Consider the following 57,671-nt stretch of genomic DNA (forward strand, 5'->3'; position numbering starts at 1 on the left):
TAGGGCCAATGCGGGTGCGGAGACCTTTTGCTTCCTTTTGGGTCTTTCCAAAAGGGAGTCGCCGTAAGGGCGAAAAGGTGAGACTGCACCTCTGCGTAAAATGGATATGCCCATCGAAATGTGGGTCGGTCTGACGATCTTCGTGTTGCTACGAAATGCAGCTAGCTTATCCGGCATCTCCAGGGTGGCTGAAGGCCCCTTTCGCTTTTACAGCGACTCCCTTTTGGAAAGGCCGGAGTGCCGGCCCAGCCAAAAGGAAGCAAAAGGCCTCCGCGCCCGCATTGGCATGCTGAGGGCGCGGACAATCACGATCAAAAGCCAGATTGCGAGGTTGGCTGGTACACCGGCATAGCCGAATCCGCTTCGTGACACGGGCTCAGCAGCACGAGGATAAGAGCGGGACGATGGCCACGCGAGACACGCAACTGGAACCCGATCGGGATAGTGTATCCAGCCTTATGAGAGGGTGTCAGAGCCTCTCATCAAGACCCACGTCACACCCCCAAACCTCCACCACCGGCAATGCCGCATCCGGCGCTCCCAACCAATCACTCATCGGCCGACACCCCGCCGCCTGGCACAGCTGATAATCCCCTGCCTCGGGCGTACGCCCGAGGCGCAGTAATGGCAGGATCAGCTGCGGCCGATAATGCCAGAAGCCCCGATCAAGCCGCGCCCCGGCCGGCATTTCCATTCCGGCCCCACTGCCTTGCACCCGGGCTTCGGCCAGATACAGCTCGCGCCCGCGAACCTGGTAATCCTCCTCCCAGCGGACTTTCTCCACACTGTGCTCCCACGCCAGCGAAAACGCTCCGACGGGCAGCTGTGCCCAGATCACCCCGGCCAGCCCCAGGCAGACGCCGATCATGGGAGCCGCCGAGCCCGCCACAGAGAGTGCGCAACCACCAAGGCGGCCAGCGCGAAGCCCAGGCTGTCGCTCCAGGGCAGCGCGACCACCAGGCACACCCCGGCGACCAGGCCGGTCAAGCGTTCCCACAACCCCAAGGGCTGCGTCAGAAAACCGGTGAACACCGCGCCCCACAGGCCGATTGCCAAGGCCGCCTTGGCCAGCACATAGAGCACCGCCAGCACGCCACCGCCTTGCAGCATCAGTGCCGGCTCATACACCGCCATGAACGGCACGACGAACCCGGCGATAGCAATGCGCACCGCCCACAGGCTGATAGTCAGCCCCTTTTCCCGGGCAATCGGCGCGGCCGCGAAACAGGCCAGGGCGACCGGCGGGGTCAGGTCGGCGAGGATGCCGAAATAGAACACGAACAGGTGCGATACCAGCAGCGGCACCCCCAGTTCCAGCAGCGCGGGTGCGGCGATGGAACTGGTGATGATGTAGTTGGGGATGGTCGGAATGCCCATCCCCAGCACCAGGCAGGTGAGCATGGTCAGCAACAACGAGAGGAACAGACTCTTTTCGCCGATACCGAGAATGAAACCGGCAAACGAGGACGCCACACCTGTCAGCGATACCACCCCGATGATCACCCCCACCAGCGCACAAGCGATGCCCACCGGCACGGCATGCCGGGCCCCTTCCACCAGTGCTTGCAGGCACAGGCGCAAGGTCGCCCGCGAGCCGCGGTGCCAGGCGCACAGGCCGACCAGTGCGGCGATTACCGCAAACACCACCGCGATACCCATGGCGAAAAAGCCGCTGCACAACAGGCCTAGAGCAACCCAGAAGGCGCAACGCAGTTTGCCGTTCGAGACCCGCAGCGCGAGGGCCGAACCGAGAATGACGATAGCGGTCAGCGCCAGCCCTACCGTGCCGGAGAACAACGGCGTGTGCCCGGAAAACAACAGGTAGATGAGGATCCCCAACGGGATCAGCAAGTACCAGCGCTGGCGCAGCGCCGCCCAGGGGTCGGGGCATTGCTCCCTGGGCAGGCCGCTCAATCCCGCGCGCCGAGCCTCCAGATGAACCATCCAGAACACCGAAGCAAAATACAGCAGGGCCGGCAACAGCGCCGCCTTGGCCACTTCAGTGAAGGGTACGTCAAGGGTCTCGGCCATGATGAACGCCACCGCCCCCATCACCGGCGGCATCAGCTGGCTGCCCATGCTCGCCGTGGCCTCGACCCCGCCGGCAAATCCGGCGCCGTAGCCGAACCGCTTCATCAACGGGATGGTGAACTGGCCGGTGGTCACCACGTTGGCCACGCCAGAGCCGGTGATGGTGCCCATCAAGGCCGAGGACACCACCGACACTTTGGCCGGGCCGCCGACCCGGTGTCCGAACAGGCCCATGGCAAAATCGGTAAACAGCTTGATCATCCCTGCCTGCTCGAGAAAGGCGCCGAACAAGATGAACAGGAAGATGTAGGTGGCCGACACGTAGGTCGGCGTGCCATAGAACCCTTCGGTACCGAACGCCAGCTGGTTGATCAGTTGATCCAGTTCATAGCCCCGATGGGCCAGGCTCCCCGGCAGATGCTGGCCCAGCAGCGCATAGGCGATGAACAAGCCACAGATCAACGGCAAGGCCAGGCCCATCTGCCGTCGGGCCGCTTCGAAAACCAGCGCCGTGAGCAAGATACCGACCCACAGGTCGGCGCTGCTGAGGTCTCCGGAGCGCTGGATCAGGTCGGCCTCGAAGACCCACTGGTAGGCGGCGGTGGCCAGCGCCGCCAACGCCAGCACCCAGCCGGCCAAACGCGCCGGCAGACACTGACCGCTCGCGGGCAGGGCCAGGTAGACCATCACCAGCAGAAAACCGACGTGCACCGCCCGCAACACCTGGCTGGACAAGGGATGAAAGGCCGCCGTGACAACCTGGAAGCTCGCGAAGGCGAGGGCGACCAAGAACAGCGTACGCGTCCAGGTCGTCGCCGGCAGCGCTTGCTTGGGCTTGACTTCAACCATGCTCAGAGCGCCCCGACTTCTTCATAGTAACGTTTGGCACCCGGGTGCAACTCGATCGGCAGATGTCGGGCGGCCGTCTTGATATCGATGGTCTTGACCGCCGAGTGTGCATTGCCCAGCCGGGGCAGGTTCTCATACATCAGACGGGTCATCTGGTAGGCGATGTCATCGCTCACCCCGGTGTGGCTGACCAGCAGGTTGCTGATCGCCACCGTGGGCACGTCTTCGTTCTGGCCGTCATACGTGCCGGCCGGGATCGGCAAAGCCTGATAGGCCGGGTCGCCGATGGCGGCCACCACCTCGGCGGCCACCGGCACGAAGCGGACCGGCACACTGGCGGCCAGGTCACGGATGGCGGCCATGCCCAGCCCGGACGACTGCAAGGTCGCGTCCAGCTGGCGATTCTTGATCAATTCCACCGACTCGGCGTAGGGCAGAAACTGCACCTGGGCCATGTCCGCGTAGGTCAGGCCGGCCGCCTTGAGGATGGCGCGGGCGTTGAGTTCGGTGCCTGACTTGGGTGCACCCACCGAGATGCGCTTGCCCTTGAGGTCTTCCAGGCGGGTGATGCCCGAGGCCTGGCTGGCGACGATCTGGATGTAGTTGGGGTAGACATTCGCGATGGCCCGCAGCCTGTCCAGCGGCTGCTTGAATCCCGCCTCGGCCACCCCGCGGCTGGCGTCGCCCACCGAATCGCTGAGGGCCAGCGCCAGCTCGCCACGGCCGTTCTGCAGCAGGTTGAGGTTTTCCACCGACGCCTTGCTGGCCTGCACGGTGACCTTGGCCCCCTCGATCTGCTGCCCGTAGATCTGCGACAGGCCAACGCCGATGGGGTAATACACGCCGCTGGTGCCACCGGTCAGGATGTTGATGAACGTCGGCGCGGCCAGGGCGGGCAGGCTCAAGCTGGACATGGCCAGCGCGGCCAGCAGATGCAGGCGAACGGGGTATTTCATGAGGGGTGCTCTCCATTGGAATTATTATGGGAAAGGCATCCGAACGGATGAACTTCCCTAGGCGGTGGAGAGCTATAACAGGAACGCGGACGAAGCCAAAGCATGGAAACATCAGCTAAAAATCAGCCAAAACAGTCACTTGTAGGAAATTTCCTGCTTCCCTGAACAGGAGGCCGAACAAAAGCCCGGCGAAATAGGAATGACCCCATGAAGCGAGGCCGAAATACTCGCAATCAGGCTGGCTGGCGCGAAATATTCCGAATCAATATGCCGTGGCTGCGAGCCTAGAGGTTGCGCGCGATGACCAGGCGCTGGATGTCACTGGTGCCTTCGTAGATCTGGCAAATGCGCACGTCACGGTAGATGCGCTCCAGGGGGAAGTCATTCAGGTAGCCGTAGCCACCCAGGGTCTGCAAGGCATCGGAACAGACTCGCTCGGCCATTTCCGAAGCGAACAGCTTGGCCATGGAGGCTTCGGTGAGGGCCGCCCGACCGCTGTCGCGCAGGGTCGCGGCATGCAGCACCATTTGCCGGGCCACGGCGATCTGCGTGGCCATGTCGGCCAGGCGAAAGGCCACCGCCTGATGCTCCACCAGCGCCTTGCCGAAGCTTTGCCGCTCGCGGGCATAGTCGCGGGCCACCTCGAACGCGGCCCGGGCCATGCCCACGGCCTGGGCGGCAATGCCGATACGTCCGCCTTCGAGGTTGGCCAAGGCGATCCTGTACCCCTGCCCTTCTTCGCCCAGCCGGTACTCGGCGGGAATACGCACTTCGTCGAAGACGATCTGGCAGGTGTCCGAGGCATGCAGGCCGAGCTTGTGCTCGACCCGGGTGACCTGATAGCCCGGCGTGTCGGTGGGCACCAGAAAGGCGCTGATACCCCGCTTGCCCGCTTCGACGTCGGTGACGGCGAATACGATCACCACGCCGGCCTGTTTGCCCGAGGTGATGAACTGCTTGCTGCCGTTGATCACGTAATGGTCGCCGTCGCGGCGGGCACGGGTTTTAAGGTGGCTGGCATCGGAGCCGGCCTGGGCTTCGGTGAGCGCGAAGGCGCCGAGCATTGCCCCGCTGGCCAGAGGTTCGAGGAAACGGGCCTTTTGCGCTTCGGTGCCGAAGTCGAGGATGGGCACGCAGCCCACCGAGTTGTGCACGCTCATGATGGTGGAACAGGCACCATCGCCGGCGGCGATTTCTTCCAGAGCCATGGCATACGCCACGTAGCCAGTGTCGCTGCCACCCCACTGTTCCGGCACGAGCATGCCGAAAAAGCCCAGCTCGGCCATTTCGACCATGGCCTGGTGGGGAAAGCTGTGATCGCGATCCCACTGCGCGGCGAACGGGCGCAGACGCTCTTGAGCAAATTCACGCGCGGCATCGCTGATCTGTTGTTGTTCGGCATTGGGCAGCATGTTGAAAACCCCCGCTATCAGTCAGTACAGGCATTCGATGGCAACGGCGGTGGCTTCGCCGCCGCCGATGCAGATGGCGGCCATGCCGCGCTTGAGTTGGCGCTGGCGCAAGGCCCACAGCAAGGTCACCAGAATCCGCGCCCCGGAAGCGCCGATGGGATGCCCCAGGGCGCAGGCGCCGCCATGGACGTTGAGCTTTTCGGCGGGCAGATCGAGCTGCTGCATCGCGGCCATGGCGACCACGGCAAAGGCTTCGTTGATCTCGAAAAGGTCGACGTCCTTCAGCGCCCAGCCGACCCGCTCGACCAACCTGTTCAAGGCCCCGACGGGCGCCGTGGGGAACAGCCCGGGGGCGTCGGCAAACACACTGTGCCCATGGATCAGCGCCAGCGGCATCAGGCCACGGCGCCGGGCTTCGCTGCGGCGCATCAACAACAGTGCCGCCGCACCGTCGGAAATCGAGCTGGAATTGGCCGCGGTCACGCTGCCGCCCTCGCGAAAGGCCGGCTTGAGGGAAGGGATCTTGTCGGGCCGGGCGTTGGGCGGTTGTTCGTCGCTGTCGATCTGTCGCGCCTCCTTGCCGACGCGCACGTCCACCGCCACCAGTTCGCGGGCAAACGCGCCATGGGCCATGGCCTCGCGGGCCCGCTGCAAGGAAGTCAGTGCATAGTGGTCCTGCGCCTGGCGGGAAAAGCCCATGCGCTGAGCGCAATCCTCGGCGTAGGTGCCCATCAGCCGCCCAGGCTCGTAGGCATCTTCCAGACCGTCGAGGAACAAGTGGTCCAGCAACCGGCCATGGCCCATGCGATAGCCACCGCGGGCGCGATCCAGCAGATAGGGTGCGTTGGACATGCTTTCCATGCCGCCGGCCACCAGCACGCTGGCAGAATCGGCGAGCAAGGCGTCATGGCCCAGCAACACGGCCTGCATGCCAGAGCCGCACATCTTGTTCAGGGTGGTACAGGGTGTCGCGGCGCTCAGGCCTGCGCCCAGCGCTGCCTGGCGCGCCGGTGCCTGGCCCAGCCCCGCCGACAACACGTTGCCGAAGAGGACTTGATCCACGGCATTCAAGGGCACGCCTGCGCGCTCGACCGCTGCACGAATGGCAACGGCCCCCAGTTGCGGGGCGGTCAGCGAGCTTAAATCGCCCTGCAAGCTGCCCATGGGCGTGCGCACGGCGCTGACGATGACAATCGGGTCCTGATTCATTCTCGTCTCTCTTGTTTTTTGACGAATATTGTTTTAACGGGCCGCCATGCGCAAACCACCGTCCAGACGGATGACCTCACCATTGAGCATCGTGTTCTCGAGGATGTGCCGCACCAGCGCCGCATACTCGTCGGGCCGCCCCAGTCGCGGCGGGAACGGCACGCCGGCGGCGAGCGAGGCGCGCACCTCCTCGCTCATGCCGGCCATCATGGGCGTTTCGAAAATGCCAGGCGCAATGGTCATCACGCGGATGCCATGGCGCGCCAGTTCGCGGGCGGCGGGCAAGGTCATGGCGGCAATGCCCCCCTTGGAGGCGGCATAGGCGGCCTGGCCGATCTGCCCGTCGAAGGCAGCGACCGATGCGGTGTTGATGATGACCCCGCGCTCTCCCGCCGAGTTGACCGCCTGCTCGGCCATGGCGCTGGCGGCCAGGCGCAGCAGGTTGAAGCTGCCGATCAGGTTGACCTCGATGATCCGGGCAAAGCGGCCCAGGTCATGGGGACCTTGCTGACCGAGGATCTTTTCGCCGGTGACGATGCCCGCGCAACTCACCAGCCCATGCAGGCCGCCAAACGCCTGGACTGCGCCCTGCACCGCCGCCTGCGCCGCCGCACCGTTGCAGATGTCGGCCACGTGATAGGCGGCATTGTGTCCCAGCTGCGCCGCGCGCTCGGCCAGGGCTTCGGGGTTGATATCCACCAACATGACCCGGGCGCCTGCCGCCACCAGCATCTGCGCGGTGGCGGCGCCCAGGCCCGAAGCGGCGCCGCTGACCAGAAAGACGTGATCGGCAATGTCCATGTGAGCCCTCCTGATGACAAGCCTGGATGCTCACGCCAACGGTCACATTGCGCTAGGCCCTGAACGCTTAACCGCCCTGCACGTTTTGGACACTTTGGGTGACCAATGCCCGGTATTGACCCGGCGTGGCGCCGGTCCAATGGCGAAACGCCTTGTAGAACGCTCGGCGGTCGGCATAGCCCAGGCGCTGCGCCATGTCGTCCAGGCCGATGCCGGGGTCGGCCAGCCAACCCAAGGCCAATTCTTTGCGCACGCTGTCCTTGACCCCTTGCCAGGCCTGCCCCTCTTCGGCCAGGCGCCGGCGCAGGGTCGAGCCCGAGATGCACAACTGCTCGGCCAGCGCCTCGATCTCCGGCCACTGCGCGGCGGGAAGGCCGAGCAGTTGCTGGCGGATACGCTGGCCCAGGCTGTCAGGGTCGCGATAACGCACCAGCAAGTTGCCCGGCGCGGCGGCGAGAAAACCCGGCACCTGCGCCATGACCCGGCGCACGGGCCATTGCAGGCATTCGGCAGCCAGTACCAGGCGGGACTGCGGGCGGTCGAAACGCAGGTTGTCGCTGAACAGCACACGGTAGTCATCGGTGTAATCGGGCGCCGGGCAACGTAGCTCCACCGCCACCACCGGCAGACGGCGATCCACCAGCCAGGCCGTCAGGCCTTGTACCAGCAGCCAGTAGGTGAAATAGGTAAAGGCCCGGCGGGGTGCCAGGTGCGTGTCGTTGAAGGTGATCTGGGCCAGCCCCTGCTGCACCTGCAACTGCGCCTGGGTGTTGTCCAGCATCAGGTTCAAAAACTGCAGCAGCAGCTCCAGCGCCTGCGCCAGGGTCGGCTGGCTGATGGCGGCGCGACACATGAACGCCAGGCTGCCGCTGCGCAGCGGACGGCGATCCATGCCGAAGAACTCGTCATCGGTGGCACGGGCCAGTTGTCGCCAGAACCGCGCGTAGGCCCGAGCGGAAACTCGCGCGCCGGGCATTCGCAGACGTTCGAGGTCGATCCCGGCCGAGGCCAGCAATCGGGTTTTTTCATCGTCCGTACCCAGGCTCTGCGACAAGCCTTCGAGAACCATTTGCGTGGATATGGAATCTTTTTGCGCCATGGGGTGCCTTAATGAAGAACAATGCAAGGGCCCACCCAAGTCTGGATGCGGGTCTACGCTAGTGCCAGTCTTCCAGTCAGCCATCGCAGGAATGTTAATCATGCTTGAGCAGAGTGTTGGTGAAATCTATATCGAGGCGTCGATCAATCAGGTCTACGACTATGCCACTCAACCGGAACACTGGTCAGATTGGCATCCGACATCGCTGCGCGCCGATGCCGGGGACGGTGGCACACCGCCCAGCGATACGCAGTTCGAGGAAGTGGTCGACCTGATGGGCGATGAACTGACTCTGACACACCGAGTCGTGCTGGACGAGCGCCCCGTGGCCTTCGAAACCCAGTTTACCTCGCTCAAAGGTGAAGGGCGGGTGCGTTACGACCTGCACCATCAAGGCTCGGGCACGCTGTTCAAGCGCACCCTGACCTTTGCGCTGACCGAGCCCCAGCCCAAGCTCTCAGGGCGGTTGCCGGGCATCTCCGAGCAGGCCATGGCCAACCTCAAACGCCGCGTCGAGGCCCTGCCCGGCGCCTGACTTGCTTCCAACAAGGACAACCGATGCTTCGCCATCCCCTTCGGCCGCTGGGCCTGACCCTGGCCTGGCTGCTCGGCAGTTGCGCCTGGGCCGCCGATGCGCCCCCTGCCGCCACGCCGGTTTACGGTCCGCAGCTGCAGGGTTTCGAGTATCCCTACACACTGCAGCACTTCACGTTCGACTCCCAGGGCAACAGCCTGCAGATGGGCTATATGGACGTGGCCGCCCAAGGCAAGGCAAACGGCCATACCGTGGTGCTGCTGCACGGCAAGAACTTCTGCGCGGCCACGTGGGAGGCCACCATCAAGACCCTCAGCGAATCCGGTTATCGGGTCATCGCGCCGGATCAGATCGGCTTCTGCACCTCCAGCAAGCCCGAACACTACCAGTACAGCTTCCAGCAGCTGGCCAGCAATACTCATGACTTGCTGGACAAGCTGGGCGTCGACCAGGCCATTCTGCTGGGCCATTCCACCGGCGGCATGCTCGCCACTCGGTATGCGCTGATGTACCCCGGCGATGTCGAGCGTCTGGCGCTGGTCAACCCCATCGGCCTGGAGGACTGGAAAGCCATGGGCGTGCCATGGCGCAGCGTTGATCAATGGTTTGCCAGGGAGGTCAAACTCGATGCCCCCAGCGTCAGGCGCTACGAGCAGCAGACCTACTATGGCGGCCGCTGGAAGCCGGAGTACGACCGCTGGGTGAACATGCTTGTCGGGCTCAATCAGGGGCCGGGGCACAACGTGGTGGCGTGGAACTCGGCGTTGATCTACGACATGATCTTCACCCAGCCGGTGGTCCACGAGTTCAAGAACCTGCAGATGCCGACCCTGTTGCTGATCGGCGACGCCGACACTACGGCCATTGGCAGCGACATCGCCCCGCCGGAGGTCAAGGCCAGGGTCGGCCACTACAGCGTACTGGGCAAACAGGTCAGCCAGATGATTCCTCATAGCACCCTCGTGGAGTTTGCCGGCCTGGGCCACGCCCCGCAGATTGAAGAACCCGACCGTTTTCACCAGGCGTTACTGGCCTGGCTGAGCAAACCCCAGAACTGAACGGAAGTGCGCCATGCCTTTAGCCATAGCTGTAATTGACGACTGGCAAGCGGTTGCCCGCGACGTGGTGGACTGGAGCCCGCTGACGGCCGTCGGCGAGGTGACATTTGTGCACCACTATCCTGCCGACACCGTGACCTTGAGTCAGCGCCTGGCCTCCTACCAGGTGCTGTGCGTGATGCGCGAGCGCACGCTGTTCGACGCCGCGCTGCTGCGCCGCCTGCCCAACCTCAAGCTGATCGTCACCGGCGGCATGCGCAACGCCGCCATCGACCTGAAGACCGCTGCCGAGCTGGGCATTCAGGTCTGCGGCGGCGACAGTTACAAACATGCCGCCCCCGAGCTGACCTGGGCGCTGATCATGGCCCTGAGCCGCAATCTGCTGGTGGAGGCCCATTCCCTGCGCAACGGCGGCTGGCAGGTGGGCCTGGGCCGCGACCTGCACGGCAGGACCCTGGGGGTGTTGGGGCTGGGCAGTATCGGCGAGCGCGTCGCCCGGTTCGGCCAGGCATTCGGCATGCGCGTCATTGCCTGGAGTGAAAACCTCACCGAGGCTCGCGCAGCCGATGTCGGCGTAGCCCGTGTCGAGAAACAGGCGTTGTTCGAGCAGGCCGACGTGCTCAGTGTGCATGTGGTGTTGAGCGAGCGCAGTCGCGGTCTGGTGGACGCCCAGGCGCTGGCGTGGATGAAGCCCGATGCGCTGCTGGTCAATACTTCAAGGGGGCCGATCGTCGATGAAGCAGCCCTGATCGATGCCTTGCGCGAACAGCGCCTGGGCGGCGCGGCACTGGATGTGTTTGCGGTGGAGCCGTTGCCGGCAGGGCATCCCTTTCGCGAGCTGCCCAATGTGCTGGCGACGCCCCATGTGGGGTATGTGAGCGAGGCCAATTATCGGACGTTTTATACGCAGATGATCGAGGATGTGCTGGCCTGGCAGGCCGGGTCGCCGATTCGGGTGATGGCCTGACCGCTCGAGCTGCGCGATTGCCCGAAACGCCGGGTTGGCCGTCAGCGCATCTTGGCAACGCCCACGCCACCCACTTCAACTCAGTCGCCGACAGGATCTTCCATGCCCAAACTGATCACCGCCTGCCTGATGGCCCTGCTATTGGCGTCCTGTGCCCTGTTTCCGCAACGCGACCCACTGCGCATCACCGTGGTCGGTATCGACCCGTTGCCGTCCCAGGACCTGGAAGTGCGGTTCTCGGTGAAGCTGCGGGTGCAGAACCCCAACGACAGTGCCATCGACTACGACGGCCTGGCGCTGGACCTGGAGGTCAACGGGCAACCGCTGGCCTCGGGGGTGAGCAATCAGCATGGGCGGCTGGAGCGTTTTTCCGAGCAGGTGCTGGATGTGCCGCTCAGCGTTTCGGCGTTCTCGGCGCTGCGCCAGGCGCTGGGGCTGAGCCAGAATCAAAGCCTGGACAACCTGCCCTATACGCTGCACGGAAAACTGGCGGGCGGCTTGTTCGGGACGGTGCGCTTCAGTGACAGCGGGCAGTTGCGCTTGCCGCGCAACTAGCCGGGGGCGAAGCATCGATCAGCGCGCCGCCGCCATCAACCGATTGACCTCGCCCCGCACCATGTTCGCGTACTCGGGCGGCGACATGCCGTCCAGTTCGTTGCGCACCCACTCCGACCACTTGCCCTTGCGCTTGGCTTTCTCGCTGATCAGGCGCGTGGCGTCGGCCTTGGCCTTGCCCAGGTTGGCTTGCCAAAGCTCGTACAAACGGGACTTTTCGTCTTCGAGCGACGCGCGCTCGGCCAGGCTGCGATTGGCCAGATTGAAGCTCATGGAAATACCTGCGGGTGTCACGGAAAAATGTGTGAAACATCTTACACCGTAACAAGACGTTTCTTGCGCCGGACGGTGCAACTTTCGCCGCGTAAAAAGCTCCATTGATCACTGCCATTAACATCCAGGAGTACGCACATGGCTCGCAAGACCGCCGCCCAGGCGCATGGGGAACAAATCAAGGATCAGGCCTTCAGCGAGCTGCAAGCGTTGATCGAACAGTCGGAAAAACTCTTGAACGATGCCGCCTCGCTGGTCGGCGAGGAAGGCGAAGGCCTGCGCGAACAGCTTGACGCCAAACTCAAGCAGGCCCGCGACGGCCTGACTACCCTGGGCAACCGTGCTCAACCAGTGGTCGAGGCCACGCAGACCTACATCGGTGGCCACCCCTGGCAGACCGTGGCCATTTCCGCCGGCTTCGGTTTGGTGGTCGGCCTGCTGCTGGGCCGCCGCGACTGAGCGGCGCTTCAGCCCTGCGCCAGCTCGCGCAAGCGCGTGAGTTCGGCGCCGGGCAGCACAATACCGCTGACCTGTGCCTGCGCGCGGTTGCGGTAGCGCCGGTCGCCTGACAGGCGGGTTACGCCTACCCCTTTCATCTCGTCGACCAATTCGCGGCAGCGCTCTGCAAAACTGTGCCCGGCACCTTTGTCCGGGTCGATGACAATCAGCAGTTGCCCTGTCCATGGCGTCCGAGCCCCCGGGTGTTGCGACCAGTCGAACTCGAACGAAAAGTGGCCACCCGTCAACGCCGCCGACAGCAGTTCGACCATCATCGACAGCGCCGAGCCTTTATGCCCGCCAAAAGGCAGCAGTGCACCCCCGTCGAGAATCGCCTGGGGGTCGAGGGTCGGCTGGCCATCGCGGTCCACGCCGGTGCCTGCCGGCACGTTGTGGCCTTCGCGGGCGGCAATCTGCACGTCGCCGTGGGCCATGGCGCTGGTGGCCATGTCGAACACCACCGGATCGGTCCCGGCGCATGGGGCGGCAAAGGCGATCGGATTGGTGCCGAACAGCGGTTTGCTGGCGCCCTGGGGCACCACACAGGTCATGCTGTTGACCACGCTCAAGGCCACCAGCCCTACACTGGCGAACGGTTCGACGTCAGGCCACAAGGCCGCAAAATGGTGGGAGTTGCGAATAGCCAGAATCGCGATCCCGGTCTCGCGGGCCTTGCCGATCAGCAGCTCGCGCGCCGCCGCCAAGGCCGGCTGAGCAAACCCGCCCCCGGCATCGACACGTACAAAGCCTGCGGCGACGTCCTCCACCTGCGGCACCGCCTGGCCATTGACCCAGCCGCTGGCCAGGGTCGACAGATAGCCGGGTATGCGAAACACCCCATGACTGTGAGCCCCGTCCTGTTCGGCAGTCGCGCAGTTGTGGGCCAAGGCGGCGGCCACCTCCTCGGCGACACCATGGCGCAGAAAGATCCGCTGCAACAGGTCCACCAACTCGGCAAAGGTCACGGTCTCAGGTGAATCCAGGGGCAAGGCGCTCATGAGCGGGCTCCGCAATCAAAAGGCCTTGTTAACAGCTGCCCCACGGCGACGTCAACCCGACGCAAGCACTATGTAACGCCGATCCCGCTGGGCGCCGCGCAACAGTCCCCGCCCCGCCCTGTCACTTCGCTCAGGGCACGCAGCTGCGAGGATTTTCCATGCTCACGCGTCATTACCTGCCCCCGGCCTTGCAGGCCGACTTTGCCCGCGATGTGCGCATCGCCTCCCTTGATCAAGCCTGCCGCACGGCCCTCGATGCGCTGGCACTCTCCGGGAAGCTGCCGCCGCAGGTACGGGCCCACCACCTGATGCGCACCGATCTCCTTCCCCTGCCTGGTTCACTGGCGGGTACCTGGGTGCTGGAGGTCGGCGTCGATCAGGCCGAGCCCGGTTACTTTCTCCACAGCAGCTGGTACGGCCTGGAATCGTTCGACGACCGCGCGAGCTTGAGTGCCACCTTGCAAGAGCGGCTGGACGGTGGCGAGATCAGGCTGCTAGCCATCAGGGCAGACGAGTCCATGTTCGAGACGCGCATGCAATACATCGCCCAGGCTCATCTCGAACGCCTGGAACGGTTCCAGGAGCAATGGGCAGCACTGCCCGTCATTGCCCGGCACAGCGACACCGAGTCGGCAGAAGCCGCCATCAGCCAATTCTGGAACGAGCCGGCCAGCCATGCTGCCTCGCGCCGTCAACAACTGGCCGGGGTTCTGGCCGACGCCTACCAGTACAGCGTGCTGGAGGCCGAGCACGAACAATTGCTGCAGCCACAGGAAGCGCGCTGGCTCAAACAGGCGGTCAGCCGCCAGGGTGTGCACAAGCTGTCGCTCTACAGCGATCCGCAATCACCGATCAAACTGGCGGGAGTCTGGCTGCTGCACGACGCCAGCGACAGCCACGGCCTGTGGTTTCTCTACCTGACGAACCTGGGCCTGCATCTGTTTGCCAGCCAGTCGGCGCTGCACGACTGGCTGATAGCTGAAGCCTGGAGCGGGCGCCTGAGCGCGTATCTGTCCTTCAATGATCAGGCCGCCCTGCGTACCCTGCGCCGACCGGCGCTGCGCCTGGACGCGCCGAGCCACGACCTGTTCGTGGATCGGGCCGACTCGCTGATCGGCTTGCAGAAACGCAATCTGGCCTTCACCCTGGGGCTGCCTCCTGGTGCCCCGCGTGATCTGGTGGCGGCCTGCGATGTGCTGCCGTTGATCAGTCCGAGCCTGCAACGCTTGCCCACTACCCCCGACGCAGGCCTGACACCCTTGAGCACCGAGCAGAGCCTGCCCAGCCTGGCGTTCGCCCTGCGCTACCGTCTGTATGAGCTGGAAACCCGTCGCATCAACCTCGACACCTGCGCGCGGGCGCGCCTCAACATGGCGGTGGCGGCCCTTGACCCGCGGCTGGGCGATGCCGAGTTGATCCGGGTGACCCTGGCCGATGGCAGTTACACAGACCTGATGGGGCTGTTTCTGGATCGGCTGGGCGAACCAGGCGTTCCAAAACGGATCATGGCCAAACAGCCGGGCGGGCTGCTGAATCCTTGGCCCGGACGCCTGATCGAAACCCTCCTGGACACCTCCCAGGCGCGCCTGGAAGTCCTTTACCGGGCCTTGCTGCTGAGCACGCGACAGGCCCAACTGACGGCTCTGCTGGATGTGCGTCAACAGACAGCAGCCCTGGAACTCAAGTTGACCTCTGATTTGACGGCGGTGAAAACCGTGGACACCGCACGGGAGCTGGACCTGCAAAGCGCCGAGCAGCAACGCCAGCTCACCGCCGTTGCCCAAAGCTGGGCGCGCTGCCGAGCATTGCACATGCCCTTGCCTGCGCTCGACAATGCCCTGGCGCTGGCTGCGCAAGACCAGGACCTTGCGAACCGCCTCGAGCAACTGTGCCAGAATCTGCCGGCCGTGGCGCTGGCCAAGGTTTTGCCGCCATGGCTGCTGGCGGCCAGCAACGCAGCGCGCCGTGAATATGCCATCGCCCTCGATCAACTGCACCGCACCGAAGAGCAGGTGCCGGATTATCGGTCCGGCATCCCCTCCCTGCACGATTACGCGCGCTCAAGGCTCATGCCACAACTGGCACGGCGGCAACCGGCGCCGGCATTGGACCCGGACAAGGTTCGCATCGAGATGGCCACCCACATCCCGGCCGCGCCCTGGGTGTTCGGCCACACCGGGTTTATCCCGGCCAGCGTCGCCGCCGCGACCCTGACCGAGACCAATACCTTGACGGCCTACGCCATCAGCCATTTTTCTCGCAGCCAGACGGCCGTCCTTCGCGCGCACCAGAGCGACGGCAGCCCGATACCGGACTGGATGACGCCGCGCGAACTGCATCGGCTGGTGGACGGCCTCGACATTGGCGGCGGCTACCGCCAGCTGCTGCACCAGCAGCTGTCCAGCACCGCGCCGCTGTACAACCATCGCCGCCAGCATTTTGCGGCGCGCTCCGAGGCCCAGCTGCGCGTGGCGGCGATTCAGGCGCGGCTCTCGGGGGACATTAGCGCCCAGGGGTTTGCCTGGGTGGATGCCGTGCTGAGCATGCCCGACGGCGCGGCACGCAAAGCCGTCGGCGGTCATACCGTCCACCTGCGACCCATGGCGCTGCTGCCGGCCCCGGACGTGATGGCCGACCGGGTGACGGACCTGTACCTGATCGGGCCGCTGGCAGGTCCCGTGGTGCTTTATGCGGCAGTGGGCGCGCGCTTTGTCTTCAAGGAGTTCGCCAGCGATGAAACGTTGTTGGCGGCGGCCCGTGCGGAGGGGCCGCTGCAAACCCTGATCGTGCAGCAGGTGGCGCCGTCGCGGCGCAGCCTTTATGCCCATGGCGGCCTGCGCCAGGCCCATCGGTTCGCCGACAGCGTCGACCCCCTCGACTTTGATCTGCCGGCAACACCTGTGCAACTGGCCACTCAAGCGTGGAACGGCAATGCCTGGCACCTGCTGTTTACCGACCGGGTCGCGCTGATCCAGGCACTGGCAGTCAGCCAGTCGGTCAGCAGCGGCGAGGCGCATTGGGCGTCGTTCACCTTTCTGATGGGGCTGGGCATCGAGCAGATGTCGTTTCTGGCCGAGGGTCGGCTGGCCCAGTTGCTCGGGCTGTGGGGCGGCATCGTAGAACTGGACGCGGCCGTCGAGGCGGCTGATCGACACCAATGGGGGGCCAGCCTGGGCCAGTTGGCGTTGGCACTGCTGGCGTTGGGGCCACTGGCCGCCGACGGGGTCCAAGCGATCCGGACGCCGGCAGCGCAGGTGTCCAGCGACCCGCTACTGGCCACCGAGCTCAGGCGCTTCGAAACGTCCACGGCCCTTGGCAGCTTGAAGCACGATCCGGCAAGCGGTCTGTACCAGGCCGCCGATGGCAGCCGCTATGCCCAGACTGACGGCCGCGTCTACCCCGTGTGGCAGGCCGAGGGCCTGACCCGCATCGGGACCGAACACCATTGCGGCCCCCGCCTGCATGCGGACGCCCAACGGCAATGGCAGCTTGAGCGGCTGTGGGATTTTCGGTTCGGCGGTTTTCAGAGTCGGTGCGTGCGTCAGCAGTCGTCCAGTTCGGGCATCAGTCAACTACTCACCGTGCGCGCGATCGGCATGCCCGCCATTCGCGCCTTTTCCATGGACAAGGCTCGGCGTATCGGCCAAGCCCACGCTTACGCCAAACGGCGGCTGGAAGTGGCACTGGACAATCTGCACGCAGACCGCCCCGGTGACCCCTTGCCGGCACAGAGCAGTCGGGTGTTGGCCGACTTTTTCGGTGTGGCAACACCCTCCCCGCATCTGATCGGCCAAGTGCTACAGTGCACCGCTGCGCTCTATACCGAACTGCTGGACAGCAGCCTGTCGCCGTGGAGCTCCCCGCGTTTTGCCTACGGCATCAACCTGCCCACCGCTGGCGAACGCCTCATCGCCATGGTGGCCAAGGACGATGCGGCCAGACGGATCTTCTTTTCCGAACTGTTTTTCGATCTGCCGACGCGCATACGCTACCAGCACGGACGACTGCTGGCACCCTTCGAACTGCCAGCCCACATGCGCGCCGCTACGCTCATCCACGAGCTTTCCCACCTGGTACACGACGCCGAGGACATTGCCTACGTGGAGCCGGGTGCGCCGTACCGTGACCTTATCGACCCGACCGACCCGGTAGACCCCAGCTTCAAGGCTGATGTAAGCGACCTGCAGGACAATCGCCTGTCAGTCACGACCCCGTGGGCGCGGCTGTTTCAGCGCCTGGTGGGGGGCCGTTGGCAACCTCTCGAAGATCTGGACCCGGATGCCAGCGCACGGGTGCTCAAGGAAACCGGCTGCCAGAACATGGACGATGCCCGCAACGCATTCTACGCCGACGAGGACAAACGCATCGCCGTGATACTGGCCAACGCCGACTCGATTGCCCTGCTGGTCATGCTGCTGGGCCGTGATCCGTTCACGCTGCCGATACCCTGAACCTCAAGAACGGACTTTGCGACGCATGTAGCCGTTGATGACCACGACCACGATGGCAACCGCGATGGCGATGTACTTGAACGTCTCTTCGGTGAGATGGCCGCTTTTCTCGAGCCCGGTCAGGCCGAACATGATGGCCAGCACCACCACCGACAGGAGGAGGGAGTATTTGAGGCGTTGCTTTTGATTCATGGAGGTGTTCCTGATGACCTTGTGTCCGCTGTGTATCCTGAGTCTTACCAAGCACTTACGCGACAGGCGGAATAAGCGCGCCAGTGTGGGGTCTCATATTACAGTGCCAGCCGCGCTCACGGGGCCGGCACTTTCCAACATGAGGATTTACTGATGCTTCGTCGAATCACATTGCTGATTCCCCTTATTCTGACCCTCAGCCTGAGTGGCTGCTGGTTGTTCTTTCCGCCGGGTGGAGGTGGTGGTGGCCACGGCGGCGGCGGCGGCGGCGGCGGTGATGGCGGTGGCTATCACGGTGGCGGTGGTGGCGGTGGTGGCGGAGGCGGAGGCGGCCCAGGCTTTCGCGGCTGACACCCGACTGCTGTAACAACGACCTGCCCCGTTTGCGGGGCAGGTCCACCTCACCTTCAGCCATGCCTCGCAGCCCTACCGCCCTTGATTGACCAGCATTCAAGGCTTGCCGCCGTAAACCGGCAGAATCTCCTACTCCCACCTTCCGCTATTCCTACAGCCTGCATCACCAATACCGGCCCGTCCACGCCCGTGCAGCGCCTAGCGGCGACTCGCCCTGCCCCCGAGAATGAACTGGCCGATCTGGCACGCGCACTTCTCATAGACAGAGCACAAGGGATCGAACATGGACGTCAAGGACTTGAATCAGATAGACATCAGCCAACTGCCCGCCTCGCTGCAGACATTGATCGAATGCATCGGCCTGGAAAACGCCTACTGCATGACCCGCCGCTACGGCGGCCGCCCCAAGTATATTCCCAAACACGTAAGGCGTACGTCGCTGTCCCAGTGGCTGCCGATCGAGGCCTTGGCCGAACTGATCCGGCGCTACGCCGGCACCGCCCTGGAAATCCCCAAGGCCGATCACTTCGAGCGTCAATTGCGCAACCTGCAGATTCACCGTGCCACCGAACAGGGCTGTTCACGCAGTGTGCTGGCAGACCGTTATGGGCTGAGCCTGCGCCAGATCGGCAATATCCGGCGCCAGGCGGGGGCCGTCTGAGTCCCGGATGCCATCTCGCGCAGGCTCCCCACTAGAAATCACGTTTGTAAAAGATATCCAGCGAGCTGGCCACACCGCTAGCGGCTTCGACATACAGCTTCTTGCTCAGCAGATAGCGCAAGGCGACCGTGTTGGCCGGCTCGAACACTCCGACGCCATAACGCAGGATCAGCTTGTCGGTCAGGTTGCCGCTGGCCACCACGCTGGTGGTGGTACCGCTGCCTTGAGTGTCGAGCTGGAAGTCCTTGATGCCCAGGTCACTGGCCAGCTTGCCGGCCGTCGATGAACTCCCCGCCAACCCCAGCGCCAGGGCCGCCTGCGCCAGCATGTTGTTGTCTTCTCCCGTGGTGCTCAGCGGCCGTCCCAGGACCAGGTATGAAAGCGCTTCTTCCTGCCCCATCGCCGGTTCGGAAAAGACCGTACTGGTGGGCTGCTCGGCGCTGCCGCTCAGGCGAATGCCGGCGATGATGTCGTCGGTCTGGCGGATGGCTTCGATGTCCAGATAGGGCTGATCCACAGGCCCGGAAAACAACAACCGGGCGCGGCGAATGGTCAGACGCTGGCCATAGGCACGATAGCGCCCGTCGTTCAGGGTCAATTCGCCACGGGTGTCCAGATTGTCGCCGATGTGCACATGCCCGGCGAGGTTGGCGGTCAGGCCGAAACCACTGAAGGTCAGCTTGTCGGTGCCGACGATCACGTCGATGTCCATGGCCACCGCCAGCGGCGGGGCGGAGGGCGCCTGTTGACCGATGATGACCGTGTCGTCCGACACCTTGACCGTCGATGGCGGCAATTGCCGAATGGTGATGCTGCCCTTGGGCACGGCCACCTTGCCGGAGACGGCAAGGTGATCGTTGGCCAACTCGATCTTGAGGTCCGGCGCGGCTTCCAGCGAGGCATAGGGTTCCACAGTGACCGGCAATTGCGCGCCCTTGATCCAGAGTTGCGCTGCCAGCCCCCGGGCCCAGTCCAGGTGACCGGCGAGGGTGCCCTGCCCGGCATCCCCGCTCTTCCAGGCACCGTCCAGTTGCAGGTTTTCGCCATTGATCGTGGCCATCACCTTGAGGTCCTGCAAGGGGGTGGGCAACTGGCCGCCGGAGACCTCGCCCTTGCTCAGGGTGATGCTGCCGTTGATGCGCGGGGTGAGCAACAGGCCGGCGATGCGTCCGCTGCCGTCAAGCTGGCCGGCGAGCTTGTCGATTTGCGGCACAAAGGGGCGCGCTACTGAAATGTCCAGACCCGCCAGGGTAAACTCGCCGGACACCGGTTTGTCCGGGGCCAAGGGGTCGATCTGGGTACTGACCCGCAGGGTACCGAGCTTGCCGCCGGCGAAATTCAGCTCGGTGTCGACCCGCCGCGGGTTGAGCTGGCTGTTCAACGTCAGGGCCTGGTACGGAAACACCAGCCACTGGCCTTGATCACGAATGCGCAAGGTGCCGCCACTGGCGTCCACTGTGACCCGACCGCGGGGGCCGCTGGCCGGCAGGTCAAGCTGCAGGTCGGCATTGAGATCACCCTGCCAGGCCAGATCACGAGGCAGCCAGGGGCGCAGGCTGTTCAGCGGGAAACCCTTGAGGTGATAACGCAGACTGGGGTCGGGCGCCAGGCGCTGGTCTTCGCCGCACAGGCTGGCGGGCCCGGAGCGCCAGCAGTGGGCGCCGAAATTGACGGTGCCGTTCGCCAGCCGCTCGAGCCGGGCCGGGCCCTGCAAGCGCCAGTCCTGACCCCCGGCCTGGATGTCGCCGCTCACCAGCCGGCCGCGCCAGTTGCCCTGAGCCAGACCTCCATCGACAGCCAGCGCCAGGGTCAGCAACGGCCCCTTGAGGCCCAGTTGCACAGCCTGTTGTCTCAGGTCTCCGGAACCTTTCGCCGTCAGGGTGCCGAGGTCACTGTCGCCGCTGTGCAGGCCGCTGGCAAGCAAGTCCAGACTGCCACGCTGGCGTGCATCCAGCCCGGCGGTCAGGGCAATGCTCTGGATGCGATTGCCGGCCAGCGCCAGCTGCTGCCCCTGCAACTGGAGCTGTCCCTGAGGCACTTGCAGGCTGCCACTGGCGTCGAGTCGGCCCTTGAGCTGCCCTTGCAGGCCTGGCCATAGCTGGCCCAGACGCGGCAGGTCAAGGTCCAGTTTTGCTGCCACCCGCTGGTCAAGGCTCGCCATGCCTTGCACACGGTTATCGCCCAGGCGCACTTGCAGGTTGTTCAACAGCCAGCGCTGGTCGACGCCCTTGGCCTGGACCTGGAACACGGCGGGCTGACCGCGCAGGCGCCCCTTGATGTCGGCGTCGGCATCCAGGTTCAGCTTGCCGTCGACCCACTGGCCGCTGCTGCGCAAAGTCCCGCCCAGATCGCCCGGCAATGGGGCGAGCCAGTAGGCCGGATCAATGTCGCTCAATTGCAGCGCCGTGTCCCAGGCCAGACCGTCGGCGAACTTCAGGTTCAGGTGCCCGCTGGCCTGGCCCTTGCCAGCAGTGACTTGCAGCTGTGGCAGAAATACCTGCTGGAGATTGCCGCTGAAGGGGGTGAGGACGCTGAAGGCCCCCGCCGGGCCGTCGAGATCGCCCTGGACGTTGCCCAGGTAGTTGCCGTCCCGATAGCTGATCTCGCCATCCAGCCGGCGCAGCTTCACCGGCACGGGCGCGGCTTGCGGGTACAGACGCTCCCAGGGGAAGTCTCGCCAGCCGACCCTGCTCTCGATGACCAGGCCATCGTGCCAGTCCACATGGCCGCTGATGCCCAAGTGCTGGGTATCGGAGGCCGTCAGGTCCAGTGCCTCGATCTGTGCCTGATGTGCATCGGCACGGCCGCGCAGGGCCAGGCCGATGCTGCCCTGTTCGGCCGGCAACTGTGCCTGACCGTCGATACGGTAACCGGCTTGCAGGTCGCCAGCGGCGTTCAACACCAGGTGCTGCAACGTCAGAGTATCGGGCAATTGACCACTGGCCTTGAACGCGTCGGAAGTGATTCTCAACCGGGCCGGCAGATCGGGATCGAGGGCTTTGACCTGACCTTGCAGTTGCCCCGTCAGATAGCCGGTGCTTTGCCCGGTCAAGTGCAGCACGTCCTGCAATGGCCCCTGAGCGGTCAGCGCCAGCTGCCAGGGCCTGCCACTGACCTCCGGCAACTGCAACTGCACATCGGCGTTGAGGGGCCACTGACCGGTAGGTTGCAGCTGGCCCGTGAGGTCCAGGACAAGATCGCCGTGTTGCAGGTGCGCGGTTTCGATCTGCATGCCGTTGTCGCGCCAACGGGCGACCAGCTTGACGCCCCGTACCAGCTCATTGCCATCCAGGCGCAGCACGCCCAGCTGCACATCCCCCAACTCGATGGCCAGAGGCAGCTTCAGTTCGGGCAGCAGCACTGGACCGCCGGCGGGTGCCTTGGCGCCGGGCGCAAAGCTCATGTCGACGCTTTCGGCTTGCAGCCAATCAATGCACAGCGCCGCACGCAGCAAGCACTCCGGTTGCCAGTCCAGCGACGGCCCGCCCACCACGATATGATCGCCACCCTGTTGCCAGGTCAGGCGGGCTGCACTCCAGCGCCCCACCAGCTGCCCCTGGAACTGCTCGACCTGCAAACCGGGCACCCGCGCCAGCACCCAGCGGCTGCCACTTTCGCTGCTCAGCAAGGCGTACACCCCGAGCATGGCCAGAAGCATCAGCACCAGCAACCCGGCGATGCCGATGCCTGCCCATTTCAGCGCTCTTGTCACCCACTGCCTCACAATTCAGGCCCCATGGAAAAATGCAGGCGCACCCCGCCAGTATCGTCCATCGGGTGCGCCAGATCGATGCGGATCGGCCCCACGGGTGAAACCCAGCGAATGCCGATACCGATCCCGGTCTTCAGGCTGGGCAGTTGCAAGGTGTTGAAGGCGTTGCCTTGATCGATGAAGGTCGCGATGCGCCACTTTTCGGCGATGGAATATTGATACTCGACACTGCCTGCCACCAGGTAGCGGCCGCCGATGCGGTCGCCGTCGGAGTTTTCCGGGGACAGTTCCTGATAACCGTAGCCGCGCACACTCTGGTCGCCGCCGGCAAAGAAGCGCAAGGACGGTGGAATGGTCTTGTAGCCATTGGTGATACTGCCGCCAAATTGCAGACGGCCGAGCAGGCGGTGATTCTGCCCCAGGGTGGTCAGGCCCTTGAGCAACACGTTGCCATGCACCAGGTTGTTGTCCGAGCCGATGCCTTCCTTGGCCGCTTCGGCGTCGAATTGCAACCGGTAGCCATTGTGCGGGTCGACCTTGTTGTCGCTTTTCAGGTAACCATAACTGATGCCCGGCATGAGCAAGGTGCTCTGGCCGGTGTCATTGCCCAAACGATATTCTTCATGCTGCAACTTGAGGGAAATCACTCGTTCCCAGCCACTGGGCAGCTTGCTGTGCCATTCGGGCCCCACTGTCAGCAGTTTGCTCAGGCTGTCGGTGTCGGCGATTTCCTCATATTGATAGCCACCGGCCCAACGCAGCTTGTCGGTGAGCGGCGGGTCCAGGGGTGTGTCGTACCACAGGCCGATGTTCTGCCGGGGCGCCGAGAGCTCCGCCTCGGCGCCGTAACTGTCACCGGCCGAATTGACCCAGTGGCGCGTCCAGTTCGACTTCAAGCGTGGCCCCACGTCGGTGGAGTAGCCGACGCCCAGGCCCATGGTGCGCGGCTTGCGCAGGGTCAGGCGGACCTGCACCGGGATGATCTTCTGCGCGGTCGCCGACGTCGGCGAAGCGTCCACCAGTACGCCCTCGAAGTAGCCACTGGACTGCAAGGCCTGATTGAGCTCGTTGACCAGATTGGAATCGTAGGGGGTGCCGCCCTTGAAGGGCACCAGCCGCTGCAACAGGCTCTCGTCGAACGGCGTGTCACCTTCGAAATGCACGGTACCCAGGGTGTAGCGCGGGCCGCTTTCGTATACCAGTTCGATGTCGGCCACATTGGCTTCGGGGTCCACCGCCAGGCGCTGGGCGGTGAAGTGGCCGCTGAAGAAGCCATAGCGCGACGCCTGATTGAGGATCAGCCGCTTGGCATCGTCGTAGAGGCCGTGGTTCAACGGTTGGCCCGGCTGCAGCGCCTTGACGTCCGGCAGGCGGAAGCCCTTGAGTGCCGAGAGCGCCCCCTCCACGCGCAAGGTCACATGGCGCAGGCGCACAGGTTCGCCGGGCCGGACTGTCAACAGCAATGTGGGATTGCTGCCCGCCCGCACGCTGCTGTCGATCTGTGCATGGTAGAAACCGAGGGCCTGGGCGGCCTTGCTCGCCTGTTCGCGGGCCGCGCGCTGGGAGCGGCGCAAGGCCCGCTCGTCACGCTCGGCGACACTGCCGATATAGCCTTCGATATTGGCCTGCAACGCGGCATCCGCAGGCTGCACCCGGACCTCGAGAACGCCCTGGGCCTGGGCACCGAGGCTGACACACAGCAGCATCATGCCGCCGCGCGTGGAAAATTTTGGCAGATAGAACGTCATAGGCGCGAATGCTATCACGGCCCCCCGGCAAAATATGTTTCCCGACACATAACATCCGCTGCCGTCAGGCCTCGGCCACCATGCGCTCCACCAGTTGCGGGCTGGGGTGCATGAACACGTGCTCAAGCACCGGCCCTACAGCGATTTCGCCCAGCTGCTGATAGCCGTTCTGCTGATAGAAATCCAGGTAGTGCGGGTTGCCTGTGTCCAGCACCACGCCATCGGAATGCTCGTCTACGGCGCACCAGTCGTGGACGGCGGCCAGCAGTTGCCCGGCAAAGTGCGCGCCCTCGAAATCGCTGTGCAGCCCCAGCATCGGCAGGACATGCACGGCGTCGGTGGGCACGCAGGCCATTACCGCATCATGGTATTCCAGATAACGCCGGGTGCAATCCAGCCCGGTGTCGATGACCATGCGCATGCGCCATGCCCAGCTTTCAGTGACCCCGAGACGACGCTGGGGCGGCGCGATCAGGGCCACTCCGACCAGACGGTCATCGAGCAACAGCCCCAAGGCCGGCAGGTCCTGCAGGAAATGCTGTTTCACGCGCTGGCGCACGGTGGCCAGCACGCGTTGTTCATAACCGCTGCGCTCGGCCTCGAACACCCAGGCAAAGGTTGCGTCGTGCCGGTAGGTCTGAAACAACAAGGCCCGGATCTCGCGGGAATAGCCACGGTCCAGTGAGCGGATCTCGGCAACGGCTTGGCCTGACATGGGGCAACTCCTTGAGCAAACGGTCGAGCGAAACGCTCTGTGCCCAATAATGGAGGCCACAGGCAGCCGGCAGTTCCACTGGCGATGCGCGGTGCGCTCCGTTAGCATCGCGGTTTTGTTCAGGATTGCCGGCCCATGAAGATCGTCTCATTCAACATCAATGGTCTGCGTGCCCGCCCCCACCAACTGGCCGCGCTGATCGACAAGCACCAGCCGGACGTCATCGGCCTGCAGGAAACCAAGGTGTCGGACGAGCAGTTTCCCTACGCCGAAATCGAAGCGCTGGGCTACCACGTGCACTTTCATGGGCAGAAGGGCCATTACGGCGTGGCTTTGCTGTCGCGCCAGGCGCCACTGAGCCTGCACAAGGGCTTTGCCAGTGACGACGAAGCGGCTCAGCGGCGCTTCATCTACGGTACCTTCGCCGACGCCGGCGGCGCCGCCGTGACCATCATGAACGGCTACTTCCCCCAGGGCGAAAGCCGCGACCACCCCACCAAATTCCCGGCCAAGCAGCGCTTCTACAGCGACTTGCAAGCCTTGCTGGAACGCGAATACCGCAACGACCAGCCCTTGATCGTCATGGGCGACATCAACATTTCCCCGCAAGACAGCGACATCGGCATCGGCCCCGACAATGCCAAGCGCTGGCTGAAAACCGGCAAGTGCAGCTTCCTCCCGGAAGAGCGCGAGTGGCTGGCACGCTTGAAGGACTGGGGTCTGGTAGACAGCTTTCGCCACTTGCACCCCGAGGTGGTCGACCAGTTCAGCTGGTTCGACTACCGCAGCCGCGGTTTCGAGGACACGCCCAAGCGCGGCCTGCGCATCGATGTGATCATGGCCTCGACCGGGTTGCTGCCACGGGTCAAGGCGGCCGGCGTGGACTATGCGCTGCGCGGCATGGAAAAACCCTCTGACCATGCACCGATCTGGCTCGAGCTGTCATCCAACTGACATCCATCCGTCTTAATCTGCGGGGCACTTCGCCAAGGTGCCCAGCATGCGAGCCGGCCTTCTCCTTCTTTTACTGATCCCGGTGTTCGCCCTGGCGCAACCGGCAGTGCTGCGCATCCAGGGCTCCAACACCATCGGCGCGGAGCTCGGCCCGGCCCTGGTGCGCGGCCTCCTGCAAGCCCAGGGCGCCCGACAGATCAGCACGGTTCCCGGCGAGCACCCCAACGAGGTGCAGATCAATGCAGTGGATGCCTCTGGCCAACCCTTGAGCGTCACTATCGGTGCCCACGGTTCCAGCACCGGGTTTGCCGCGTTGAAGAGCGGCAACGCCGATCTGGTCGCCTCCTCCAGGCCCATCAACGATCAGGAACGGGCCGACCTGCAAGCCTCGGGCGACCTGAAAAGCAGCGAGGCCGAACAGGTCATCGCCATCGACGGCGTCGCCGTGATCGTCCACCCGGACAACCCGATCCGTGAACTCGGCACCGAGCAACTGGCGCAGCTGTTCTCCGGCGAACGGACTCAGTGGGACAGCCTGGGCGGCAAAGGCCCCGTGCACCTGTATGCCCGCGACAACCAGTCCGGCACCTGGGAAACCTTTCGCGAGCTGGTGCTGGCGCCGCAGGGCAAAAGCTTGTCGGCCGATGCCTGGCGCCTGGAATCCAGCGAGCAACTCTCCGATGAAGTCAGCCATGACCCGCAGGCCATCGGCTTCATCGGCCTGCCGTACGTGCGCCACGCCCGCGCGCTGGCCATCACCGACGGCGCCGCGCAGCCCATGCTGCCCACCCGCAGCCTGATCGCCACCGAGGACTACCCGCTGTCGCGGCGGCTGTACTTCTACCTGCCGCCGGGTCAGCCCAATGGCTGGGCCCAGGCATTAGTGCGTTTTACTCAGAGCGACCCAGGCCAGGCCATCGTCGCCCAGTGCGGTTTCGTTGCGCAGACAGTTCAGGCGATCCAGGTCCTTGCGACCGACCGTATGCCGGCAACCTATGCCGACCTGACTCGCCAGGCCCAGCGACTGTCGGTGAACTTCCGCTTCGCCAAAGGCAGCGCCAGCCTCGACAACAAGGCCCGCGCCGACGTGCAACGAGTGATCGATTACCTGAACCGCACCAACAAGCTCGTCCACCAGGTCACCCTGGTGGGCTTCGGCGACGAAAAAACCGACCCCGACCGCGCCCGCCTGCTCTCGCGCCTGCGCGCCATGGCCGTGCGCCGCGAGCTGGTGAAACAGGGGGTGGTGCTGCGCGAAATTGTCGGCATGGGCAGTGAAATGCCGGTGGCGGGGAATGCGATGGATGAGGGGCGGATCAAGAATCGGCGGGTGGAGGTCTGGGTGCATTGATCAAGCTACACGCCACGACCCCACACAACCCGCGCGCGCCTACGCGGGGTATTTGCCCAGTTCGAATTTGCCTATCGCTGCCCGATGCACCTCATCCGGCCCATCCGCCAACCGCAGCGTACGCTGCATCGCGTACATATAAGCCAACGGAAAATCATCACTGACCCCAGCCCCGCCATGCATCTGGATCGCCCGGTCGATCACGCGCAAGGCCACGTTGGGCGCGGCCACTTTGATCTGGGCGATCTCGCTGCGGGCGACTTTGTTGCCGACGGTGTCCATCATGTAGGCCGCTTTGAGTGTCAGCAGGCGGGCCATGTCGATCTCCATCCGTGAATCGGCGATCTTGTCGATGTTGCCGCCCAATTGCGCCAAAGGCCGGCCGAACGCCTTGCGATCCAGGGAGCGCCGGCACAGCAATTCCAAGGCCCGTTCGGCCATGCCGATCGAGCGCATGCAGTGGTGAATCCGCCCCGGCCCCAGGCGACCCTGGGCGATCTCGAAGCCGCGCCCCTCCCCCAACAGCACATGGTCATAGGGCACTCGCACGTTTTCGAACAGCACCTCGGCATGACCGTGGGGCGCATCGTCGTAGCCGAACACCGGCAGCGGCCGGACGATTTTCACCCCCAGGGTGTCGGTGGGTACCAGAATCATCGAGTGCTGCTGATGACGGGGCCCGTCGGGGTGGCTCAGGCCCATGAAGATCATGATCTTGCAGCGCGGGTCGCAGGCGCCGGATGTCCACCACTTGCGCCCGTTGATGACCCATTCATCGCCATCACGCACGGCGGTAGCCGCCATGTTGGTGGCGTCCGAAGAGGCCACGTCCGGTTCGGTCATGGCAAAAGCCGAGCGGATCTCGCCGCGCATCAGCGGCGCCAGCCATCGCTGCTGCTGGGCCTCGCTGGCATAGCGCACCAGCACCTCCATGTTGCCCGTGTCCGGTGCCGAGCAATTGAAAGGCTCCGGGCCCAACAAGGATCGGCCCATGATCTCGGCCAGCGGCGCATATTCCAGATTGGTCAAGCCGGCACCCAACGCCGAGTCCGGCAGAAACAGGTTCCACAGCCCGGCCTTGCGGGCCTGTTGCTTGAGCTGCTCCATGATTGCCGTGGGTTGCCAGCGATCACCCTCCGCGACCTGGCGGGCGAACACCGGTTCAGCCGGATAGACATGGGCGTCCATGAACGCGGTGACACGTTCGCAGAGTTCCTGGACCTTGGGTGAATAGGCAAAATCCATGGGCAGCAACCTTTTTTCAGAGGGCAGTCCTGGCCCTCGGGCAGGCCATTTCGGACAACAATGGGACCGATGCTAGACCGACGCAGGCCAATTTATCTAACCTATTCTCAGCGTGGATAAACATTCATAACTCATATAGCACCCGCGCCCTGCGAGCACTGCCATGAACCTGAGCAAGGTCGACCTCAATCTCTTCATCGTTTTCGATGCGATCTACACCGAAGCCAATCTGACCCGCGCCGGGCAAATCGTCGGTATCACCCAACCGGCAGTGTCGAACGCCTTGTCCCGCTTGCGGGAAACCTTCAACGACCCGCTGTTCGTGCGCACTGCGCAAGGCATGGTGCCCACGCCCATGGCCCAAAACATCATCGGCCCGGTGCGCAGTGCGCTGGCGCTGTTGCGGGTGTCGGTGCAGGAAAGCCGGACCTTCAATCCCTTGCAGGCGGTCAAGACCTTTCGCATCAGCATGACCGATCTGACCGAGGCGGTGATCCTGCCGTTGCTGTTCCAGCGTCTGCGGCGGCTGGCGCCAAAGGTGGTGATCGAGAGCTTTCTGTGCAAGCGCCGCGAGACCACCAAGGAACTGGCGGCCGGACGCCTGGATTTCGCTGTGGATGCGCCGCTCAATACCGACCCGCAAGTGCGTCATGTCAAGCTCATGGAGGACCGCTACGTCTGCGCCATGCGCCACGGCCATCCTCAGTTCAAGGAGGTGTTGAGCCTGGACGACTATCTGGCCATGACCCACATCCACATTTCCAGCCGCCGCAATGGCCTCGGCCATGTGGACCTGGCGCTGGGCAAGGCCGGTCTGCAACGACGCATCGCCCTGCGCTCCCAGCATTACTTGATGGCCAGTCAAGTGTTGCAGCAGACCGACATGGTGATGACCGTGCCCGAGCGTTTTGCTCGACGCAACGAGCTGGTGTACGTGAACCTGCCAGTGCATGACGTGCCTGCCGTGGAGACTCACCTGTACTGGCACGAAAGCACCGACCAGGACCCGGCCAACCGCTGGATGCGTGAGCAGATGATCGAATTGTGTCAGTGGGTGAGCGCCCAGGAAACGCGCCAGGCCGCTGGCTGAGCGGCCTGGCGAAGGCTTTATTGCAGGGCGGCGAACGGCTCGATGAAAGGCGCCACCAGACGCTCGCGCCACAGCGGCGTGACGGTGTGGCCGCTTTGCTCCTGGAGCATCTGCGACTGGCGTCCCTGCTTGCGTTGCTTGATGGTTTTGAGATGCGCACGGGCAAACTCGGCAAACGGCGCAGCCGCCTTTTCGTAATGAAAATGCGCGTACCAGATGGGTTGCCCCGTGGACTGATCGATGATCACGTACTCCTGCAGATGGTCACTGACGCGGCCACGGGCATTGCGCAGGCCGATTCGATCCCCCAAGCGCTCGATGCGCGCCTCGCCTTGTTCCAGCAGGTAGGCCATCCGGCTTCCGGTAGGGAGGCTGCGTTTGGTCTGGACAATCCGAATTCGGATGCCGTCCTGGCGCAGGGATGTGGCCTGCCCCTCCAGCTGACGCAGCAGCCCTGCCGCCTGATCGCCCGCCAACCGGTGCAACTGTTGTGCGTAGCCGCTCAGTACGTCAGCCTGACTGGAGAGCATGTGTTCCAGATCTCGGGGCTCATAGACCGTGGCCTTTCGGGCCAGCGCCTGGACGTGCTGCGTCAGCGCCGGCGCCTCGTCCAGTGCCCGCCGCGCGCCGTCGAGCAAGCTTGCCAATTGCGCCCTCTGGAACAGGAGGGGCGCCGGTTTGGCCCGGTTGCTGCGCCAGGTGCCTTGAGGTTGCCGCGAAAAGGTTTCGATCACCTGACCGGAAATGGGCTCATGGATATTGATCACTTCATCCCCCTGCCCGGTGCGATGCGCCGAACCGATCAGCAGGTGTTCGTCTTCGGTTTCAAACATCCGCTTGGCGCCTTGGTTCTTGACCTCTCGGGCGGCCGCCTTGGCAGCGGTCATGCGCGAAAGGCTCGTCTCCAGTGTCCGCAGGTCTTCACTGACCTCCAGAATCAGGGCGTCGACCAGACGGCGCATCTCCTGCCAATAGGTCGGATTGAACACGCCGCTGTCATTCAACAGCAGGAACTCGTTGGCCTCCAGACGGCGCAACTGCCTGAGCACATTATCCAGCAGCGCATGGCGCTCGTTGGACGACACATTCACCTTGCCTGCCTTGAGCTCGCGGTAGGCAAACGCGGCGCGAACCATGTCCGAACGCAACCCATGATAGCGATCAAGGGCAAACCGGGCTGCCGGCGTGCCACGATGTGCGTCGATAGCGGCCAGGCCCAGGATCGACAGATGGGCCGCCCGGTGATCGAGCGCGGTGGCGGATTCTTTCAGAAGGGCCTCCAGCTTGGGCAAGTGCGGCTGGGCTGCGCGCCGAGGGCGCAGGGCATTGACCCAGGCTTCCAGCGCCAGGCGATTGGCCAGCCCCGCCGAGGAAGCCCGGTGAAGCTGGAGAACGCAGTCGATGATGGCGGCATGCTGATGATCGGGTGAGGCATTCGGGCTGTCACTGGCTTTCATCTTCTTGATCGCCTCCTGGATAGCGTGCAACAGGTGCGCGCCCTTCAAACGCTCATGGCGGATCACACTCTCCATCGTCAGGCCAAGATCGGTGCTGAACTGCCGGGTGGGCGGCCTGTCGCCCAAGGCCGCAAGCGCTTTTTCGACAGCGCTTTTATAGAACCCGAGGACCTCATCACTGGCCGCCATCAATGCCGCTTCACCGGCCGCTGAATCAGGGGCGTGCAGGTACTGCGCCCGGACAGTGTCGAAACGCTCGACCACGGCATCCTGCAATAACAAATGTCGATTCAGCTCATCGCGCAAGCGTTGCGCCCGCGCCGCTTCGGTTTCAGCCCCCAGCAAACGCCGACGCAGAAAACCCGACGTCCCTGCCCAACCCTCCTGGGCCAGCCGTCCCAGCCAGGCACCACCGCCAGCACCGGCGGGGACGAGCTGACCCGTCAGCGCCCCATACGTGGTCCACTGGCTGAAATCATCCAGCACCACCGGCTGCCGATAGCCGCGCCGGGAGGTCGCGGCCAGCCGCCAGATGGCCAGGCTGTCGTCCCACTGGACGCGACAGACCCGTCCGTCCTGATGGATGAAATCGCCCTCCGGGTGTTGATACACACCCCGGTAACGCCCACTGCTGCCCGGTTGCAGGCCACTCAAGGACACCTCGGCCTCGTAGCCCTGCAGCCGGGAGATTGGCGGCTGGCTGGCATGCCTGATCGTGGCCGATACGCGATGACGCTGACGCAAGCGAGTGCGCGCACGCAACCTCGGTGCCAGACCGGCCGATGGCGCGGGCAGCACATCCATGCCCGCGTCGACGATGGACAGCAATACCGACTCTATATGATCCAGCGCTTCCCCCGGACGCCCCTCCAGAAAAGCCTCGACGGCGGCATTGGCGCTGACCCAGCCGTCGTAGACACTCACTGCCACACCCAGGAAGGGCAGCATGCCGATGGCCATTTTGATGTGATTGAACACGTCGCCGTGGCTGATCGCGCGATGTTCCAGATACAGATCCGCCTGGGACCGCGAGCCGGAACGATGGCTCTCCACCAGGCGGCCCAAATAGACATTGGCCTGGTGCATGGCCAGGGAAGTGGTAACGGGCCACACCGACCCCGGCTTGATGAAATCCTCGAAATTGCGCCGGTGGGCTTCACGCAGGTAGCCGGCATGGGCAGCGGGATCACCGACGACCGGCCGACTGGCGAAGTAATCCAATGGCTTGCTCTCGCGGGTCATGTGCGCGATGCCCAGGCAGGCGGCCTTCATGTTCGGATATTCGACGAACGGGCGGGGGCCGACGAAATCGGGCAGATAGAGCACGGTCAAGCCCGACACGCGCTCCTCCAGAAGCATGACCCCACTGAGGCCGACCTGCGGGCTGGGCAAACCCGCCCAGTGGCCAGAGCCCAGCATTGGCGAAGACATGACCAGGTCCCAACCGGGTGCTTTCCAGTGCGTGGACTGTTCGGCATGCAGCGCGCAGTGCACCATCTGCCAGCCGGTTTCACTCAACTGCCCGGCCAGCATGGCACTGCTGGCTTGCCATTGCAGACGATGCCGCCACGGCGCGGCGATGGTTTCGCGGCGGCGCAGGGCGGCCTCGGTGGTCTCGCCCGGCATACCGAGAAAGGCGGCGGACAAGGCGTCCTCGTAAAGCTTGGCCAGGTCCAGCTCGCGAACGACCCGTTCCAGCCAGCCCTTGTCGATGCCCTTGCGCAGGGCTGTCGCCGTGGCGTGATCGCTCGCCTCGATCGTTACGCGCAGAAATTGCAGCCGCAACGCCATCGGCACGTCGATGGCCTGCACCGCCAACTCATCGAGCGACAGGCGCACGCGCTCGGCGCTGGGCTGGGGAATCTGACGCACTGGGGTGCCGGGGGAACCCGAGCCGGTCACGGGTTGCTTGACCCAAGCCACATGCTCGGGCAGGTCCAGAGTGACGCGCCAAGTGCCAATGGCGCCGAAATCGGTGACCACCCGCTGCCGCAGCTGGCGCCGGACCAGCTCATCGCGCGCCGGCAAGTCCTGTCGCATCAAGGCATCGCTGCAACGCTGGGCCTCAAGGTAGGCCTGGAGCGAAGCTTGCAGCGCCATTTGATCGCTGACGGGTAACCCGCCCCACCACGGCGGCAGTGACTCGGCCACCAGCTGGGTTCGCCATTCCTCCAATCCAATTCCCAACGCCTGGCTGCGAGCCGGCTGCAGGCCGATGGCCAGGTCCTCCAAGGCTTCGCTACGCAGACGTTCCATGGCGCTCGAACTGTCTGGCGTGTCGTCATAAAGGCATTCGCCACGGCCGATGGCCGATGCGTGCTGCTGAATGTCCTGCCATTGGGCGCGCACGCTGTTGGCCATGTAGCTGGCGGCCAGTGGCAGCCATTGCGGCTCGGGGCCATCGCCAGAGCGCTCACCGCACAACGCCCGGGCCAATACCCCCAGCGTCGGATAACCTTGCACACCGCCCCCCGCGCCTGGCCAGATGAGCAAAGCGCTGCCGCCCGTCTGAACCAGCACCAGCACCCCAGGCACGTAATGCAACCGTGCCTCGTGTTCGAAAGCCACTTGATAGACCGTATCGTCGCTCTGCAACGCGCCGCTCACCAACGCTTCGAGGCGGCTTACTTCGGCCTGAGCGAGGAACCCCAGTACCTGTTGCATCCGTGCCTCCGCCAGCACGCCTTGGCCGCGCGCCTGAACCAGACGGTCGAAAACCGGGTGACCCACGCCCACGATCTGCCACAACGTCGGCTCAGCGAGCAATTGACTGGCTGCGGCGCGGGCTTGCAGATCCGCGTTGCGCAACGCGCGATGCCAGGCCAGTAACGGTTCAAGTGCAGCCGGGCTGGTTTCAATCAATGCATGTATCGCCGTTTGCTGGCGGGCCAATGCTGACTGCCGCCAGTGCGGCTCCAGGTCCATGGAAAGGCTGCCGAACAGCAGGTGGTAGGCAGGGTTGTTGGCAGAGCCGGGGGAATCAGTGGTCATGGCGTCACGTCCGTACAGAGGGGACGCTATTGCAGCGACAACCAGCCGAGCGACGGCGTTATCTATTTATGATGTCATGGGCATTGACGTTAACGTCAAGGGTCCCTAGCGTGCACATTCGTTCTTCTTTCGTTTCGAGCATGCCCATGAGTACGACCTACAGCATTTCCGACATGGCCCGCGAGCTGGACATCACCACCCGCACCATCCGCTTCTACGAAGAACAGGGCATGCTGGCCCCCGAGCGGCGCGGCCAGGAACGCGTCTACAGTGCCCGCGACAAGGTCACCCTCAAGCTGATCCTGCGGGGCAAGCGCATCGGTTTTTCGCTGGCCGAGTGCCGGGAATTGATCGAACTCTACGATCCGGCGGCCGGCAACCAGCGCCAGCTCACCAGCCTGCTCGACAAGATCAAGGCACGTCGCAAACAGCTGGACCAGCAATTGCTGGACATCCAGCACATGCAGTTGGAGCTGGACATGGCCGAGGAGCGCTGCATCCAGGCACTGAATCAGGCTGAGGTCACTGTCCCGAAGTGACCGACCGGTCGTCGGCGGTAACGCTTGATAGCCCGGATGTGTTACCGCGCTGATTTGTCGCAGGGTAGAATCGGGTAACACGGAAACAGATGCGCGCACTGCGACAGGATGTCGCAGCAGGGTGAATTCTCAAACCCTTGATTTAAAAGGATTTAAAAAAGTTGGCACGCACACTGCTATAGCTTTGGTACAACAAAAATAAAAAAGCAGAAAAAACACCTAATAAAAATAAGACGAAACGGCTCTGACATAACAAGAACAAACGCGGCAGAGGCGAAGCTAACAGATTTTTTTGGAGAAGATGTGCTTTCCCGGGGTTCGCCCCCGCAACCGGACAGAGAACAACAAAACTACCCCGAGGTAGCGTCCGAATCGGTTGGATCGACAGATGAAGGCAAGTCAGCGCTCAAAAAAATACGTTTGCTCTTGACCCCCGAATGGGGGTCGCACCCCACAGCGACAAAGGGTCACGGTCGACAAAAACAACAACAGACCGCCCCTCAATAATAATAAAAGAGCACACGCAGTCATTTTCGAAGGGGAGCCCAGGCTCCCCTTCGTGCTGTCCGTCCTTCCGAAAAAACCTTTTCCCCCCTCGCACCACACCGGCGTCGAAACCCTTCGAGCCTGTTAATCTGCATGAAAGCGCCCTTGAAAAACAAAAAGCGAGATTCGTTCATGCAGAACACCCTCAGCCCCATCGATAAACGCATCTTGGCCCTGCTACAGCACAACGCCGACCTCTCCGCCGCCGACGTCGCCGAGCGGGTGGAGTTGTCGCAATCGCCGTGCTGGCGGCGCATTCATCGGTTGCAGGAGGATGGCTTGATCGAACGCAAGGTGGCACTGCTCAACCCGCAGAAGCTGGGCCTGGGCATGACCGTGTTCGTCAACGTCAAACTGTCGGGGCATGGCCGACGCAACCTCGCGGAGTTCGAAGAGGCTATCACCGGGTATTCGGAAGTGCTGGAGTGTTACACCATGGCGGGAGGCATGGATTACATGCTCAAGGTCGTGGCCCAGGACATTGCCGGCTACGAGCGCTTTCTGCGCGAGCATCTATTGCAGAAGCCCCATGTACTTGAAGCCCATTCCAACATCGCCATGAGCGTGGTCAAGCGCACGACGGAATTGCCACTGGGCTGAGCTTCGACGTAACGAAAGCAGAAACCATTTGACATGCAAATGATAACGATTATTATTGAGGCAACTGATCGCGAGATCGGTTGGGTAATCCGCAAGACCTTGGTCGGACTTCGGATTATCTCCTCATCAGGCTAATCACGGTTTTTGACCCGGTTTTTACCGGGTCTTTTTTTTGTCTTCAGGCTAATGAAGAGGTGTGCGCTTTGCAGGCGCGCATGATAGCAAGGAAATAACGCGCAGCGAAAGCGCCGATTGGCGACTGCCAGCACGCCTGTGGCCGTTTGCTGGAAGAAACCGGCGCAAGGTTGGGTGTAGAGTAGCGTCTACAAGCACTTCACAAGGTACCCAGATCATGACCGTAACCCGGCCCATGCTCGCCATTTCCGCAGACTTCGACAGCGGAAACATCCAGGTCATCGATGCGAGCGATCCTCGTCTGGTGCGCCTGGCGATCCGCCCGGACACCTACAGCGACCACTTCCAATGGTTCCACTTCAAGGTAGCCAACCTCGTACCCGGCGAGCCTTATGGTTTCTCTCTGGACAACGCCGGCCAGTCGTCCTACCACGAGGCCTGGCACAACTACGATGCTGTTGCCTCCTACGATCAAAAGAGCTGGTTCCGCGTGCCCAGCCGGTACGATGGCTCGGCGCTGCGATTTGACCTGACACCTCGCCATGAACAGGTCTGGTTCGCCTATTTCGAACCTTACAGCCGTGAGCGTCACGACTGGCTAGTGGATCAGGCCTTGAATCAGGCCGGCATGCAGCTGATCGCGGTCGGCAAGAGCGCCGAGGGTCGTGAAATCCCCCTTTTGCGCCGGGGCAACGGTGACCCCGCGCACCGCAAGATCTGGCTGATTGCCCAGCAGCACCCCGGCGAGCACATGGCCGAGTGGTTCATGGAAGGCATCATCGAGCGCCTGCAGCGCAGCGACGACAAGGAACTCAATGCCTTGCTGGCCGTGGCCGACCTGTACCTGATCCCGAACATGAACCCGGATGGCGCCTTCCATGGGCATCTGCGCACCAACGCCCGGGGCAAGGACCTCAACCGCGCCTGGCAGGACTCAAGCGCCGAATACACCCCCGAGGTGTTCTTCGCCCAGCAACAAATGGATAAACATGGCGTCGACCTGTTCATCGACGCCCATGGCGACGAGGCCATCCCCTACGTCTTCACCGCCGCCTGCGAAGGCAACCCGGGTTACACCACGCGCATTGCCGACCTCGAGCTGACCTTCCGCCAAGTCCTGCAAGCCCAGACAGCGGACTTCCAGACGGTACACGGCTATACCCTCGATGAACCCGGGACCGCCAACATGACCCTGGCCTGCAACTCGGTAGGCCAGCGCTTCGATTGCCTGGCGCTGACCCTGGAGATGCCCTTCAAGGACCACGACGACGCGCCCAACGCCGAAACCGGCTGGAACGGTCAGCGTTCGGCGCAGCTGGGCAAGGATGTGCTCAGCGCAGTGGCCAAGGTCGTGCAGTTGTTGCGTTGACTCGCACGCTCCGACAGAGGTCATGTGATAAATTGCCCCCTCGCCCACGGAACCCAGAGACTTGCCGTGACCGTTCTACCCCCGAAGAAATCCTGGTTCAAACGCAGCCCCAAGCCCCCCGCCTCCACCCCGGCCGGGGAGCGCATCGAGCAGTTCTTCCGCCAGAGCGCGCAGCAGCAGGGTTACACCCTCAGCGCCGGTCAATGGCAGGTGGTGCAGAGCCTGGCTGAACGCGCTGGTCCGCTGAGTGCTGCGCCGCCCGCACCGCCGGCGCGCAGCTTGTACCTCTACGGTTCGGTGGGACGCGGCAAGAGCTGGCTGCTGGACGGTTTTTTCAAGGCCGCCGAGCTGAGCGAAAAGCGCCGTGTCCATTTCCATGATTTTTTCGTCCAACTGCACCAGGGCATGTTCCGCCACCAAGGCCGTGACGACCCCCTCGCCCTGACCCTGGACGAACTGCTCAGCGACTGTCGGCTGCTGTGTTTCGACGAGTTCCACGTGCACGACATCGGCGACGCCATGCTGATCACCCGCCTGTTCAAGGCGCTGTTCAAGCGCCGCATCCTGCTGATCGTGACGTCCAACTATCCACCCGAAGGCCTGCTGCCCAACCCGCTGTACCACGAGCGCTTCCTGCCAGTGATCCGCCTGATCCACTCGGACATGCAAGTCCTGGAGGTGGGCGGCGACACCGACTACCGCAGCCTGCCGCAGTCGCGCGCCGGCCAGCAGTTCACCCGCGGCCGCTACGTCTGGCCCGGTCTTGACAGCCAGCGCCAGGCCCTGCACCTGCCCGCCGCCGAGCTGGCGCATTTTCCCTTGCCAGTGGGCACCCGGCTGCTGCGCGCACGCCTGAGCGAGGAACGACGGATCCGCTTCGACTTTGCCGACGTGTGCGAAGAGCCCACTGCCGTGATGGACTACCTGGCACTGTGCAAACGCTTCGATGAATGGATCATCGACCACCTGCCCCTGCTGGATGACTGCTCCATCGCCGTGCAACAGCGCTTCATCAACCTGGTCGACGTGCTGTACGACCAGGACAAGCTCGTTACCGTGATCAGCCAATGGCCGCTGACCCAGGCCCTCGCCGCCAACGCCATCGACCTTATGCGCACCCGCAGCCGCCTGGGCCAGTTGATCGAGGTCAGCGAAACACCGACAGCACCTGGGCAATTTCGGTAAGAATCACCGGGTCATCGATGGTCGACGGCGCCACCACGTCCTCCCCCGCCGCGATCTTGCGCAGCACCGCGCGCAGGATCTTGCCAGAGCGGGTCTTGGGCAGACGCTTGACGATACGCACCTCGCGCAGACAGGCCAGCGCACCGATCTGTTCGCGCACCCACGCCACCACTTCGGCCTGCAAGGGCCCGGGGTCCGCGCCATCCTTGAGCACCACCAGCGCCAGCGGCACCTGGCCCTTGAGGGCGTCCGGTACACCGATCACTGCGCATTCCGCGACACTGGGGTGGTGAGACACCCCGTCTTCCATCTCGCCGGTGGACAGCCGATGCCCCGCCACATTGATCACATCGTCGGTGCGACCCATGATGTGAACAAATCCCTCGGCGTCCACGTAACCGCCATCACCGGTGTGAAAATAGCCGGGGAACGCTTTCAGATAGGCGTCCAGATAGCGCGGATGATCACGCCACAAGGTCTGGCTGCAGCCTGGTGGCAGCGGCAGGCGCAGGACAATGGCGCCGGGCTCGCCGTCGACCCGCTCCGCGCCCTGCTCGTCCAGTACCCGCACCACGTAACCCGCTACCGGCTGGTTGCTGGAACCGGCCTTGCTGCGGCTGCCGGCCAGACCCATGCAGGGCGCAGTGACCGGCCAGCCGGTTTCGGTCTGCCACCAGTGGTCGTGCACGGGTTTGCCGGTCTTTTCTTGCAGCCAGGCATGGGTCGCGCCGTCGAGTTTTTCCCCCGCCAGGAACAGCTGGCGCAAGGTGCTCAGGTCACGGCCCTTGAGCCCGTCGGCCTGCGGATCTTGCCGGCGGATGGCACGCATGGCCGTGGGCGCGCAAAACAGCGAGTTGACGCCATATTGCTCGATGATACGCCAATACACGCCAGCGTCCGGGGTGCGGATCGGCTTGCCTTCGTACAGCACCGTGGTGCAACCGGCCAACAAGGGGCCGTAGACGATCAGCGAATGCCCGACCACCCAGCCGACGTCTGAAATGCCCCACCAGACATCCCCCGGCCGCATCCCGAACACCGCCGTCATGGCGTACAGCAGGCCGACCGCGTGGCCACCGTTGTCGCGTACAATGCCCTTGGGCCGCCCCGTGGTGCCGGAGGTGTACATGATGTACAGCGGGTCGCCACTGGACAGCTCCACGGGCGGCACCGGACGCGCCTCGGCCAGCGCCTGGGCCCAGTCCAGGTCGCGACCCGACTGCATCTCGGCGCGGGCCTGGGGCCGCTGCAACACCAGTACCTGGGCCGGCGGGTGGCGGGCCAGGGCCAGGGCCCTGTCCACCAGCGGCTTGTACTCGATGACCCGGTCGAACTCCAGGCCACAGGAGGCAGTCAGCAGCAGACGCGGTTGTGCGTCGTCGATGCGCACCGCCAGTTCGTTGGGGGCAAAACCGCCGAACACAACCGAATGCACGGCACCGATGCGGGCACAGGCAAGCATCGCCATCGCCGCTTCCGGGACCATGGGCATGTAAATGATCACCCCGTCACCCTGCTTGACCCCGGCCTCGCGGAGCACCTCGGCAAGCCGCGCGACCTCGTCGCGCAACTGCACATAAGTGAACTGGCGCTGCACGCCCGTCATCGGCGAGTCGTAGATCAGTGCCGGCTGCGCCCCCCGGCCCAGCTCGATGTGGCGGTCCAGCGCCAGATAGCAGGTATTGAGCCGTCCGTCGGTGAACCACTGCTGAGTGCCATCGGGTTTGTCCAGCAAGGTTTGAAGCGGGGCCTGGAACCAGGCGACCGCCAGGGTTTGCTCGGCCCAGAAGCCCTCGGGGTCCTCGACGGAGCGTGCGTAATGGTCGATGTAGCGCGGGAGATGAGCGGGGCTCGAGTCATTCATGCCTGGACCCTGGGTTGTTGTTATTGAAGGTCAGGCACTGAGTATGGCCGGCAGCTGCAAAGCTGCCATTTGACCTTGGTCGCAGCCAAGCACCGCAGCAACGGCTATGATGGCCGTCGTGATTGATTTCGAGACGATTTGCGACGATGGATACCTTGGCACGCCTCAAGTCCGGCCAATTGGCCGGCACCACCCGACTCACACTCAGCTGCGGCCTGACTCAGTTCCCCGAGGAGATTTTCGAGCTGGCCGACACGCTGCAGATCCTCGATCTGAGCGGCAACCACCTGAGCAGCCTGCCTGCCGACCTGGGGCGGCTCAAGCATCTGCAGATCCTCTTTTGCTCGAACAACGACTTCGCCGAAGTGCCGGCCTGCGTCGGCCAATGCCCGCAGTTGAGCATGATCGGCTTCAAGGCCAATCGTATCGCCCACCTGCCGGCGGCGGCGCTGCAACCGGTGCTGCGCTGGCTGATCCTGACCGACAACTGCCTGGAGCAACTGCCTGAGGAATTGGGCGACTGCACGCGCATGCAGAAACTGATGCTGTCGGGCAACCGCCTGACCCAGCTGCCAGCCAGTCTCGCCCGCCTGGAAAACCTCGAGCTGCTGCGCCTGTCAGCCAATCGCCTGACCCATCTGCCGGATTGGCTGTTTACCCTGCCACGGTTGGCCTGGCTGGCGTACGCCGGCAATCCGTTGCCCGACGTCTTCTGCACACCCCACGAGCCGGGCGCGGTGCCGGACATCGACTGGACCGACCTGCAATTGCACAAACGCCTGGGCGAAGGTGCTTCCGGGGTGATCCAGCAGGCGTTGTGGCGCAGCCGCCAGTTGGAAGTGGCAGTCAAACTGTACAAGGGCAGCATGACCAGCGACGGCTCGCCGCTCAACGAAATGGCAGCCTGCATTGCGGCAGGCTCGCACCCCAATCTGATCAAGGTGGAAGGCCGGGTCAGCGGGCACCCGCAGGGCAGCCCCGGGCTGGTAATGAACCTGATCGACCCGTCTTACCTCAACCTGGCCGGGCCGCCGAGCTTCGCCTCATGCAGCCGCGATGTCTACGCCGATGACCTGAGCTTCACACCCGGCGTGCTCCAGCGCATGGCCCAAGGCATCGCCTCGGTGGCCGCGCAGCTGCACGACCATGGCATCAACCACGGCGACCTCTACGCCCATAACATCCTCTGGCACGAAGCAGGCGACTGTCTGTTCGGCGACTTCGGCGCCGCCTGCTTCTACCCTGCCGACGACAGCCTGGCCGCCCGTGGCATCGAACGCATCGAGGTGCGGGCCTTTGGTCTGTTGCTGGGCGAGTGGCTGGAACGTTGCCCCGAGCCGCTGGACGAGCTGGCAGCGTTGCAGCAGGCGTGCGTGCAGCCGGATGTGCTGGCGCGGCCTGGGTTTGATGAGGTGGTGGCCAGCTTGGTCGGCTGATTCCCTGTCGCGGGTTTCGCGCAGGTCTACGCGGTACGGGGGGTCCCGACGTACCGCGCCGCCTCCCCCACCGCCGTGTAATGGCGCAGCTGCACCAGCGCCTTTCCCTGTTCATCGAATAGATGACAACGCGCCCCGGTCACACCGATTGCCACCGTCTGCCCCGCCTGAACCGTCGATAACCCGTCGCCCTTGACCATCACCTCGACCCCATCGGCCGTCTGGGCGTGGGTGAAGGTCTCGCCGCCCAGGTGCTCCACCAACAGCGCCTGGGCGCTGAACTGCGCATCACCCACGCCGCGCTCGGACAAGTGCTCGGGGCGCAGGCCCAGGCTCAGCAGCGCCCCCACGCTGACGCCGCTGCCGTCCACCGGTACCCACAACCGCGCGCCGCCCGGCAGACTGACCTGCACCCCTTCACCGCTGGTGGCCAGCACTGTCACCTGGATGAAACCCATCTGCGGCGAGCCGATGAAACCTGCCACAAAGCGATTGCACGGATGGTGATACAGCTCCAGCGGCGCCCCGACTTGCTCGATGCCGCCCTTGTTCAGCACGACGATCTTGTCCGCCAGGGTCATGGCCTCGACCTGATCATGAGTGACATAGACCATGGTCGCCTGCAACGCGGCATGCAGCTTGGCGATCTCGATGCGCATCTGTACCCGCAAGGAGGCGTCCAGGTTGGACAGCGGCTCGTCGAACAGAAACACCTCGGGCGCGTGGACGATCGCCCGGCCAATGGCCACGCGCTGGCGTTGCCCGCCGGACAGCGCCTTGGGCTTGCGTTGCAGCAGCGGCTCCAGCTGCAGAATACGCGCGGCATCGAGGACTTTGGCCTCGATCTCGGCCTTGGGGGTTTTCTGCATTTTCAGGCCGAAGGCGATGTTGTCGTAGACCGTCATGTGCGGATACAGCGCATAGGACTGGAAGACCATGGCCACGCCCCGGTCGGCCGGTTCGAGCAAGGTCACGTCCCGCGCGCCGATGCGGATGTTGCCCTGGGTGATGCTTTCCAGCCCGGCGATGCAGCGCAGCAAGGTCGACTTGCCGCACCCCGAAGGCCCGACGAACACCACGAACTCGCGGCTTTCGATACTCAGGTGGATGTCATGCAGCACCTTGATTTCACCGTAGGCTTTCTCGACGCCACGCAAACTGAGCTCGGTCACAGTCAGGTTTTCCTGTTGTTATGAGAGGGGGGACGACGAGAACAATCATCGCGCCTTGACAGCAAGGTTTTACGCTCTACGATCATTTGTAATTCAGATATTACAAATGTCAAGGAGCGGGAAAAATGCGGGCTGCGTACATCCACGGTATTCGCGACATCCGCATCGGCACCAAGCCGATTCCAACCCCGGTGGGGGATGAAGTTCTCCTGCGGGTCAGTGCCGTGGGCGTGTGTGGCAGCGACCTGCATTATTTCAAGGAAGGCGCCATCGGCCATGCCCGGATCACCCAGCCGTTCATCGCCGGCCACGAGTTCGCCGGCCGCGTGGTGGAGGATCAACCCGCCCTCGGGCTCAAGGCCGGGCAACTGGTAGCGGTGGACCCGGCCCGGCCCTGCGGCCAGTGCGAATGGTGCGGGCGTGGCCATGTCAACCTCTGCCCCCATGTAGTGTTCCTCGGCTCGCCGCCGCACACCCACGGCGCCATGACCGAATACATCGTGGTCGCCCCCAGCCAGATCTACCCGGTGCCCGAACATTTCACGGCGGTGCAGGCGGTGATGCTCGAACCCCTCGGGGTGGCGATCCATGCCATGGACCTGGCGGGTTCAAAGAAAACCTTCGAGACCGTCGCCATCATCGGTTGCGGCCCCATCGGCCTGTGCCTGCTGCAACTGGCCCGGCAGCTGTGCAAGAAGGCTATCTACGCCATCGACCCGATTGCCTACCGCGCCGCCAAGGCCTTGCAGCTGGGTGCCGACCAGAGCGCCGCCAGCCATGAGGCCATCGCCGAGTGGACCGACGGGCGCGGGGTCGATCTGGTGCTGGAAGCCACCAACTCGCCGGAAGGCTTTTCGATCGCTGCACAGAGCGCACGCATCGGCGGCCGGGTGGTGCTGGTGGGCATTCCCGACGGCGACCAGTACACCCCGCTCAGCGCCTCGCTGCTGCGGCGAAAGGGCCTGGACATTCGCATGTCCCGGCGAATGGGCCATGTCTACGACCGCGCCATCGAACTGGTCGCCCGGGGCGTCGTCGACGTCGAGGGCCTGGTCACCCACCGCTTCGATCTGAGCGACACTGACTCGGCCTTCAGCTTCCCATCGGACTTTCTCGACGGTGCCCTGAAGACCATCATCCTGCCCAGCCAGCAATAGCCATACCCCAGCAGCCGACACCCTCGATCACAACAATAAAAGAGGTCATGCAATGAGCAGATTTGTCCGCAACGCCCTGGCTTTGTCGGTGGCACTCGCCGCTGGCACGGCCCACGCCTGGACCCTCGAAGAGGCCGCCGCGCCGTACAAGGGCACCGAGATCAAGGCGATTTTTCTCGACCGTCCGGGGTACGCCGCCGCGATCAAGATGCTGCCCGAGTTCGAAAGGAAAACCGGGATCAAGGTCAGCTATGAGACCGTGCCCTACGAAAACAGCCGCGAGCGCGAGGTGCTCAGTTTCACCTCCGGCGAGCAACTGGACGTGGTCCTGACCGACGTGGTGTGGATCGGCGAGTTCGCCGGAAACGGCTGGCTGGAACCCATCACCACGTTCACCAACGACCCCAAGCTGGCGGACCCGGCCCTGAACCTCAAGGGTTTCTTCCCGATCCTGCTGGAATCCTTCGGCAGCTGGGACAAGCAGACCTACGGGCTGCCATTCGATAACTATTCGGGGCTGCTGTTCTACAACAAATGCATGCTCAAGGATGCCGGTTTCGACAAGCCGCCGGCCACCTGGGACGACCTGCTCAAGGTCTACGCACCCAAACTCACCGACAAGAGCAAGGACCGCTACGCCTACGCCCTGCAATCGCGGCGTGGCGAAACCCAGTCAGCGGACAGCTTCATGCGTTTCCTCTGGCCGTTCGGCGGTTCGCTGCTCGATGCGCAGTTCAAGTCCAACCTCAATTCCGCCGATTCGCAGAAAGGCCTGCAATTTCGCCAGGACCTGATGCAGTACATGCCGCCAGGCATCGTCGACTACGACCACAACGAGTCGGTCAACGCGCTGGCCCAGGGCAAGGTGGCGATGATCACCGAATGGTCGGCGTTCTACGGCACCCTCGCCGACCCGGCCAAATCGAAAATCACCGACTGCCTGGCGGTGGCCACCGAACCCAAGGGCAGTGCCGGACTGAAACCGGCGCTGGGCGGGTTCTCGCTGGGGGTCAATTCCAAGTCCGACGACAAACAGAAGGCCGCCGCCTGGTTGTTCATTCAATGGGTCACCTCCGAGGCCGAAGCCAAGCCCTACCTGGACGCCGGTGGCGTCAGCGGGCGCATGGCGGTGTACCAGGACCCGGACGTACAGAAGCGCTTCCCGTTCGTGCAACCCATGGTCACCTCGTGGGAAGGCGGCGTGCCTGACTACCGCCCGCGTTTCCCGCAATGGCCGGAAATTTCCGAAGTCATCGGCGAGAACGGCACGGCGATCATGCTCGGCAAGGTCAGTGTGGCTGATGGGGCCAAGACCATCGGCAGCAAGGTCGAGGAAATTCTGAAGAAGGCCGGGTACTACGACGGCAAGGCGAAATTGTTGAAATAGCCGCAGCGTATTGACCTCTGCAGGACCGAGCTTGCTCGGCCCTGCAGAAGCCGCGCTCAGTCGTGACATTGACCTGGAGCCCCCCATGCCCAAACCCCAAAAACCCTTGTTCCCGACCCTGTGGAACAACACCCGCGCCGCCCGCGCCTTCCTCGCTCCGGCCACCGTTGCCCTGGCGTTGATCGGGATCTTTCCCACGGTGTTCGCGCTGGTCAATTCGTTTCGCCAGTACAACCTGGCGCGGCCCAGGGACCCGACACCCTTCGTCGGCTTCGACAACTACCTCAACGTCCTCCACGATGCCTCGTTCTGGGCAGCACTGGGGCGCACCGGGCTGTTTCTGATCACCGTGGTGCCGATCCAGTTGGCCTTGGGTCTGTTCATCGCCTTGCTCCTGCACAAGCCGGGGCTGTCCGGTTTCAAACTGCTGGCGCGCATGAGTCTGGTGATCCCGCTGGCCACCGCCCCGGCCGTGGCGGGATTGATCGGCCGACTGGTCTTCAACCGTGATTTCGGCGTGGCCAATGCCCTGCTGGCCATGGCGGGCGCCGGGCCGGTGGAATGGCTGGGAGACACCACCAACGCCTTTATCGCCGTGGCCCTGATGGACATCTGGCAATGGACACCCTTCTGCGCCCTGGTGTTGCTGGCCGGCCTGACCATGGTCCCCACCGAGGTCGAGGAGGCCGCCCGCCTGCAAACCCGCAACCGTTGGCAGATCGTGCGCTACGTGCAGCTGCCGTTCCTGCTGCCCAGCGCCACAGTGATCCTGATCCTGCGCACCGCCGACGTCCTCAAGATGTTCGACACCGTCTTCACCATGACCCGCGGCGGCCCCGGCGCGGCCACCGAGCTGGTCAGCGTGTACATCCAGCGCGTGGGCTTTCGTGTGTTCGACCAGGGGTTGGCGTCGGCCCAGGCCATCTTGCTGCTGATCCTGACCATCGTGCTGGCGCGGCTGTACATCAAGTTCGTCTACCGGGAGATCTGACATGAACACATTGAGCACCGCCGCGCCCGCGTTGGTCCGCCCCAGGGCGCGAGTCAACGCCTGGCATCTGGTGGGGCTGCTGGCGATCTTCCTGTTCGCGGTATTTCCGTTCTACTGGATGGTCGCCACCAGCCTCAAGACCCAGGCCGAGGCCTTGGCCTCGCCACCCATCTGGCTGTTCACCCCGCACCTGGACAACTACGTGCAGGTGCTGTTTCAGCGCGACGTGCTGCACAGCCTCGGCAACTCGCTGATCGTTGCGGTGAGCACCACGGTGCTGGCCGTGGGCCTGGGTACACCAGCCGCCTATGCCCTGGCGCGCTTCGAGTTTCGCGGCAAGGAAGACCTGTGGTTCTGGTTCATCACCAACCGCATGCTCAGCCCGATTGTGGTGGCACTGCCGATCTTCCTGATGGCCCGCACCCTCGGCCTGATCGACACGCAACTGGTGCTGATCCTGGTGTACCTGACGTTCAACCTGCCTATCGTGGTGTGGATCTGCACCGACCAGTTTCGCGGGGTGCCCAAGGATCTGGACGAAGCCGCCCGCCTCTCCGGCGCGTCGCGTTTCACCATTTTCTGGCGCATCGCCCTGCCGCTGGCCATGCCGGGAGTGGCCGTCTCGGCGATCTTCTCGTTCATTTTTTCCTGGAACGAGCTGCTCTACGCCCTGGTGCTGACCCGCAACAACGCCCGCACCGCGCCGGTCAGCGCCACCAGCTTCATGAGCGGCTACGACCTGCCCTGGGGCGAGATCATGGCGACCGGGACCCTGATCGTGTTTCCCGTGATCATTTTTGCATTGATGGTTTCCAAGCATCTGGTACAAGGGCTGACCATGGGCGCCGTGAAGTAACCGCCCACCAACGATCGAGGGACGCTGTGCAGACTGTTACCGACGCTGAACCGGTGAACGCCGACGAACAATTGAACATTCGCATTGCCTGGCATTACTACGTGAGCAACCTCACCCAGCAGCAGATCGCCGACCTGTTCGGTATCACTCGGGTGCGGGTCAACAAGGCCTTGGCAACGTGCCGCGAGACCGGGCTGGTGCAGATTCGCATCAACTCGCGGCTGGCCTCGTGCATCGAGTTGGAACAGCGTCTGCAACAGCGCTTCGGTTTGCAAAAGGTCACCGTGGTGCCGTCACCCGAGGACGCCTCGCAGATCTTTCGCGTGCTGGGCGTCGGCGTAGCGCCGACCTTGCAGGCGCATTTGCGCGATGGCTGCACCGTCGCCGTAGGTTGGGGCCGGACCCTGCGTCAGGCCGTGCGTGAGCTCGAAGGCAAGGCGCTCAGCGACATGACCGTGGTGTCATTGCTGGGCGGCCTGCACTACGGTTCGGCGAACAACACCGTAGAGCTGGCCTCAAGCCTGGCCGGGCTGTTCGGCGGCGAATATTACTACCTCGCCGCCCCGGTGTTCGCCCCCTCGGAGCAGTACCGCGACATGATCCTCGCCGAGCCCTCGGTGCAAGCCGTGCTGGCCAAGGCCCGCCAGGCCGACGTGGCGCTGTTGACCGTGGGCGACCTGAGCGAACGTTCGTTGATGCTGGAACTGGGCCTGGTCAAACCCGAGGACGCGGCCTCGCTGCAGGCGGCCGGTGCCGTGGGGGATCTGCTAGGGCGCTGGCTCGACCGTGACGGGCATGAAGTCGATCACCCGTTCAATCGCCGGGCAATCTCCCTCGGGCTGGACGATCTGAGCCGCGTGGCCAAGGTGATTCTGGTTTCGGGCGGCCCGTACAAAGCCGAGATCATCAAGGCCGTGCTGCTGCGCCAGGTGGTGCATGAGTTGGTGATCGACGAGGGGGCCGCTGGGCAGTTGCTGGAGTGAGATCTCAAGCCATCCCCAACCGCGCCAATCGCGGAAACAAATCCCGCAACCGCGGATAGACATCCGCATAAATCCCCAACAGTTCTTGATGAAACCCCCGCAACGCCGGGTTGGGCTCGAAGGTCTCGCCCCCTTGAGTCATGGCCTCGGCCGCCTCGGCGAAACCCCCATACCACCCCGCCCCGACGGCTGCCGCAATGGCCGCCCCCAGGCTCGAGGCCTCCTGCGCCGAGGCCCGCACCACCGGCCGGTCGGTGATGTCGGCCATGATCTGGCACCACAAGCGGCTGCTCGCCCCGCCACCAATAGCCACGAAAGCTTGCACCGGCTGCCCGGTGGCAGCCACCACGGCGTTGGTGGCCACGGCCTGTTCCAGCGCGATGCCTTCCAGCAAGGCACGGTAGATCTCGGCGCGGCCATGGTCGGGTGACAGGCCCAGCAGGCAGCCACGAGCGTCCTGATCCCAATAGGGGTTCATTACCCCGTTCCAGTACGGCAACAGGATCAAGCCGGCACTGCCCGGCGCCACTGCTGCCGCTGCCCGCTCCAGCACCAGCAGTTCATCCGGCTGACTGGCCACATCGATATGAAAGAACTGGCGCAACAGGCTGTTGATCAACAACGTGCCGGAACGCAAGGAAGTCTCCAGCACATAGCCGTCGCCCCCCACGGCGCACATCGTGCGAAAGGCCTGGGCAGTGTCCGGGGTGCGCGAGAACACCCCCGAGACGATCGCCGTGCCCAGGTTCAGGTAGGCCATGCCGGGGCGCACCACCCCGATGCCCAGGCCACCGGCCTGACCGTCACCGCCGCCGGCGACCACCGCCACCCCCACCGGCAACCCGGTCAACACGCTTGCCTGCGGGGTGAGCCGCCCCAGCAGCGTCCCCGGCGCCCGGGCCAGCGCGAAGCAGTCCGCCGACAAGGGCGTGGGCAAGGCCTGCAGCACCGGCTCGGCCCAGACGTGGCGGTGAATATCGAACGCGCCAAAGGGGTCGGCACTGGCCCAACTGGTGGCGAACACCCCGGTGAGCTGGCGCACCAGCCACGCATGGGGATCGTAGACGTGACGGATGCGCCTGAACAGGGCCGCTTCGTGGCGCGCCATCCAGGCCAGGCTGTAGATCGCCGGTGACCAGTCGTGGGGCTTGCCGGTCATGCGGTGCAAACGCTCGAGGCCCAGCACGGCGGACAAGGTATCGACCTCGGGCTTGCGCCGCTCGTCCAGCCAGAGCATGGCCGGGCGCAGCAGTTGATCGTCGGCATCGGTGACCGCCACGGTCTCGCGCTGGTTGACCACCGCCACGGCGGCCACCGTTTGCGTATCAATCAGCAGCGACAGCGCCTTGAGCGCGGTCTGCGCAGCCCGCCACCAATCGTGCGGGTCCTGCTCGTAGGCGTTGCTGTGCGGCCGGCCCATGGCCAGCGGCGCGCGCGCCTGGGCAACCAAGGTGCCCTGCGCATTCCAGGCGATGACCTTGCACGTGGTGGTGCTCAGGTCGATGCCGATGACCAGTGTCTGCATGCTAGTCGACTCTTGTTAGGGGTGTTGAAGGCTCGCGTCGGCGTTGAAAGACTAGCCGAGGATCAGCCGGGTATTCGTCCGTTTGCCCACTCATTTCGAGTCGGTGGCGTGCTAGCCTGTGGCAGTCGATTCCCGTCCAGATCATCGCGAGCCCAATGAGCAAAAAAGTCCCCGTAACCGTCAGCGACATCGCCCGCCGCGTGAACATGACCTCGCAGACCGTGTCCCGGGCCCTGAACAAACCTGACCTGGTGAAACCGGCAACCCTGGCGAAAATCCTCAAGGTGGCCGAGGAGCTCGACTACGTGCCCAACGCCTTCGCCCGCAGCCTCAAGCGCAGCGAAAGCCTGATCATCGGCCTGATCACCGCGTCGGTGGACAACCCGTTCTACAGCGAGATGATCAAAGCCATTTCCCGGGAAGCGAAAAAGCACGGCTACACCATCATGCTCATCGACACCGACGGTTCCGAGGAACTGGAGAGCAAGGCGGTGGACACCCTGCTCGGCTACCGGGTCGCGGGCATCGTGCTGTCGCCGGTGTCCGACGAACCCCATTACCGTCCCGCCTACCTCAACCGCCTGAGCAATGGCGACATGCCGGTGGTGCAGCTGGACCGCGCGCTGCCCGATAGCCCGTTCAGCCATGTGGTGCTGGACAACTACGAAAGCGGCCTGAAGGGCGCCCGGTATCTGCTCGCGCAAAAGCCCGATATGCGGCGCTTGCTGGTGCTGACCGGTCCGGCGCACTCGCGGATTTCCGAGGAGCGCCTGCGTGGGGTCAAGGCGGCGCTGGCCGAGGCCGGCAAGCCAGTGGAGCTGGCCGTGTTTGCCGGCGATTACACGCTGGAGCCTTCGTACCTGAGCACCTTGGCGTACCTGCGCGAACAAGCCCGCCCCGACGCGATTTTTGGCTTCAACCAATTGATCACTCTGGGCGCCCTGAAAGCCCTGCGCGACCAGGGCATCGCCCATGAGCAGGTGGCGATCTGCGGCATTGATCGCCTGCCCTTTGCCGACATCTTCGGCATTCCGATTGCCTGTATCGCCCACGACGCCTCCCGGGCCGGCAGCCAGGCGGTGCAATTGCTGCTGGCGCGGATTCAGGATGCCGGGCTGCCGCGCAGTCAGGTGGTGATTGGCGGCGAGTTGGAAAACGGGGTTCGGATTTGATACTGCGTTGCCTGCGATGAGGCCCTCAGAGTCAATCCCTCACCGACTGGTATACCCCCCATCGATTGGCAACGCCACGCCACTGATCATCGATGCCGCATCGCTCAACAAGAACAGAATCGGCCCCGCCACTTCATCGGTCTCGGCAAAGCGCCCCAGCGGAATCCCCGCCAGCGCCGGGTCGCGCTTGGCCGGCTTGCTCCACACCTGTACGGCCATGGGCGTCAGGGTCACCGTGGGGTTGACACTGTTGACCCGGATCCCGTGCTTGCCCCATTCCCCGCATTGGACCCGGGTCATGGCGTCCATCGCCGCCTTGGACGCGCAGTAGGCCAAGTGATCATCCAGTGCCACCAGCGACGCCTGGCTGGACACGTTGACGATGCTGCCCGCCACACCTGCCGTGATCATCCCCCGCGCCACCGCAGCCGCCACCAAGGCCGCCGCACGCACGTTGACCGCCATCACCTGGTCGAAGCCCTCGGCCGTCACCGCATCGGCCGCCTCCAGCAGCGCGATGCCGGCACAATTGACCAGGCCATGCAGCGGCGGCAACAGCGCCAACTGTGCCGTCAGTGCGGCGCTGTCGGCCATGTCCACCCGCACAATATGACAGCCCTGCCCCGCCAGTTTTTCCAAGGCCTGGGCATCACGGCCCATGGCATAGACCTGCGCGCCAGCCCCCATCAGGTGATAGGCGACGGCCCAGCCAATGCCGCTGCTGGCACCGGTGACCAGGATGCGCTGGCCGGTGAAATCGAAGCTCGCGGTACTCATGACGAGGCCTCCTGCAGGCGGTGCATGATGGGTTTGAGGGCCGGATACAACGCCACATAGTCGGCAAACAGACGCGAATAGAGCCGCACATTGTCAGCCTCGGGCTCGGCCCGCCGTTGCAACTCGACCCAGCCGCGATGCACCTGCGCCTCATCCACCAGCCCGGCGGCATGGGCCGCCAGCAACGCCGCGCCGAGGGCGGCTTCCACCTCCTGGACGATGGTGTAGACCGGGTAGCCGGTGACGTCGGCGATGATCTGCATCCACAGGTCGGAGTGGCTGGCGCCGCCCACCACGATCAGGCGCGGGTCCAGGTGCTGCGCGCCCTGCCTGCCCGCCTCGATGTTGTGGCGCAGGGCAAAGGTCACCCCTTCCAGCACCGCACGGTAGAGATGGACGCGGCTGTGATACAGGCTCAAGCCGACAAAACTGCCGCTGGCGCTGGCGTCCCACACCGGGCTGCGCTCACCCATCAGGTAGGGCAGAAACAGCAAGCCGTCGCTGCCGGCCGGCACCTTGAGCGCCGCCCGTTCGAGAATCCCGTGGCTGTCTTCACCACTGTCCCGGCCTTGCTGTTCCTCGGCCTGGCAGAACTGCTCGCGAAACCAGCTGACCGAGGCCCCGGCGGTGATCGCGCCGCCGAAGATGTACAGATCGCGCGCGCCGTTGAATACATGGGGGAAACTCACCAGCCCATGGCGTGCGTCCACCTGCTGGTTCAAGTAGCCCCAGCACATGCTGGTGCCGATCATCGCCACATGGTTACCGGCCTCGGTCACCCCGGCGGCAAAGGTGGCCATGGCCGCATCGACGCCCCCCGCCAGTACCGGCGTTCCCGGCTCGAGGCCCAGGCGTGCCGCCCAATCTTCCAGCAGGCCACCGACCACTTCGCCCGAATGCAGCAAGCGTTCGGGCATCATCGCCGGCGCAATACCCAAGGCCTCGAGCATCGGCACCGACCAGCACCGCGCGGCCTGGTCGTAGACACCACCGATGTTGCCGGCCGAGCTGTGGTCCACCGCCACCGCGCCTGTCAGGCAGTAATTGATGTAGCTGTTGGGCGGCAGCAGATAGCAGGTGTCGGCCCAGACTTCGGGCTGGTGCTGCTTGAGCCAGAGCATCTTGGTGAAGCCGTAATAGCTGTCGACACCGTTACCGGTGATGGCCTGCAACTGCTCCAGGTCAACGTGCTCGCGCACCCACTCGACCTGTTCGCTGGCGCGCCGATCCATCCAGATCAGGCAGGGATACAGCGGCTTGATCTGCGCATCCACGGCAATCCCGGAACCGCCATACAGGCTGCTGACACACAGCGCCTTGATCTGCCCGCGGGGCACCTGCGCCTTGTCCACGCAGCCGGCAATGCACAGCCTCACTGCGTCCAGCCAGACCTGCGGCCACTGCTCGGCCCAGCGCGGCTTCGGCGTGTCGACCTTGTAGCTGTGGCTGTGCTGCGCGAGGATGCAGCCCTGGGCATCCACCAACAGGGCCTTGGTACTCTGGGTGCCAATGTCGACACCGATGACATAATCCATGGGGCGGTTCTCTTGTTCTTGTTATGAGCCAGCTACTTTGGCGATTGCGGTTTCAGCAGCACCTTGATCGACCGGGTCGAATTGGCCAGCTCAAAGGCCTCGGCATAGTCATCCAGGCCAAAATCATGGGTGACGATGCCCTTTGAGGTCACCAGCCCGCGCTCGAACAGGTCGATGGCCACCGGGTAGCAGTAAGGCCCCAGGTGCGCACCACGCACGTCCAGTTCCTTGCGGTCACCGATGATCGACCAGTCGGCGCTGGTCTCGGCGCCGAACACGCTGAACTCGACGAAGCGGCCAAGCTTGCGGATCAGTTCCAGGCCCTGGGTGACGCCGATCGGCACGCCGGTGGTTTCAATATAGACGTCGCAGCCATAGCCGTCGGTCAGGCCCTGGATGATCGCCTTGGCGTCGTCGCGGCCGGGGTTGATGGTCACGTCGGCGCCGTACTGTTTCGCCAGTTCCAGGCGCTCGTCGACCATGTCGATGACCACCAGTTTCTTCGGTGTCTTGAGCGCCGCCACCTGGACCATGCACAGACCCAGCGTACCGGCACCGGCGATTACCAGCACGTCGTCCAGCTGCACGTCGCCACGGTTGACCGTGTGAATGGAGCAGGCCATGGGTTCGATCAGCGCCGAATCTTCCAGCGACACCGACTCCGGGATCTTGTGCACGATAGCCGTCTTCGGAATGCGCATGTACTGGGCCATGCCGCCCTCGGCCACGTCCTTCTGGAAGCCGAAAATGTTGTGCACCTCGCACATCCAGTACTTGCCGGACTTGCAGAAGCGGCACTTCTCGCACGGCACGATCTGCTCGGCGATCACCTTGTCGCCGACCTTGACCCCGAAGTGTTCCTCGGCGCCCTCGCCCACCTGTTCCACGTAGCCGAAAAATTCATGGCCCGGAATCACCGGCGCCTTGACCCACGGGCTCTCGCCGCCCCAGAACATCGCCGCGCCCGAGTGGCATTTGCAGTCACTGGCGCAGATGCCGCAGGCTTTGATGCTGATCACCAGTTCCAGGGGCCGCGCCTGGGGCTTGCCGATACGCTCCAGGCGGTAGTCCTTGGGTGCGTGGCAGACGATGGCTTGCATGGTGTTGTCGGTGTTGTTGTCCATGTCGATTCACCTTTTTCAGGACGAAGGAAGCCACAGCGGCCCGCAGGACCGCTGCTGTTGGATGAGGTATTACTTGTGCCGCTGTTTGCTGATGAAAATCGCCAGCAGGATGATCCCGCCCTTGATCACGCTTTGCACATAGGGCGAGACCCCGAGCATGTTCAGGCCGTTGTTGAGCACGCCCAGCAGCATCGCGCCCACCAGGGTGCCGACGATCACGCCACGCCCGCCGGCTATCGACGCGCCGCCCAGGACCACGGCGGCAATGGCGTCCAGCTCGAAGCCGACCCCGGCGTTGGGTTGGCCGCTCATCAGCCGTGACGACAGCACCAGCCCCGCCACCGCTGCCGTCAGGCCACTGATGCAATACACCAGCAACTTGAAGCGCGGCGCCCGAACCCCGGACAGCCGTACCGCTTCTTCGTTGCCGCCGATGGCGTAGATGTAGCGGCCGATGCGGGTCTGCTGCAGGAGCACCCAGGCCAGAAAGTAGGTCGCCAGCATGATCAGGATCGGCACCTGGATGCCGAACAAGGTGCCGCGCCCGAACCAGGCAAACCAGTCCGGCATGCCCGAGATGGGATAGCCGTCGGTGTACATCAGGCCCAGGCCTCGGGCGATGCCCATGGTGGCGAGGGTGACGATGATCGGCGGCATCTTCAGGTAGGCGACAAAGATGCCGTTGCCGATACCAAAGCCAACGCCGATCAACAAGCCGATGAGAATAGCGATGGGCGCCGGTACGCCGGCCACCATCAAGCCGGTGGTCAAGGTGCCGGACAAGGCCATGACTGGCCCCACCGACAAATCAATGCCGCCCGTGAGGATCACGCAGGTCATGCCCACGGCAATGATTGCGTTGATCGACACCTGCCGGGCGATGTTTTCCAGGTTGGCACCGGTGAGAAACTTGTCGCTGGCGAAGATCATGAACAGCGTGACCACCACCAGCCCGACGAAGGGATAGAAGGCCGGCGAGCGAATCAGTCGGGCGAAGTCGAGCTTGAGGGCTTTGCCGTGCTGGCTTTTGATGGGCGCACTCTTGATGGGCCCGCTTTTAATGGACATGGACACTGTGGCTCCCCCCTGTGGCGTGACGCATCACCTCTTGCGGGTTGATGCTGGACGCTTCCAGAACGTTGACGATGGCACCTTTGTTGAAAACAGCGACGCGGTCGCACATACCGATGATTTCCGGCAGCTCCGAGGAAATCATGATGATCGCGAAACCCTGCTCGGTGAGCTTGCGCATCAGGCTGTAGATCTCGGCCTTGGCGCCGACATCGATGCCGCGGGTGGGCTCGTCGAAAATCAGGATGTCGCAGTGGTGGTTGATCCAGCGCGCGATCACCACTTTCTGCTGGTTGCCGCCACTGAGGTTGAGCACCCGGCTTTCACAGGTCGGCGCCTTGATCGAGAGTTGCTTCATCAACGCCGTGGTGGTCAGATCCTCCTTGCGTCGATCAAGCAGGTGGCCGTGGTTTTCATACTTGCCCAGATTGTTCAGGGAGATATTCTCGCGGATGCTGAAGTCGACGATCAGCCCTTCGCTCTTGCGGCTCTCGGGGAGCAGCCCGATGCCGTGGGCCAGCGCCTGGGCCGGGTCGGCCAGGTGCACGGGCAGGCCGTGGAGCAAGACGTCTTTGCTGACCACCGACAAGGCCCCCATGACGCCCAAGGCCAACTCCGTGCGCCCGGAACCCACAAGCCCGGCAAAGCCGAGAATCTCGCCACGGTGCAGTTTGAAATGGTTGTGCGGGCCGTTCTTCAGCAATTGAATGTCGCGCACTTCCAGCACCACTTCACCCAACGGCGTCGAGGTCTTGGCCGGGAAATTGGCGTCCAGGCGCCGGCCTACCATCATCTCCACCAAGGTGTCGATGTCACTGTCGGCCACGGTCAGGGCGCCGACGTTGCTGCCGTCGCGCAGCACGCTGATGCGGTCACAGACCTGGAAAATTTCTTCCAGGTGGTGGGAGATGAAGATCACCGCCACGCCCTGGCTTTTCAACTCGCGCATGATGCCGAACAGCAGCTCGGCTTCGGAGGGGGTCAGGGTTGCGGTAGGTTCGTCAAGAATCAGCAGGCGCGCATTGAGGGCCAGGGCCTTGGCGATTTCGACGAACTGCTGCTCGGCCACGCTCAGGTGCTGCACCGAACAGTCCAGATTGATCTGCACGCCGAGGCGGGCGAACAGGGCAATGGCCTCCTCGCGCATGTGCTGCTTGCGCAGCAGCCCCAGGCTGTTGACCCGCTCGTGGCCGAGGAAAATATTCTCCACGGCGGTGAGGTACGGGATCAGGCTGAACTCTTGAAAGACGATGCCGATGCCGGCGGCGATCGCTTCGTTGTAGGTCGCGAAGTGCTGCTCCGCGCCGTCCATGAGAATGCTGCCCTGATCCTGATGCTCGACGCCGGCGAGGATCTTCATCAGGGTCGATTTGCCGGCACCGTTTTCCCCGAGCAAGGCATGGATTTCGCCACGCTCGACCCGAAGGTTGATGGACTTGAGCGCCTGCACGCCGGGGTAACTCTTACAGATATTGTCCAATTGCAGAAGGCTGCTCATGGGCACCTCGCCAGACCGAACGTCGTGGGACCGAACGGCGCCCCCCTCTCGAGGCGCCGTCACCGTAGTTGAGCTGTCGCAGGCTTACCAGCTGAAGGTCTTGGCCTTGGCCTGATCCACCAGCAGGATATCCACCGGAATGGCCTTGGGCACTTGGGCACCCCACTTCTTGGCCAGCGCCACGCCCAGGGCCAGGCGCACCTGGTCGCGTGGGTACTGCGCCGAGGTGGCGATGAACTTGCTGCCCGGTTTCTGGATTTCCTTGATGGCTTCCGGGGCACCGTCAACGCTGGTCAGTTTGACGTCCATGCCGCTCGCCTCGATGGCCGCAAGGGCGCCGAGGGAGCCGTTGTCGTTGACGCTGAACAGGCCTTTGAGAGTGGGTTGGGCCTGGAGCATGTTTTCCGTGACGCTAAGGGCCTGGTCACGTTCCTGCTTGCCATTCTGGGTGCTGACGATCTTGATGTCCGGGTACTTGGCAAGGGCGTCCTTGCAACCGCGCACCCGTTCAAGAATCGGCACCACGGCGATGCCGTCGAGAATGCCGACGTCACCCTTGCCGCCAATGTTCTTGGCCAGGTAGTCGC

Annotated in this window: 46 protein-coding genes (1 of these 46 running past the window's edge); 22 read left to right on the forward strand and 24 right to left on the reverse strand. The window is 64.0% G+C overall.

All coding sequences use genetic code 11. The features are described 5' to 3' along the window. Positions 1–469: 469 nt before the first annotated feature. The 7 genes from HB675_RS23580 to HB675_RS23610 all read right to left on the reverse strand — a co-directional run bounded on the left by HB675_RS23580 (position 470) and on the right by HB675_RS23610 (position 8,357). Positions 470–868 (reverse strand): DUF1850 domain-containing protein, encoded by a 399-nt coding sequence (locus tag HB675_RS23580; RefSeq protein WP_213881571.1) that lies wholly within the window; start codon positions 866–868, stop codon positions 470–472. Beyond that, complete coding sequence (locus HB675_RS23585; RefSeq protein ID WP_213881572.1) at positions 865–2,880, reverse strand: TRAP transporter permease; 2,016 nt, start codon at positions 2,878–2,880, stop codon at positions 865–867. Before HB675_RS23585 ends, HB675_RS23580 begins: the two co-directional genes overlap by 4 nt. Before the next feature lie 2 nt (positions 2,881–2,882). Next, complete coding sequence (locus tag HB675_RS23590; RefSeq protein ID WP_213881573.1) at positions 2,883–3,836, reverse strand: TAXI family TRAP transporter solute-binding subunit; 954 nt, start codon at positions 3,834–3,836, stop codon at positions 2,883–2,885. Positions 3,837–4,120: 284 nt separating this feature from the next. Continuing rightward, a complete protein-coding gene (locus tag HB675_RS23595; protein ID WP_213881574.1) occupies positions 4,121–5,248 on the reverse strand; it encodes an acyl-CoA dehydrogenase family protein in 1,128 nt (375 codons plus the stop codon). Between the two features lie 21 nt (positions 5,249–5,269). Then, on the reverse strand, positions 5,270–6,457 hold the full coding sequence (locus tag HB675_RS23600; protein ID WP_213881575.1) for an acetyl-CoA C-acyltransferase: 1,188 nt from the start codon (positions 6,455–6,457) through the stop codon (positions 5,270–5,272). Between the two features lie 33 nt (positions 6,458–6,490). Further along, positions 6,491–7,258 carry an SDR family NAD(P)-dependent oxidoreductase gene (locus HB675_RS23605; protein WP_213881576.1) on the reverse strand — a complete coding sequence of 256 codons (768 nt, stop codon included), beginning with the start codon at positions 7,256–7,258 and terminating at the stop codon, positions 6,491–6,493. Between the two features lie 67 nt (positions 7,259–7,325). Continuing rightward, the gene (locus tag HB675_RS23610) at positions 7,326–8,357 is read right to left on the reverse strand and encodes an AraC family transcriptional regulator (protein WP_213881577.1); all 1,032 of its coding nucleotides are present in this window, start codon (positions 8,355–8,357) and stop codon (positions 7,326–7,328) included. Between the two features lie 100 nt (positions 8,358–8,457). Between HB675_RS23610 and HB675_RS23615 the strand changes: the two genes are divergently transcribed. The 4 genes from HB675_RS23615 to HB675_RS23630 all read left to right on the forward strand — a co-directional run bounded on the left by HB675_RS23615 (position 8,458) and on the right by HB675_RS23630 (position 11,472). Continuing rightward, positions 8,458–8,892, forward strand: a complete 435-nt coding sequence (locus HB675_RS23615) for an SRPBCC family protein (RefSeq protein WP_213881578.1) — start codon at positions 8,458–8,460, stop codon at positions 8,890–8,892. A 23-nt stretch (positions 8,893–8,915) separates the two neighbouring features. Further along, positions 8,916–9,950 carry an alpha/beta hydrolase gene (locus tag HB675_RS23620; RefSeq protein ID WP_213881579.1) on the forward strand — a complete coding sequence of 345 codons (1,035 nt, stop codon included), beginning with the start codon at positions 8,916–8,918 and terminating at the stop codon, positions 9,948–9,950. A gap of 13 nt (positions 9,951–9,963) precedes the next feature. After that, positions 9,964–10,917 carry a D-2-hydroxyacid dehydrogenase family protein gene (locus HB675_RS23625; RefSeq protein WP_213881580.1) on the forward strand — a complete coding sequence of 318 codons (954 nt, stop codon included), beginning with the start codon at positions 9,964–9,966 and terminating at the stop codon, positions 10,915–10,917. 102 nt (positions 10,918–11,019) lie between these two features. Further along, positions 11,020–11,472 (forward strand): LEA type 2 family protein, encoded by a 453-nt coding sequence (locus tag HB675_RS23630; protein ID WP_213881581.1) that lies wholly within the window; start codon positions 11,020–11,022, stop codon positions 11,470–11,472. 18 nt (positions 11,473–11,490) lie between these two features. Here the strand turns inward: HB675_RS23630 and HB675_RS23635 are convergent, their stop codons facing one another. Beyond that, entirely contained in the window at positions 11,491–11,745 is a 255-nt protein-coding gene (locus HB675_RS23635; protein ID WP_213881582.1) for a hypothetical protein, read from the reverse strand. A gap of 138 nt (positions 11,746–11,883) precedes the next feature. Between HB675_RS23635 and HB675_RS23640 the strand changes: the two genes are divergently transcribed. Beyond that, on the forward strand, positions 11,884–12,204 hold the full coding sequence (locus HB675_RS23640; RefSeq protein WP_213881583.1) for a DUF883 family protein: 321 nt from the start codon (positions 11,884–11,886) through the stop codon (positions 12,202–12,204). A gap of 8 nt (positions 12,205–12,212) precedes the next feature. On the opposite strand, the gene HB675_RS23645 is transcribed toward HB675_RS23640, so the two are convergent. Then, positions 12,213–13,241: an Ldh family oxidoreductase gene (locus tag HB675_RS23645; protein WP_213881584.1), complete on the reverse strand. Its 1,029-nt coding sequence runs from the start codon at positions 13,239–13,241 to the stop codon at positions 12,213–12,215. 158 nt (positions 13,242–13,399) lie between these two features. On the opposite strand from HB675_RS23645, the gene HB675_RS23650 reads away from it, so the two are divergent. After that, on the forward strand, positions 13,400–17,692 hold the full coding sequence (locus tag HB675_RS23650; protein ID WP_213881585.1) for a DUF6543 domain-containing protein: 4,293 nt from the start codon (positions 13,400–13,402) through the stop codon (positions 17,690–17,692). Between the two features lie 3 nt (positions 17,693–17,695). Here the strand turns inward: HB675_RS23650 and HB675_RS23655 are convergent, their stop codons facing one another. Continuing rightward, a complete protein-coding gene (locus HB675_RS23655) occupies positions 17,696–17,884 on the reverse strand; it encodes a hypothetical protein (RefSeq protein WP_213881586.1) in 189 nt (62 codons plus the stop codon). A gap of 153 nt (positions 17,885–18,037) precedes the next feature. Between HB675_RS23655 and HB675_RS23660 the strand changes: the two genes are divergently transcribed. Both HB675_RS23660 and HB675_RS23665 read left to right on the forward strand, forming a co-directional pair. After that, positions 18,038–18,235 (forward strand): hypothetical protein, encoded by a 198-nt coding sequence (locus HB675_RS23660; protein ID WP_213881641.1) that lies wholly within the window; start codon positions 18,038–18,040, stop codon positions 18,233–18,235. A 286-nt stretch (positions 18,236–18,521) separates the two neighbouring features. Beyond that, positions 18,522–18,899: a Mor transcription activator family protein gene (locus HB675_RS23665; protein ID WP_213881587.1), complete on the forward strand. Its 378-nt coding sequence runs from the start codon at positions 18,522–18,524 to the stop codon at positions 18,897–18,899. Positions 18,900–18,930: 31 nt separating this feature from the next. On the opposite strand, the gene HB675_RS23670 is transcribed toward HB675_RS23665, so the two are convergent. The 3 genes from HB675_RS23670 to HB675_RS23680 form a co-directional block, all read right to left on the reverse strand. Further along, positions 18,931–22,557 (reverse strand): translocation/assembly module TamB domain-containing protein, encoded by a 3,627-nt coding sequence (locus HB675_RS23670; protein WP_213881639.1) that lies wholly within the window; start codon positions 22,555–22,557, stop codon positions 18,931–18,933. Positions 22,558–22,619: 62 nt separating this feature from the next. After that, positions 22,620–24,320: an autotransporter assembly complex family protein gene (locus HB675_RS23675; protein ID WP_256737664.1), complete on the reverse strand. Its 1,701-nt coding sequence runs from the start codon at positions 24,318–24,320 to the stop codon at positions 22,620–22,622. 103 nt (positions 24,321–24,423) lie between these two features. Further along, positions 24,424–25,074, reverse strand: coding sequence for a GNAT family N-acetyltransferase (locus HB675_RS23680; protein ID WP_213881589.1), 651 nt, complete (start codon positions 25,072–25,074; stop codon positions 24,424–24,426). A 135-nt stretch (positions 25,075–25,209) separates the two neighbouring features. On the opposite strand from HB675_RS23680, the gene xthA reads away from it, so the two are divergent. Together xthA and HB675_RS23690 are read left to right on the forward strand one after the other, a co-directional pair. Continuing rightward, complete coding sequence (gene xthA, locus HB675_RS23685) at positions 25,210–26,028, forward strand: exodeoxyribonuclease III (protein WP_213881590.1); 819 nt, start codon at positions 25,210–25,212, stop codon at positions 26,026–26,028. A gap of 46 nt (positions 26,029–26,074) precedes the next feature. Beyond that, positions 26,075–27,379: a substrate-binding domain-containing protein gene (locus tag HB675_RS23690; protein WP_213881591.1), complete on the forward strand. Its 1,305-nt coding sequence runs from the start codon at positions 26,075–26,077 to the stop codon at positions 27,377–27,379. A gap of 39 nt (positions 27,380–27,418) precedes the next feature. On the opposite strand, the gene HB675_RS23695 is transcribed toward HB675_RS23690, so the two are convergent. Then, on the reverse strand, positions 27,419–28,624 hold the full coding sequence (locus HB675_RS23695) for an acyl-CoA dehydrogenase (RefSeq protein ID WP_213881592.1): 1,206 nt from the start codon (positions 28,622–28,624) through the stop codon (positions 27,419–27,421). A 163-nt stretch (positions 28,625–28,787) separates the two neighbouring features. Here HB675_RS23695 and HB675_RS23700 point away from each other — a divergent pair, with 163 nt between their 5' ends. Continuing rightward, complete coding sequence (locus tag HB675_RS23700) at positions 28,788–29,714, forward strand: LysR family transcriptional regulator (protein WP_213881593.1); 927 nt, start codon at positions 28,788–28,790, stop codon at positions 29,712–29,714. Positions 29,715–29,731: 17 nt separating this feature from the next. On the opposite strand, the gene HB675_RS23705 is transcribed toward HB675_RS23700, so the two are convergent. Beyond that, positions 29,732–34,162 (reverse strand): hypothetical protein, encoded by a 4,431-nt coding sequence (locus tag HB675_RS23705; RefSeq protein ID WP_213881594.1) that lies wholly within the window; start codon positions 34,160–34,162, stop codon positions 29,732–29,734. 146 nt (positions 34,163–34,308) lie between these two features. Between HB675_RS23705 and HB675_RS23710 the strand changes: the two genes are divergently transcribed. The 4 genes from HB675_RS23710 (at position 34,309) to zapE (ending at position 38,536) form a co-directional block, all read left to right on the forward strand. Further along, complete coding sequence (locus HB675_RS23710; protein ID WP_213881595.1) at positions 34,309–34,701, forward strand: MerR family DNA-binding transcriptional regulator; 393 nt, start codon at positions 34,309–34,311, stop codon at positions 34,699–34,701. Positions 34,702–35,379: 678 nt separating this feature from the next. Further along, the gene (locus HB675_RS23715) at positions 35,380–35,847 is read left to right on the forward strand and encodes an Lrp/AsnC family transcriptional regulator (RefSeq protein ID WP_213881640.1); all 468 of its coding nucleotides are present in this window, start codon (positions 35,380–35,382) and stop codon (positions 35,845–35,847) included. Between the two features lie 352 nt (positions 35,848–36,199). Then, complete coding sequence (locus HB675_RS23720; RefSeq protein ID WP_213881596.1) at positions 36,200–37,351, forward strand: M14-type cytosolic carboxypeptidase; 1,152 nt, start codon at positions 36,200–36,202, stop codon at positions 37,349–37,351. A 66-nt stretch (positions 37,352–37,417) separates the two neighbouring features. Beyond that, positions 37,418–38,536, forward strand: coding sequence for a cell division protein ZapE (zapE, locus tag HB675_RS23725; protein ID WP_213881597.1), 1,119 nt, complete (start codon positions 37,418–37,420; stop codon positions 38,534–38,536). Here the strand turns inward: zapE and HB675_RS23730 are convergent. Continuing rightward, positions 38,499–40,400 carry an AMP-binding protein gene (locus HB675_RS23730; RefSeq protein WP_213881598.1) on the reverse strand — a complete coding sequence of 634 codons (1,902 nt, stop codon included), beginning with the start codon at positions 40,398–40,400 and terminating at the stop codon, positions 38,499–38,501. The genes zapE and HB675_RS23730 overlap by 38 nt on opposite strands. Positions 40,401–40,546: 146 nt before the next feature. Between HB675_RS23730 and HB675_RS23735 the strand changes: the two genes are divergently transcribed. Next, a complete protein-coding gene (locus tag HB675_RS23735; RefSeq protein ID WP_213881599.1) occupies positions 40,547–41,836 on the forward strand; it encodes a leucine-rich repeat-containing protein kinase family protein in 1,290 nt (429 codons plus the stop codon). A 26-nt stretch (positions 41,837–41,862) separates the two neighbouring features. Here HB675_RS23735 and ugpC read toward each other — a convergent pair whose 3' ends face one another. Continuing rightward, positions 41,863–43,008 carry a sn-glycerol-3-phosphate ABC transporter ATP-binding protein UgpC gene (gene ugpC / locus HB675_RS23740; protein WP_213881600.1) on the reverse strand — a complete coding sequence of 382 codons (1,146 nt, stop codon included), beginning with the start codon at positions 43,006–43,008 and terminating at the stop codon, positions 41,863–41,865. Positions 43,009–43,133: 125 nt separating this feature from the next. Between ugpC and HB675_RS23745 the strand changes: the two genes are divergently transcribed. From HB675_RS23745 to HB675_RS23765, 5 genes are all read left to right on the forward strand, one after another. Then, complete coding sequence (locus HB675_RS23745; RefSeq protein ID WP_213881601.1) at positions 43,134–44,165, forward strand: alcohol dehydrogenase catalytic domain-containing protein; 1,032 nt, start codon at positions 43,134–43,136, stop codon at positions 44,163–44,165. A gap of 52 nt (positions 44,166–44,217) precedes the next feature. Beyond that, the gene (locus tag HB675_RS23750) at positions 44,218–45,552 is read left to right on the forward strand and encodes a sugar ABC transporter substrate-binding protein (protein WP_213881602.1); all 1,335 of its coding nucleotides are present in this window, start codon (positions 44,218–44,220) and stop codon (positions 45,550–45,552) included. 85 nt (positions 45,553–45,637) lie between these two features. After that, entirely contained in the window at positions 45,638–46,543 is a 906-nt protein-coding gene (locus HB675_RS23755) for a sugar ABC transporter permease (RefSeq protein ID WP_213881603.1), read from the forward strand. 1 nt (position 46,544) lies between these two features. Further along, entirely contained in the window at positions 46,545–47,399 is an 855-nt protein-coding gene (locus HB675_RS23760; protein ID WP_213881604.1) for a carbohydrate ABC transporter permease, read from the forward strand. Positions 47,400–47,425: 26 nt separating this feature from the next. Further along, complete coding sequence (locus HB675_RS23765) at positions 47,426–48,382, forward strand: sugar-binding transcriptional regulator (protein ID WP_213881605.1); 957 nt, start codon at positions 47,426–47,428, stop codon at positions 48,380–48,382. Positions 48,383–48,386: 4 nt separating this feature from the next. Here the strand turns inward: HB675_RS23765 and HB675_RS23770 are convergent, their stop codons facing one another. Next, on the reverse strand, positions 48,387–49,907 hold the full coding sequence (locus tag HB675_RS23770) for an FGGY family carbohydrate kinase (RefSeq protein WP_213881606.1): 1,521 nt from the start codon (positions 49,905–49,907) through the stop codon (positions 48,387–48,389). Between the two features lie 155 nt (positions 49,908–50,062). Between HB675_RS23770 and HB675_RS23775 the strand changes: the two genes are divergently transcribed. Next, positions 50,063–51,079, forward strand: a complete 1,017-nt coding sequence (locus tag HB675_RS23775) for a LacI family DNA-binding transcriptional regulator (RefSeq protein WP_213881607.1) — start codon at positions 50,063–50,065, stop codon at positions 51,077–51,079. A gap of 39 nt (positions 51,080–51,118) precedes the next feature. Here the strand turns inward: HB675_RS23775 and HB675_RS23780 are convergent, their stop codons facing one another. From HB675_RS23780 to HB675_RS23805, 6 genes are all read right to left on the reverse strand, one after another. Beyond that, entirely contained in the window at positions 51,119–51,856 is a 738-nt protein-coding gene (locus HB675_RS23780) for an SDR family oxidoreductase (protein WP_213881608.1), read from the reverse strand. Continuing rightward, positions 51,853–53,391 carry an FGGY-family carbohydrate kinase gene (locus tag HB675_RS23785; RefSeq protein WP_213881609.1) on the reverse strand — a complete coding sequence of 513 codons (1,539 nt, stop codon included), beginning with the start codon at positions 53,389–53,391 and terminating at the stop codon, positions 51,853–51,855. Before HB675_RS23785 ends, HB675_RS23780 begins: the two co-directional genes overlap by 4 nt. 32 nt (positions 53,392–53,423) lie before the next feature. Next, a complete protein-coding gene (locus HB675_RS23790) occupies positions 53,424–54,515 on the reverse strand; it encodes an alcohol dehydrogenase catalytic domain-containing protein (protein ID WP_213881610.1) in 1,092 nt (363 codons plus the stop codon). Between the two features lie 69 nt (positions 54,516–54,584). Next, on the reverse strand, positions 54,585–55,583 hold the full coding sequence (locus HB675_RS23795; protein WP_213881611.1) for a ribose ABC transporter permease: 999 nt from the start codon (positions 55,581–55,583) through the stop codon (positions 54,585–54,587). After that, positions 55,573–57,084, reverse strand: a complete 1,512-nt coding sequence (locus HB675_RS23800) for a sugar ABC transporter ATP-binding protein (RefSeq protein WP_213881612.1) — start codon at positions 57,082–57,084, stop codon at positions 55,573–55,575. The genes HB675_RS23795 and HB675_RS23800 overlap by 11 nt, the downstream gene beginning before the upstream one ends. Before the next feature lie 84 nt (positions 57,085–57,168). Then, positions 57,169–57,671, reverse strand: the 3' portion of a protein-coding gene (locus HB675_RS23805; protein ID WP_213881613.1) for a substrate-binding domain-containing protein. It continues 439 nt past the right edge of the window; the window shows 503 of its 942 coding nt (coding positions 440–942); the start codon falls outside the window, past its right edge; its stop codon occupies positions 57,169–57,171.

It is taken from the genome of Pseudomonas sp. dw_358 (assembly GCF_018449655.1).
Classification (GTDB): Bacteria; Pseudomonadota; Gammaproteobacteria; order Pseudomonadales; family Pseudomonadaceae; genus Aquipseudomonas.

Excerpts from the sequence above, each read along its gene's own strand:
- HB675_RS23780 (WP_213881608.1), bottom strand. The coding sequence starts at position 51,856 with ATGAGTACCGCGAGCTTCGATTTCACCGGCCAGCGCATCCTGGTCACC.
- HB675_RS23675 (WP_256737664.1), bottom strand. The coding sequence starts at position 24,320 with ATGATGCTGCTGTGTGTCAGCCTCGGTGCCCAGGCCCAGGGCGTTCTC.
- HB675_RS23590 (WP_213881573.1), bottom strand. The coding sequence starts at position 3,836 with ATGAAATACCCCGTTCGCCTGCATCTGCTGGCCGCGCTGGCCATGTCC.
- HB675_RS23745 (WP_213881601.1), top strand. The coding sequence starts at position 43,134 with ATGCGGGCTGCGTACATCCACGGTATTCGCGACATCCGCATCGGCACC.
- HB675_RS23665 (WP_213881587.1), top strand. The coding sequence starts at position 18,522 with ATGGACGTCAAGGACTTGAATCAGATAGACATCAGCCAACTGCCCGCC.
- HB675_RS23680 (WP_213881589.1), bottom strand. The coding sequence starts at position 25,074 with ATGTCAGGCCAAGCCGTTGCCGAGATCCGCTCACTGGACCGTGGCTAT.
- HB675_RS23755 (WP_213881603.1), top strand. The coding sequence starts at position 45,638 with ATGCCCAAACCCCAAAAACCCTTGTTCCCGACCCTGTGGAACAACACC.
- xthA (WP_213881590.1), top strand. The coding sequence starts at position 25,210 with ATGAAGATCGTCTCATTCAACATCAATGGTCTGCGTGCCCGCCCCCAC.
- HB675_RS23710 (WP_213881595.1), top strand. The coding sequence starts at position 34,309 with ATGAGTACGACCTACAGCATTTCCGACATGGCCCGCGAGCTGGACATC.
- HB675_RS23730 (WP_213881598.1), bottom strand. The coding sequence starts at position 40,400 with ATGAATGACTCGAGCCCCGCTCATCTCCCGCGCTACATCGACCATTAC.
- HB675_RS23610 (WP_213881577.1), bottom strand. The coding sequence starts at position 8,357 with ATGGCGCAAAAAGATTCCATATCCACGCAAATGGTTCTCGAAGGCTTG.
- HB675_RS23580 (WP_213881571.1), bottom strand. The coding sequence starts at position 868 with ATGATCGGCGTCTGCCTGGGGCTGGCCGGGGTGATCTGGGCACAGCTG.
- HB675_RS23795 (WP_213881611.1), bottom strand. The coding sequence starts at position 55,583 with ATGTCCATTAAAAGCGGGCCCATCAAGAGTGCGCCCATCAAAAGCCAG.
- HB675_RS23690 (WP_213881591.1), top strand. The coding sequence starts at position 26,075 with ATGCGAGCCGGCCTTCTCCTTCTTTTACTGATCCCGGTGTTCGCCCTG.
- HB675_RS23625 (WP_213881580.1), top strand. The coding sequence starts at position 9,964 with ATGCCTTTAGCCATAGCTGTAATTGACGACTGGCAAGCGGTTGCCCGC.
- HB675_RS23600 (WP_213881575.1), bottom strand. The coding sequence starts at position 6,457 with ATGAATCAGGACCCGATTGTCATCGTCAGCGCCGTGCGCACGCCCATG.
- HB675_RS23605 (WP_213881576.1), bottom strand. The coding sequence starts at position 7,258 with ATGGACATTGCCGATCACGTCTTTCTGGTCAGCGGCGCCGCTTCGGGC.
- HB675_RS23800 (WP_213881612.1), bottom strand. The coding sequence starts at position 57,084 with ATGAGCAGCCTTCTGCAATTGGACAATATCTGTAAGAGTTACCCCGGC.
- HB675_RS23705 (WP_213881594.1), bottom strand. The coding sequence starts at position 34,162 with ATGACCACTGATTCCCCCGGCTCTGCCAACAACCCTGCCTACCACCTG.
- HB675_RS23650 (WP_213881585.1), top strand. The coding sequence starts at position 13,400 with ATGCTCACGCGTCATTACCTGCCCCCGGCCTTGCAGGCCGACTTTGCC.
- HB675_RS23585 (WP_213881572.1), bottom strand. The coding sequence starts at position 2,880 with ATGGTTGAAGTCAAGCCCAAGCAAGCGCTGCCGGCGACGACCTGGACG.
- HB675_RS23750 (WP_213881602.1), top strand. The coding sequence starts at position 44,218 with ATGAGCAGATTTGTCCGCAACGCCCTGGCTTTGTCGGTGGCACTCGCC.
- HB675_RS23670 (WP_213881639.1), bottom strand. The coding sequence starts at position 22,557 with ATGCTTCTGGCCATGCTCGGGGTGTACGCCTTGCTGAGCAGCGAAAGT.
- HB675_RS23715 (WP_213881640.1), top strand. The coding sequence starts at position 35,380 with ATGCAGAACACCCTCAGCCCCATCGATAAACGCATCTTGGCCCTGCTA.
- HB675_RS23760 (WP_213881604.1), top strand. The coding sequence starts at position 46,545 with ATGAACACATTGAGCACCGCCGCGCCCGCGTTGGTCCGCCCCAGGGCG.
- HB675_RS23735 (WP_213881599.1), top strand. The coding sequence starts at position 40,547 with ATGGATACCTTGGCACGCCTCAAGTCCGGCCAATTGGCCGGCACCACC.
- HB675_RS23785 (WP_213881609.1), bottom strand. The coding sequence starts at position 53,391 with ATGGATTATGTCATCGGTGTCGACATTGGCACCCAGAGTACCAAGGCC.
- HB675_RS23770 (WP_213881606.1), bottom strand. The coding sequence starts at position 49,907 with ATGCAGACACTGGTCATCGGCATCGACCTGAGCACCACCACGTGCAAG.
- HB675_RS23645 (WP_213881584.1), bottom strand. The coding sequence starts at position 13,241 with ATGAGCGCCTTGCCCCTGGATTCACCTGAGACCGTGACCTTTGCCGAG.
- HB675_RS23615 (WP_213881578.1), top strand. The coding sequence starts at position 8,458 with ATGCTTGAGCAGAGTGTTGGTGAAATCTATATCGAGGCGTCGATCAAT.
- HB675_RS23630 (WP_213881581.1), top strand. The coding sequence starts at position 11,020 with ATGCCCAAACTGATCACCGCCTGCCTGATGGCCCTGCTATTGGCGTCC.
- HB675_RS23660 (WP_213881641.1), top strand. The coding sequence starts at position 18,038 with ATGCTTCGTCGAATCACATTGCTGATTCCCCTTATTCTGACCCTCAGC.
- HB675_RS23640 (WP_213881583.1), top strand. The coding sequence starts at position 11,884 with ATGGCTCGCAAGACCGCCGCCCAGGCGCATGGGGAACAAATCAAGGAT.
- HB675_RS23595 (WP_213881574.1), bottom strand. The coding sequence starts at position 5,248 with ATGCTGCCCAATGCCGAACAACAACAGATCAGCGATGCCGCGCGTGAA.
- HB675_RS23695 (WP_213881592.1), bottom strand. The coding sequence starts at position 28,624 with ATGGATTTTGCCTATTCACCCAAGGTCCAGGAACTCTGCGAACGTGTC.
- HB675_RS23775 (WP_213881607.1), top strand. The coding sequence starts at position 50,063 with ATGAGCAAAAAAGTCCCCGTAACCGTCAGCGACATCGCCCGCCGCGTG.
- HB675_RS23635 (WP_213881582.1), bottom strand. The coding sequence starts at position 11,745 with ATGAGCTTCAATCTGGCCAATCGCAGCCTGGCCGAGCGCGCGTCGCTC.
- HB675_RS23720 (WP_213881596.1), top strand. The coding sequence starts at position 36,200 with ATGACCGTAACCCGGCCCATGCTCGCCATTTCCGCAGACTTCGACAGC.
- HB675_RS23655 (WP_213881586.1), bottom strand. The coding sequence starts at position 17,884 with ATGAATCAAAAGCAACGCCTCAAATACTCCCTCCTCCTGTCGGTGGTG.
- HB675_RS23700 (WP_213881593.1), top strand. The coding sequence starts at position 28,788 with ATGAACCTGAGCAAGGTCGACCTCAATCTCTTCATCGTTTTCGATGCG.
- HB675_RS23620 (WP_213881579.1), top strand. The coding sequence starts at position 8,916 with ATGCTTCGCCATCCCCTTCGGCCGCTGGGCCTGACCCTGGCCTGGCTG.
- HB675_RS23790 (WP_213881610.1), bottom strand. The coding sequence starts at position 54,515 with ATGGACAACAACACCGACAACACCATGCAAGCCATCGTCTGCCACGCA.